Below are 57,671 nucleotides of genomic sequence, written 5' to 3'. Positions count from 1 at the left end.
GGTGGTGTGGTCGGCGGCTGGGTCGTCGGCGGGGTCACGAAGGTCGCCGTCGGGGACACCGTGAGCGTCGGCGTGGGGGTGGTCGACGGGGTCGCCTCCTCGGACGCCGAGGGCGTGGCTTCGGGAGACGCCGTGCTCGTCGGTGGCGCGGCCGTGGGGGACAGCGAGGTGGTCGGCAGCGCGTTCGTGGAGGCGAACGCCTCCGCCGTCGTACGGCCCCCCTCGTCACCGGCCCGGGCGGCGACGGCTGCGAGGAGGGCCAGGATCACCGCGGTGATGCCGGCCGGGATGGCGATCTCCGGCCACAGCCGGCGCCCGCGACCCGAGGGCCCGGGCAGCGTGGTCGTGGCGAGCGCGGTCGTGCCGGTGGCCGGTTCGCCGCCGGAGCTGGGGAAGAGCAGCGGCAGGAGTGCGGCGAGCGCGGCGAGCCTGCGCTGCCCCCGCTCCTCCCAGTCGGCCCCGTAGGCGGCCGTGGCGATCCCTTCCAGCTCCGCCACGAAGGCCGTCGCGTGCGCGGGGCGCTGCTCGGGGGCCTTCGCCAGACCACGCCGGATCAGCGGCCGCAGGGGCTCGGGGACCTCCGCCTCCGGCACGGGCGCGTCGAGGTGCTGCAGCGCCAGCTCGGCGATGTTCTGGCCGGTGAACGGCTTGCGTCCGGTCAGGCACTCGAAGAACGTCGCGGTCGCCGCGTAGACGTCGGCGGCCGGGGACGCGGGCTCCCCGTTCCACTGCTCGGGCGCCATGTACGCGGGTGTGCCCGCGATGCCCGGCGTGCTGCCGTGGTCGGTCGCGATTCCGAAGTCCACGAGCGTGGACGAGCCGTCCGCCGCGACCAGGACGTTCTCCGGCTTGTAGTCGCGGTGCACCACCCCGGCCCGGTGCGCGGCGGCCAGGCCGAGGAGCGAGCCCTTGAGGACCAGGAGCGCTGCCTCGGGGCCGGTGGCGCCCTCCCGGGCGAGCAGCGCGCGCAGGGCGACCCCGTCGACCAGCTCCATCACGATCGCGGCGCCCCACGGCGCCTCCACGTACTCGTACAACCGCACGACGTGCGGCGATTCGAGTGCGGCGAGCCGCCGTGCCTCCGCCCGGAACCCCCGGACGAAGGCGGGATCGGCCCGCAGGCGCTCACCGAGGTACTTCACCGCCACCGGCAGCCCGGTCGCCTCGTGGACGGCGAGCACCACCCGTCCGCCGGCGCCCGCCCCCAGCTCCCGGGATTCCCTGTACCCGGGTACCACCCATGCGTTCATCCCGCCCCCAGTCCTCTTCAACGAGGACAGATTCTGGCCACGGCCGGTTCCCGGCAAGGGCGCGCGCCTGGGGTGCGGGCGGCGCGGGGACGGCGTACGGGCGGCGCATGGACTTCTCACGCGAGCACATGGACTCTTGGACGTCCGCCCCCGGCCGGGCGGCACCGGACCCTACCCTGTTCCGCGTTCATGTGTGCCACGTTCATGTCCTGTACCGCGCCGCAACGCGTCGACGACACGCAGTCGACCTCTCACCCCCTGATCTTGGGCTCGCTCGGACCGCCGTTCCCCCCACCGGAATCCACCAGAGGTGCTCAGACACATGACCGACATCAACCGGCGCCGCTTCCTCCAGATAGCGGGCGCCACCGCGGGACTCGCCGCGCTGGACAGCAGCATCGCCCGGGCCGCGTCCATTCCGGCCGCCCGCACGTCCGGCACCATCGCCGACGTCGAGCACATCGTCGTGCTGATGCAGGAGAACCGCTCCTTCGACCACTACTTCGGCGCCCTCAAGGGCGTCCGCGGCTTCGGTGACCCCCGTCCCGTCACCCTGCCCAGCGGTAAGTCGGTCTGGCACCAGCAGGGCAGCGGCAAGACCGTGCTGCCGTACCACCCGACGGCCGAGGACCTCGGCATGCAGTTCATCGCCGGGCTGAACCACGACTGGGCCGGCGGCCACAAGGCGTTCAACAACGGCAAGTACGACCAGTGGATCCCCGCCAAGTCCGCGGGCACCATGGCGTACCTGAACCGGGACGACATCCCGTTCCACTACGCCCTCGCCGACGCGTTCACCGTCTGCGACGCCTACCACTGCTCCTTCATCGGCGCCACGGACCCCAACCGCTACTACATGTGGACCGGGCACACAGGCAACGACCGCACCGGCGGCGGACCCGTCCTCGGCAACGAGGAGGCCGGATACAGCTGGACGACGTACCCCGAGCGGCTCGAACAGGCCGGGATCTCCTGGAAGATCTACCAGGACATCGGCGACGGCCTGAACGCCGCCGGCCACTGGGGCTGGATCAACGACGCCTACCGCGGCAACTACGGCGACAACTCCCTGCTGTACTTCAACCAGTACCGCAACGCCCAGCCGGGCAACCCGCTCTACGACAAGGCCCGCACCGGCACCGACGTCTCCAAGGGCGACGGGTTCTTCGACATCCTGCGCGCCGACGTCGCCGCGGACCGGCTGCCGAAGATCTCCTGGATCGCCGCGCCCGAGGCCTTCACCGAGCACCCCAACTTTCCCGCGAACTACGGCGCCTGGTACATCTCGCAGGTCCTGGACGCGCTGACCTCCAACCCGGAGGTGTGGAGCAAGACCGCGCTGTTCATCACGTACGACGAGAACGACGGCTACTTCGACCACGTGATCCCGCCCTACCCGCCGGCCTCGGCCGCCCAGGGGCTCTCCACCGTCGACACCTCCCTCGACCACTTCTCCGGCAACGCGAGCTACGCCGCCGGCGTCTACGGCCTCGGCCAGCGCGTCCCCATGCTGGTCGTCTCGCCCTGGAGCAAGGGCGGTTACGTCTGCTCCGAGGTCTTCGACCACACCTCGATCATCCGGTTCATGGAGCGCCGCTTCGGGGTGCAGGAGCCGCAGATCTCGCCCTGGCGGCGCGCCATCTGCGGCGACCTGACCTCAGCCTTCGACTTCGGTCTCGAGGACACCGCCCGCCCGGCGCTCCCCGACACCTCGGCCTACAAGCCGCTGGACAACGACCGCCACCCCAGCTACGTGCCCAAGCCGCCCGCCCAGCCCGCCCTGCCGGTCCAGGAGCGGGGCGCGCGCCCCACCAGGGCGCTGCCGTACGAGCTGTACGTGGACGGCACGGCGACGCCGTCCACCGGACGCTTCACCGTCACCTTCGGGGCGGGCGCCCGGGCAGGCGCGTTCTTCTACATCACCGCGCCCAACCGCACCGACGGCCCGTGGACGTACACGGTGTCGGCCGGCAAGTCCCTCGCGGACACCTGGAACACGGCGTACTCCGCGGGGGTCTACGACCTCACCGTCACCGGCCCCAACGGTTTCCTGCGTACCTTCCGGGGACCGGGGAAGACGGCCGGCCCCGAGGTGACGGCCCGTCATGACGCCGCCACCGGAAGCCTCGTGCTGACGATGACGAACACCGGCGCCGCCGCCGTCACGCTCACGGTCACCAGCGCCCCCGCCTACGGTGGGCAGTCGCAGCGGGTCACCGTGGCCCAGGGCGCGACCGTGAAGCACACCGTGGATCTGGCCGGCAGCAAGCGCTGGTACGACCTCTCGGTGGTCTCCAGCGGCAACGCCACCTTCCTGCGCCGCTTCGCGGGCCATGTCGAGAACGGCGCGGCGGGCGTCAGCGACCCGGGCATCATCACCGCCTGACGGACCACGGGCGCGGTGCGGCGGCGGATCAGACGGTGATGACCTCCACGTCGGCCTCGGCCAGCCGCCGCACCGCCTCCGCGGGCAGGCCCGCGTCGGTGACCAGCACGTCGACCCGGTCGAGCCCGCAGATCCGGGCGAAGGCGCGCCGCCCCATCTTCGAGGCGTCGGTGACCACGACGACCCGGCTCGCGCGCTCGGCCAACAGCCGGCTGATCCCCGCCTCGTCCTCGTGGTGCGCCATGATCCCGAGGTCGGGGTCGATGCCGTCGACGCCGAGGACGACGACGTCGAGCACGACCTCGTCCAGGACGCCCGCCGCCAGCGGGCCGACGAGTTCGTACGTCTGCGGCCGGGCCACCCCGCCGGAGACGACGATCTTGATCTGCGGGCGTACGGCCAGCTCGCCCGCGATGTTCAGGGCGTTGGTCACCACCGTCAGCGCGGGCGCGGGCGGCGTACCGGGGGCTTCGGGCCGGCCGCCGCCGAAGCGCAGGGCGAGCGCACGGGCCACCTCCGTCGTGGTCGTCCCGCCGTTGAGGCCCACCACCTCGCCCTCGTGGACCAGTTCGGCGACGGCCGCGGCGATGCGCTGCTTCTCCGCGGCGTGCCGGGAGGACTTGTAACGCAGGGGCAGCTCGTAGGAGACGCCGTGCGGGACGGCCCCGCCCCGGGTGCGGACGAGCAGACGCTGCTCGGCGAGCTCGTCGAGGTCCCGGCGGATGGTGGCGGGCGAGACGTCAAGGGTGCCGGCGGCCTCCTCGACCTCCAGTCTGCCGGTCGCGGCGAGCAGTTCGAGGAGCGTGGTCCACCGCTCGTGCTTCGACATGATCGCGATTTTAGCGCCGCGCCGAGCCGGTGAACCCTGGACCGCACGCCCCGGCTGATGGATACTACGCCCGTAGCTACTGCTCGAAGATGCTCGAAAATAATCTGTTACGAGCAAGACTGAGCATCCTGTGTCTGTGAAGGAGCCGCACGTGCCCACCTCGGGACCCTCCCGCACCGCCGCCGAAATCGCCTCCCAGCCCGCCTCCTGGCGCAAGGCCGCCGAGACCCTGCCCCAGCACCGCGCGGCGCTCCCGGCGCGCGGCGAGCGCGTCGCCGTCGTCGGCTGCGGCACCTCCTGGTTCATCGCCCAGGCCTACGCCCAGCTCCGGGAGGCCGGCGGCCACGGCGAGACCGACGCCTTCGCCGCCTCCGAGTTCCCCCTCGGCCGCCGCTACGACCGGGTCCTCGCGATCACCCGCTCCGGCACCACGACCGAGGTCCTCGACCTGCTCCGGCGCGTCCAGGGGACCGTCCCCACCGGCGCCCTCACCGCCGACCCCACGACCCCCGTCATGACGGCCGCCGACGCCGTGGCCGTCCTCGACTTCGCCGACGAGGAGTCGGTGGTGCAGACCCGCTTCGCCACCACCGCCCTCGCCCTGCTCCGCGCCCACCTGGAGGCCGAGAACGCTCTCCCGGCCGGGGTGCGGACCGTCGAGCGCGCCGCCGAGGACGCCGAGCGCGCCGTCACCGAACCCCTCGCGGCGGCGGTCACCGGAGCGGAGCAGTACACCTTCCTGGGGACCGGCTGGACCTACGGCCTCGCCCTCGAAGCCGGCCTGAAGATGCGCGAGGCGGCGGGGGCCTGGACCGAGGGCTACCCGGCCATGGAGTACCGCCACGGCCCCATCAGCATCACCGCGCCCGGCCGCGTCACCTGGGCCTTCGGCCCCGTCCCCGCCGGCCTCGCCGACGACGTCGCCCGCGCCGGCGGCACCCTCGTCGCCGAGTCCGGCGACACCGAGGCGGAGCTCGACCCGATGGCCGACCTCGTCCGCGTCCAGCGGCTCGCCGTCCTGCTCGCCGAGGCCCAGGGCCAGGACCCCGACCGCCCCCGCAACCTCACGCGGTCCGTCGTCCTCACCACGGCCGGTACGGAGGAGAGCTGATGCCGCTCACCGCCACCGGCGAGATCGTCCTCGGCGCCCGTGACCGGAAGGCCGGCGCCGGGGCCTTCAACGTCATCCAGATCGAGCACGCGCAGGCCATCGTCGCGGGCGCCGAGGCCGCGCACCTGCCCGTCATCCTCCAGATCAGCGAGAACACCGTCCGCTACCACGGCTCCCTGGAGCCCGTCGGCCTCGCCACCCTCGCCATCGCCCGCCGCGCCGCCGTCCCCGTCGCCGTCCACCTCGACCACGCCGAGTCGCCCGAACTCGTCCACGAGGCCGTCGAGCTGGGCTTCCGCTCCGTCATGTTCGACGCGTCGACCCTCCCGTACGAGGAGAACGTCGCCGCCACCCGCGCGATGACGGACCACTGCCACCGACACGGCGTCTGGGTGGAGGCCGAACTCGGCGAGGTCGGCGGCAAGGACGGCGCCCACGCCCCCGGGGTCCGCACCGACCCGGACGAGGCCCGCGCGTTCGTCGCCGCCACCGGCGTCGACGCCCTCGCCGTCGCCGTCGGCAGCTCGCACGCGATGCTCACCCGGGACGCCGTCCTCGACCTCGCGCTCATCGCCCGGCTGCGTGGGGCCGTGGACGTCCCTCTCGTCCTGCACGGCTCCTCGGGCGTCCCCGACGAGGACCTCGGCCGGGCCGTCCACGCCGGCATGACGAAGGTGAACGTCGCGACCCACCTCAACAAGGCGTTCACCGGCGCCGTCCGGACCCACCTGGCGGAGAACGCCTCGACCGTCGACCCGCGCCGCTACCTCGGCCCGGCGCGCACGGCCGTCGCGGAGGCCGTCACTCACCTGCTTCAGGTGTTGGCGGCGGAGGCTCCTCCGGTTCGCACGTGACGCGGTCGCGCGGGGTGTAGTGCGTACGGAAGGTCTCCCGGCCGACCTCCGCCCCACCGTCGCGGAAGACCCGGTCCACGGTGATGTCGAAGCCCTCCAGCGGGGGCTGCGGCTCGCACTTCGGACCGGTGCCCTTCCGCTCGGCGGGCTCCGTGAGGTTGGTGCGGGGCCCTTCCACCGCCTCCACCGCGTCGTACTTCTTCGTGCCGAGGAAGCTGACGGTCACCGAGGAGTCCGTCGCGCTCGCCCGGATGTAGATCCACGCGTCCGAGTTGTTGCGGAACTTCAGGTCGAGCGTCCCCCAGGCCACCGTGGCCTCGCGGCCCGGCGGGTACCGCTCGATGTAGAAGGAGTGCGCGCCGTACTCGACCGGCTTCACCCCGGCGAAGAAGATGGCGTTGAAGACCGTGGTCGCCACGGCGGAGACCCCGCCGCCCGGCGCCGAGTGGTACTGGCCGTCCAGGATCATCGTGCCGTCCACGAAACCGTTGGCCTTGGTGCGTTCCCCGACCGTCCGGTTGAAGCTCCACACCTCGCCCGGCTTCACCAGAGAGCCGTTGATCAACTCGACCGCACGGCCGATGTTGATCGTCCGGTAGGGCGCGGTGGGGAAGTTGACGGTGAACGTCGACATCTGCTCCTTGATGCCCATCTTCGCCACGGACTCCCGGGTCAGCACGGGCTGGATCAGCTCCGTGGCCACCGGACCGGTCCGAGCGGCCTCGCCCCGCTTCGGCAACAACGGCATCACCGCGTCGCCCAGGGCCTTCGCGGTCACCTCGTGGCCCGGCCTGCCGTCGGTGAGGACCACCACCCGGCCGTTCTCCACGCCGAGGCGTGCCTCGACCGGACCGGTCGCGATCGAGTCGAGCGGACGGGCGACGGCCGGGTCGCGGAGCAGACCCTTGGCATCGAGCGTGGGGACGAGCCGGCCCTTGTCGTCCGCCTTCACCGTCAGATGGGCGCCGAGGGTGGTCGGTGTGATCCGCAGACGTTCGCCGTCGACGGTGAGGACGACCGGCCCGGACATCGCGGGCGTACCGAAGGTGTTGAGGAAGCGCGCCGTCTCGGCGGCGTCGACCTTGGGCCGGGCCACGGCCGTCGGCAGCGTCACCGGGTCCTCGCCGTCGGCCTCGGGGTAGTGGGCGCGCAGGGTGTCCACCGAGCTGCCGACGTCCAGCTTCTGGCCGTTCCGGGCCTGGACGGTCACCGCCTGGCCGTTCCTGAAGGAGACGGCGCCCTCCACGGTCGTGCGGTCGTAGGTGCGGGCCGTCTCGGTCATCGCCGCCCGGGCCTTGGTCTCGTCGAAGGTGACGACGGGTGCGACGTCCCGCTCGTCGGAGGAGAACAGCCGGCCGATCACGGTCACCGGATCACGCGCCGGGTCGGCCGCCTTGTCGACGGTCTTCGTCACGTCGACGCCCAGTCCGGCCGCGGCGGGATCGACGGTGCCGGTGCTCTCGCCGATCCGCACCGGTATCGGCGCGGTCCAGGACGGCGGCGCCGATGACGTCAGCTTCGCGCGGGCCTCCTCGCGGCTCATGCCGCCGATGTCCACCCCGCCCACCCGGGTGCCGTCGGGTATCTCGTCCCCGGTGGCGATCAGGCCCGCCGCGTACAGTCCGCCGACGGCCAGGAGAGCCACCCCGGCCGCCGTCACCGCGAGCCGTATTCGCCGACCGCGCGAGGACGACGGCGTCGCGTCGTCCTCGATCCTGGAGTCGCGCACACAGCCTCCCGGTGCGGTCGGGGGTACCCGAGATCCTTTCGTGACGTTACGCCGTGTGGGTGCCCCGCGCATGCCGGAAGGCTCTGACCTGCGCTTACGTCGCGCTGCCTGGAGGGTCGAGCAGCTCGCCGGACCGGGCCACGCGCGCGTACCAGCGTGCACTCGCCTTCGGCGTACGCGCCATCGTCGCGTAGTCCACATGGACGGCGCCGAACCGCTTCTGGTAGCCGTACGCCCACTCGAAGTTGTCCAGGAGCGACCAGAGGAAGTAGCCGCGTACGTCGGCCCCGTCGGCGATCGCCCGGTGCGTGGCCGCCAGATGACCGTGCACGTAGGCGATCCGCTCGGGGTCGTGGACCGTGCCGTCGGGGCCGACCTCGTCCTCGTACGCGGCACCGTTCTCCGTGATCACCAGCGGAAGGTCCGGGTGGCGCGCCGCGAGCCGGGTCAGCAGCTCGTGGAGCGCGTCCGGGTCCACCGCCCAGCCCATCGCCGTCCGCGCGCCGGGTGCCTGGTGGAAGGCGACGTCGTCCGCACCGGGCCAGGGGGAGTGGTCGCTCGCCCCGTGCCCGTCGTCCTGCGGCTTCGCCATCCCCTCGGTCACCGACGAGACCACCGTCGGCGTGTAGTAGTTGACGCCCAGCCAGTCCAGCGGCTGCCGGATCGTCCCGGTGTCCCCGTCCCGTACGAACGCCCAGTCGGTGAGGGAGGCGGTGTCGGCGAGGAGGTCCGGCGGGTACGCCCCGTCGAGCATCGGGCCCAGGAAGACCCGGTTGCCGACCGCGTCGATCCGGCGGGCCGCCTCCTGGTCCGCCGCCGACGCCGTGAGCGGCTGGATCGCGTGCAGGTTCAGGCTGACGGAGAGCGAGGCCCGCCCGGGCAGCGCGGAGCGCAGCGCCTGAGCGGCGAGCCCGTGGCCCAGGTTCAGGTGGTGGGCGGCGCGCAGGGCCGCGACCGGGTCGGTGTGGCCGGGTGCGTGCACCCCGGAGCCGTAGCCGAGGAAGGCGCTGCACCAGGGCTCGTTGAGGGTGGTCCAGCGGGTGACCCGGTCGCCGAGCGCCTCGCCGACCAGCGCCGCGTACGCGCCGAACCGCTCGGCCGTGGACCGCTCGGGCCAGCCGCCGGCCGTCTCCAGGTGCTGCGGCAGGTCCCAGTGGTAGAGCGTCACGACGGGTTCGATGCCGGCCGCGAGCAGTTCGTCGACGAGCCGGCGGTAGAAGTCCAGGCCCTTCTGGACCGCCGGTCCGCGGCCGGTGGGCTGGACCCGTGGCCAGGAGACGGAGAACCGGTAGGCGTTCAGGCCCATGTCGGCCATCAACCGGACGTCGTCCCGGAAGCGGTGGTAGTGGTCGACCGCCACGTCACCGGTGTGGCCCTCGAACACCCTGCCCGGGGTGTGCGAGAACGTGTCCCAGATCGAGGGCGTACGGCCGTCCTCGGCCGCCGCCCCCTCGATCTGGTACGCGGCGGTGGCGGCGCCCCACAGGAAGCCGGGCGGGAACGTACGGGCCGTGGTCAGCGGTCGGGGATCTGTCGCGGTCATGCGGAAGTGCTCCCAGGGGAGAGGAGGGTACGGAGGAAGGAGGGGGGAGGGCGCGTCGGTCAGTTCTTGACGGCGCCCGTGGTGATGCCGCCCACGATGTGCTTGCCGAGCACGGCGAAGACCAGCAGCAGCGGCAGCGTGGAGAGCAGCGCGCCGGTCAGCACGATCGACTGGTCGACGGTGTGGTTCCCCGCGCCGAGACCGGCGAGCGCCACCTGGAGCGTGGGGTTCCCGTCCGGGGTGAGGGCGATGAACGGCCAGAAGAAGTCGTTCCAGGCCTGCACGAACACCAGCATGCCGAGCACCGCCATCGCGGGCCTGGCCACCGGGAAGACCACGTGCCAGACGATCCGCAGACTGTGCGCGCCGTCCACCCGGGCGGCCTCCACCAGCTCCAGCGGCAGCGCCTCGATCAGGTACTGGCGCATGAAGAACACGCCGAACGCGGCGACCAGGGAGGGCAGGACGACGGACTGGAGCTGGTCGACCCAGCCCAGGTCGGTGATGATCCGGTACAGCGGGATCACGCTCAGCTGCGGCGGGATCGTCATCGTCGCCACGACCAGCGTCAGCATGGCGTTCCGCCCCCTGAACGGCAGTTTGGCGAAGGCGAAGCCGGCCAGCGTGGAGAACAGCACCGTGGAGAGCGCCACCAGGCCCGCCACGATCGTGGTGTTGACGAGTGCCTCGCCCATGTCCACCTGTTTCCAGGCGAAGGTGAGGTTGTCGAAGAGCCGGGGGCCGGGCAGCAGCGGCGCCGGGGGAGAGACGACGCGCTCGCCCGAGTGCGAGGCGGCGACCAGGTTCCAGTACAGCGGAAAGAGGGAGACCAGCGCGGCCAGGCCGAGCAGGACGTAGGTCAGTGGGCCGGCCCGGTGCTGGTCACCGGCCGAGGGGCGCGGACGGACACGTGGACGTGACATGAGGTCAGCCCCCCAGCTTCTTGCGGTTCGCCCGGGCGAGGAGCGTACGGACCGCCCCGATCACCAGCAGGAGCAGCAGCATCACCCAGGCGATCGCGGACGCCTGTCCCAGCGCGCCGGTCACCCAGCCCTTCTCGTACATGAGCAGACTCAGCGTCTGGAACTGGTTGCCGCTGCCACCGCTGATGCCGAGGCTGCCGCCGAAGATCATCGGCTCGCCGAACAGCTGCGTGGCGCCGATCGTGGAGACCACGATCGTGAAGAGGATCGTCGGCCGGATCGACGGGATCGTCACACTGAGGAACTGCCGCCACCGGGAGGCACCGTCGAGCGCCGCCGCCTCGTACAGATCCTTCGGCACGGCCTGCATCGCGGCCAGGTAGATCAGCGCGTTGTAGCCGGTCCAGCGCCAGATGACGATCGTCGAGATCGCGATCTGGGAGGGCCACTTGGAGGACTCCCAGTCCACCGGGGTGAAGCCCACCCAGCCCAGGACGGTGTTGATCAGGCCGTAGTCGGTGTTGAACAGCTGGGCGAAGACCAGGGTCGCCGCCGCGATCGAGGTGGCGTACGGGGCGAGGATCGCGACCCGCAGGAAACCTCGGCCGCGCATCCGGTAGTTGAGCAGATGGGCCAGACCGAGGGCCATCAGCAGCTGGGGGACGGTGGAGATGACCCCGATGGTGAACGTGTTGGCGAGCGCGTTCCAGAAGAACTCGCTGTCCGCGAGGGTGGCGTAGTTGTCCAGGCCTCGCCACTGCGCCTCACCGCCGAGCTCCACCCGGTGCAGCGAGAGCCAGCCCGTGTAGACCAGTGGGAAGAGTCCGAAGGCGGCGAAGGTGAGGAAGAAGGGCGAGACGAAGACGTACGGGCTGAACCGCAGGTCCCATCGGTGGAACCGGCCGCGCACGCTTCCGCGAGGCGGCGGGGGAGGAACGGGGGAGGGCGGGGCCGGCTGCGGGGAGCCGCCGGCCGCCGCCCGGAGGGAGGTGGCCACGAGGGCGTCCCTTCGGGATCGTGACGGATGCGCGTCGCGCGGGGCGGGTCGGGCGGCCGCCCGGCGGGGGAGCGCCGGGCGGCTCTCGGTTCGTCCGCTACTGCTCGATCTTGTCCTCGATCAGCTTGTTGACGTTCTCCCACGCCTTCTTGGGATCCGTGCCGCGCTGCTCGATGTCGAGGATGCCGTTGTCGGTGAGGAAGGTCTTCACCTGTCCGTCCCACCGGCTGATCGGGGCCGGGGTGATGCCGGCCGCCGCCTCCGAGTAGATCCGGCCGACCGGGGTGTCGCCGAAGAACGGCAGCTTCGCTTCCTGCACGGTGGCCGAGGAGAGCGTGTCCTTGGTCGAGGGGATGTTGCCGTTCACGCCGAAGACCTTGGCGTGCTGGGCGGGTGCGGTGAGCCAGGCGGCCAGCTCCGCGGCCTCCTTGGCGTGCTTGCCCGACTTGGGGACGGCGAGGAACGAGCCGCCCCAGTTGCCGGCCACGGGAGGCGCGGCGATGTCCCACTTGCCCTGGTTGGCCGCGCCCGCCTGGTCCTTGATGATGCCGGTCATCCAGCTGGGGCAGGCGACCGTCGCGAACGCGGAGTTCTTGAACGCGGCGTTCCAGGTGCCCTTCTCGTCGAACTGGCGCAGCTTGGCGGTGATGCCGCTCTGCGCCGCCGCGACGGCGGTGTCCCAGGCCTTCTTCACGCCCGGGCTGTTGGCGTGGTCCAACTGGCCCTGGGCGTTGGCGTACTGCACCGGCTCGCTGGAGACGACGGCGTTGAAGAGGCCGCTCGCCGAGTCGTGGAACGCGGTCCCGGCCGGGGCGTTCTTCTGGTACGTCCGTCCCGTCTCCAGGAACTTGGCCCAGTCGCCCTGCCAGAGCGCGCCGACCGCGGCGCGGTCCGTCGGGAGCTTGGCCTTGGCGAACAGGTCCTTGTTGTAGCAGATCGCCATCGGGCCGATGTCCGTGCCGAGTCCGATGACCTTGCCGTCGGCGGTGGTGGCCTGCTTGACCTTCCAGTCGAGGTACGCGCCGAGGTCCGCCCCGCCGGTCGTGCCGAGGTCGACCCACTTGTCCGCCATCGCGGGGCCGGTGGCCTCGGCGACGTAACCGACCTCCAGGGCCTGGATGTCCGCGAGTCCGCTGTTGCGGGAGAGCCGCAGCTTGAGCGTGTCCCAGTACTTCTGTCCGTCGGCCACGTTCGACTCGACAATCTTGATGTTCGGGTGGGCCTTCTCGTACTCGGCGTAGAGCTTGGCGCCTGTCTTGTCGTCGTAGCCGAACGAGCCGAAGGTCCCGATGCGCAGGGTGATCTTCCCGTCGCCGCCGGCCTCGTCGGAACCGCCGTCGTCGCCGCAGCCGGTCAGCAGGGCGGCACAGGCGACGGCTCCGGCGACGGCTGTGCGGATGGTGCGGGCGGTGCGGGCGCGGGCGTGCCCCTGTCTGCTGCGGCTCGTGCTGGACATGCGCATTCGACTCTCCTCGTCCGGGATGCTGCGGCGCGGTGGCTGTGGGAGCGCTCCCACTCGCTTCTCGCCGGAAGGTTCCTTCCTGGCCGCACGCGTGTCAAGAGGGGCGACGACATCCGTTGCCCGGGTATGGGAGCGCTCCCACGCTTGGTAGAGTCACCCGAACACCGGCGGACATGAGGGGAGACGGCAGATGGTCGTGAGCGGGCGCCGGACCGGCAGGCCCACCTTGGAGCAGGTCGCGGCCCGGGCCGGGGTCGGCCGGGGCACCGTGTCGCGGGTGATCAACGGCTCCCCGCGCGTGAGCCCCGAGGCCAAGGCCGCCGTCGACCGCGCGGTCGCCGAACTCGGCTACGTACCCGACCGCGCCGCCCGGGCGCTCGCGGGCAGCCGCACGGACGCCGTGGCGCTCGTGATCCCCGAGAGCGAGTCCCGGCTCTTCGCCGAGCCGTACTTCCTCGACATCATCCGAGGAGTCAGCGCCGAACTCGCCGACGCGGACAAGCAACTGCTGCTCACGCTGATCCGTGACGACAAGGAGCGCCAGCGCTTCGAGCAGTACCTCGCCGCCCAGCGCGTCGACGGCGTGCTGCTCGTCTCGGTGCACGGCGACGACCCCCTGCCGGACCAGGTGCGGGCGCTGGGGCTGCCGGCCGTGCTCAACGGCCGCCGTACCGAGGCGGAGCCGGTGGCCTACGTGGACTCCGACAACGTGGGCGCGGGCCGCTCGGCCGTCGCCCATCTCGCGGGGCGCGGCCGGAGCCGCATCGCGACGATCACCGGCCCGCTGGACATGTACGTGGCCCGCTGCCGCCTCGACGGCTACCACCAGGGTCTCGCCGGTGCCGGGCTCGCCGCCGACGGAAGGCTCGTCGCCACCGGCGACTTCACCGAGGAGGGCGGTCGGCGGGCGATGCGCGAGCTGCTCGACCGCAGCCCGGACCTGGACGCCGTCTTCGCCGCCTCCGACGTGATGGCCGCCGGCGCCCGAGGGGTGCTGAGGGAGGCAGGGCTGCGGGTCCCGGACGACGTGGCGCTGGTCGGGGTCGACGACTCGCCCGTGGCCCGGCACATGGATCCGCCGCTGACCAGCGTGCGGCAGCCGATCGAGGAGATGGGGCGCACGATGGCCCGGCTGCTGCTCCAGGAGATCTCCGGCGCGGGTGCGCAGGACGCCCGGGCGGGGGCGCAGGGCTCGTACCGCGTGCTGCCGACGGAGCTGGTGGTCCGCGCGTCCTCCTGACCGGCGCGGCAGTCCGCCGAGATGCATCACCCGTGCGATGTGCGGAGAATTGGTAGGTACAGGGTCCGTTTCCGCCACCGGGCGCCAACGTGGCAAGGGGGCGGTCGACGATGCCGCTGCGACAGCCGAACCGGGCGCCTTACCGGCCCGGGACGCTGAAGAGGTGGACCCTGGTCTACGTGGTGGTCGTGTCGGGGCTGACGGCCGCCTATCTCACGATCCCCTCCCGGCACACCCTGCTCTGGGCGCTGATCGGGCTCAGCGGAGTCGCCGCGATCCTCACGGGAGTTCACCTCCACAAGCCTGCCAGGCGCTGGCCGTGGCTGGTCCTCGCGTGCGCCAACTTCACGTTCGTCGCCGGGGACACCGCGTACAACCTGCTGGAGAACCTGTTCGGCCAGCCCAACCCCTTCCCCTCGGTCGCGGACGCCCTCTACCTGGTCACGTACCCCCTGTTCGCCATCGGTCTCTTCGGGTTCATCCGCTACCGCGCCGCCGGCCGCGACCTCGCCGTGGCGCTCGACGCCCTCATCCTCACCTCCGGACTCGCCTTGCTGTCCTGGGTGAACCTGATCAACCCGCTCGCCAAGTCGCCCGACATGACGTGGATCGAGAAGGCGATCTCAATCGCCTATCCGCTCGGCGACGTCCTGATGCTCGCCATGCTCGCCCGCCTCCTGGTCCCCGGCGGGCTGAAGTCCCGTAGCGTCCAACTGCTCACCGTCGGCACCTGCGGCATCCTGGCCTCCGACGTCATCTACGGAACGCTCCAGCTGCAGGGCACCTGGCAGGTGGGGACCGGCTGGGACATCGGCTGGGTCCTCTTCTTCACCGCCTGGGGCCTCGCGGCCCTGCACCCCTCCATGACCAGCCTGACCGAACAGGCCGCCCAGCCCCCGGCCGTCATCGCCGAACGGCGCCTGGTGATGCTCGCCGCGGCCTCGCTCATCGCGCCCGTCCTGCTGCTCTACCAGTCCGTCCGCAACGACCGGGAACAGGACATCGCCGTCATCGCGGTCTTCTCCGCGATCATGTTCCTGCTGGTGCTCACCCGGCTCTGGGGCATGATGGCCGAACACCGCAACGCCGAGGCCCGCGAACGCAGTCTGCGCGTGGCCGCCGCCTCGCTGGTGGCCTCCCTGAGCCCGCGCGAGGTCGCCAGCGCCGTCGAGGTGGCCTCGGCGACCCTCGTTGGACCGGGCACCCCGCACAAGACGATGCTCCTGGCCCGAGACCGCCGACGCCTCCTGTACGCCGTCCCGACCGGGCACCTGCCCTGGAACTTCCGCGGAACCGAACTCACCGGCCCCGACACCGGCCCCTGGCCCGAACTCCTCGCCCAAGGCGGCCGGCTCGTCCCCACCGACGCACTCGACCCCGCCCTCACCCACGCCCTCGGACCCCTCGACCACGCCCTCCTGTGCCCCCTCGCCCTTCAGGCGCCCGCCGCCGGAGAGCCGCTGCTCGGCGTCCTGTTGCTCGCCGCGCCCGAGAAGAAGCTCGGCGCGATCGCCGGCTCCGCGCAGTCCCTGGCCTCCCAGGCCGCGCTGGCCCTGGAGCGGTTCGGGCTCAGCGAAGAGGTCAACCGCCGCACCAGCGAGGCGTACTTCCGCACCCTCGTGCACAACACCTCCGACGTCATCCTCATCGTCGACGACGACGACACCGTGCGGTACGCGAGCCCTTCCGCCGAGTCCGTGTTCGGCCACCCGCTGCTGCCCGGCACTCCGCTGACCGAGCTCCTGGCGCCCGGCGACGCCGCCGGCGCGCTGCGGATCCTGTCGGGCGTCCGCACCCAGGGCGACGTGGACGCCCGCGCCGACTGGCAGCTCCGCCGGGGCGAGTCCACCGACCTGCACGTCGAGGTCCGGTGCAGCAACCTGCGCGACGAACAGACCGTCCACGGCATCGTCCTCACCCTGCGCGACGTGACGGAGCAGCGGAAACTGGAACGGGAGCTCACCCACCGCGCCTTCCACGACTCCCTCACCGGACTGCCCAACCGGGTCCTGCTCCTCGAACGGATCGAGCGAGCCCTGCTGCGCGGTCGCCGCGAGTCCACCCTGACCTGCATGCTCTTCGTCGACCTCGACGACTTCAAGGTCGTCAACGACACCATGGGGCACTCGGTCGGCGACGAACTGCTCGTCGCCGTCGCCCGTCGGCTCACCTCCGTCCTGCGCCTCAGCGACACGGCGGCGAGGCTCGGCGGCGACGAGTTCGCCGTACTGATCGAGGGGGCCAAGGAGCCCGGGGACGCCGAAGCGCTCGCGGCGCAGATCGTGCACTCCCTGAGCCAGCCCTTCCACCTCACCGACGGCACCGTCTCCGTGTCGACCAGCGTCGGCGTCGCCACCGTCCTGGACAGCGCCCACGCCGAGGAACTCCTCGGCCACGCCGACCTCGCGCTCTACGCGGCCAAGGCCGCCGGCAAGAAGCGCTGGCGGCGCTTCCGGCCCGAGCTGCACTCCCGCCTCGTCGCCCGGCACGAACTCCAGGAGGGTATGGACACGGCCATCGCCGACCACGCCTTCGCGCTGCGCTACCAGCCGATCATCGAGGTGGCCGGGGGAGCGGTCGCCGGCTTCGAGGCGCTGATCCGCTGGCCGCACGGCCGCCGCGGCATGGTCCCGCCCGACCAGTTCATCACCCTGGCCGAGGAGAGCGGGCACATCATGCCGCTCGGCGCCTGGGTCCTCGAACACGCGGCCCTCGACGTCGCTCGCTGGCAGCGCTCCCGCCCCGGGCGGCAGCAGCCGCTGCACGCCAACGTCAACGTCTCCGCCCGGCAGTTCCGCGACCCCGGACTCCTCGACGACGTCCGCCGTACGCTGAGCTCCTCCGGGCTCGCGCCGGGCTCCCTGGTCCTGGAACTCACCGAGACCGTGCTGATGCGCAAGGACGAGCAGATCCGCACCACCATGAGCGAGCTTCGCGACCTCGGCGTCTCCCTCGCCATCGACGACTTCGGCACCGGTTTCTCCTCGCTCAGCTACCTGCGGGAGTTCCCCATCGACGTGCTCAAGGTCGACAAGTCGTTCATCGACGACATCACCACCGACCGGCAGCAGATGGCGCTCGTCGAGGGCATCGTCCGCATCGCCGACGTCCTCGGGCTCAAGGTCGTCGCGGAGGGCATCGAGCACGAGGGGCAGCGCGAGCTCCTCGCCGACATGGGCTGCCAGTACGGGCAGGGCTTCCTGTTCGCCCGGCCGATGACCGCCCATCAGGCCGAGTCGTTCCTGCGCCGCTCCTCGACCCAGGAGGCTGCCGCGACCCCCCGCGCCGCGCTTCGCCCCGCTCCGGCGGGCCGTTCCGAACCACCCCGGCCCTCGCCCCGGCGCACACCGGCCCTCGGGGCGATCGGACCGCCACAGCGCAGGCCGGGCCACCGTGATCCCCGCTGGCACGAGCTGGAACGCCTCAAGCGCGCCAGCCCCATGTGCGACGCCGTCATCGACGAGATCGACGGCCGGAAACTGCGCGTCGAGAACCAGTGGCTCGTCGACTTCGCCTCCTGCAACTACCTCGGCTTCGACCTCGACCCCGAGATCATGGCGGCGATCGACCCCCAGGTCAGAAGCTGGGGAACCCATCCCAGCTGGTCGCGGCTGATCGGCAGCCCCCGGCTCTACCCCCGGATCGAGGAACGGCTGACCGAGCTGCTCGGCGCGCCGGACACCCTGCTGCTGCCCACCATCACCCTCATCCACCAGTCGGTGATCCCGCTGCTCGCCGGCACCGGGCAGGTCTACGTCGAGGCCCAGGCGCACCGCACGGTGTACGACGGATGCGTGGTGGCGCGCGGACAGGGCGCCACGGTGCAGCGCTTCCACGCCGACAGCCCCTGGGAGCTGGACATGCACCTGCGGTCCGTGCCGGGCGATGTCGGCCGCCTCGTCTGCATGGACGGCGTCAACAGCATGACCGGCAACTTCCCGGACCTCCGCGAGATCGCCCGGATCTGCCGTGAGAACGGCGCTCTGCTGTACGTGGACGACGCGCACGGCTTCGGCGTGATCGGCGAACGCGGCCCGGGCGAGACCTCCCCGTGGGGGGCCCGGGGCAACAGCCTCGTCCGTCACCTCGGCGAGTCCTACGAGGGCATCGTGATGGTCGGCGGCTTCTCCAAGGCGTACTCCTCGCTCCTCGCCTTCCTCGCCGTACCGCGCTGGCTGAAGGACCACCTCAAGGTCGCGGCCGCCCCCTACCTGTACTCCGGGCCCTCCCCGACGGCCTCGCTCGCCACGGCCCTCGCCGGGCTCGACGTCAACGCCGAGCGCGGCGACGCGATCCGGGCCGATCTCCACCGCAAGACGACGCGCATCCTCGACCACGTACGCGCCCTGGACATCGCCACCCCCAACACCGACGGACTGCCGATCATCGAGATCCCGCTCGCCGACGCCCAGGACCTCGAAGCCGTGGCCGCGTTCCTGTGGGGCCGGGGCATCTACGTGACGCTGGCCGGCTACCCCCTCGTCCCGCGCGACAAGGTGGGCTTCCGGATCCAGGTCACCGCGCCCAACACCGACGAGGAGATCGACCAACTCAACGCGGCGCTGACCGACCTCTCGCGGCGCTTCGCCCTGCAGCGGGTGCCCCGAAGCCCGCACGCCGGCGTCGCCGCCGGCCGGCCCGCAGACCCCCGATGAGCTCGGCGGCGGGCGCGCGGGCGCTCCGGCACAACCGCGACGCCGACTGGGATTCCTGGCCGGTCGCCGAATACCTGGCGGAGAACTACCGACAGCTGCACCCGTGCGACATCGGCGTCATCCACCACCACTCCGCCTTCTACCGGCAGTTCGCGCCCGGCAGCATCGAGCGCTCCCTGGAGTTCGGCGCCGGGCCGAATCTCTATCCACTGATGCTGGCGGCCGCGGCGAGCCGGCGCATCGACGCACTCGAACCCAGCACGGCCAATGTCCGCTATCTTCGCGGACAGCTGGCTGAGGGACCCGACACGAGTTGGCAGGCCTTCTACGCCCTCTGCCGCGAACTCGATCCAGCCCTCCCCGCGAGGTCCGGCGAGGCCCTGGCCCGGGTACGGGTCGTTCCCGGCGCCGCGGGCGACCTCCCCGCGGGGACCTACGACCTGGCCTCGATGAACTTCGTCGCCGAGAGCGTCACCGAGGACTTCGCCGAAGTAGCCGCCCTATGCGCCGGCTTCGTCCGCTCGGTGCGGCCGGGAGGGCACCTCGTGGCCGCCTTCATGGAACGCATGCCGAGCTACCGCATCGGCGACGGGCCGGACTGGCCGGCCTGTCCGGTGGACGCGGACGCGGTCCGCGCCGTCTTCACGCCGCTGACGGAGGAGCTGCGGATCAGCCGACTGGCAAAGGACCGCACCCTGCCCGAATACGGCGACACGGGCGTGCTCCTCCTGACCGCCCGGCGAACAGAGGCCTCGCGTTGGCAAAGTTAGGAACCAACATCACCCTTTTATGGTGTGTACATGCACCGTGCGTCGTCTGGTGTCCGGCATCAGGGCTCGAGCCGACGGCCTCAGGCCAGCAACTCCCGGTACAGGGCGCCGTACTGGGCCGCGAACCGCTCGGGTCCGAAGGACTCCTCGACGGTCACCCGGCCGCGCTCCGCGAGCATGTCCCAGACCCGGGGCTGTTCCAGCAGCCAGGCCAGTTGCTGCCCCGTCCTGCGGGTGTCGCCGGCCGGAGCCCGCAGAACCGCGTCCCCGAAGTCGGCGAACTGCGGAAGGTCGCTGAGGATGGCCGGCCGCCCGGTGGCCAGCGCCTGCAGGACCGTGAGCGGGATGTCCGCCTTGCCGCCGATCACCGGCTGCGGGAAGAGCAGGACGTGCGCCGAGGCCAGCAGCGCGCGCATGTCGTCGACGTAGCCCCGCACCTCCACGTCGGTCAGACCCCCGGCCCCGGCCCGCTCCCTCAGCTCCTCGCGCAGCGCGGCCGTGTGCTGCCCCGGCCGCCCGCGCACCGCCAGGACCAGCCGGAACACCGCCCCGGACCGCGCCGCCTCCGCCGCCGCCTCGACGGCGGTCACGGCGCCGCCGTGCGGGTCGAGGTGGCCGGCGTAGAGCACGGTCGGCATACCCGCGGGGCGTGGCAGGTAGGGCCACTCGCTGAGCCGGATCATGGGCGGGATCACCCGGACGTCGCCGAAGTGCGCGGCGCGCAGCCGCCGGGCCATCGACTCCGACAGCGCGACCGTCGTCCCCAGCGGCCGGGCCCTCGCCGGCAGCCGCGCCTCCGACACACCGGGCACGGTGTGGACGACGGGCCGCGCCCCCGACATCAGGGGGCGTAGCCAGGAGAAGGCAGGGAAGGCGCGTCCGATCGTCACGAACGCGTGGACCAGATCAGCGCGACGTGCCGCGACGGCCCCGGCGAGCGCGGCCTGCAGCCGGACCGGAGCGTGCGGCGAACCGCCCGGGGACCAGAGGCGGATCGCCCGGCCGACCGGCGGCGGAGGCCGGCCACGCCGCCCGGGCCACTGGCAGAACCAGAGGAAGTCCATGTCGGGCAGGGCCGCGAGCACATCCCTGGCCAGCGCCAGGCCCGAGTCGCCCACGCCGTCCAGCGGGCTGCCGGTCAGGAGCAGGATGCGCGGCGGCCGCGGGCTGACGGTCATGATCCACGTCCGGTTTCGGCCTGCGGCGCGGGCCCACCGCGCGACGGCACGCCGTCGTCCGGGCGCGGCGACCGCAGGGCCAAGGGGTGGCCCGAGGCGATGGCGGGGGTCACCCGGGCGTGGGCCATGGCTCACCCCTCCTGTCGTTCCTCGGCCGTCGGCCGCGGCCGGAACCGTCCACCAGGCGGCGCGTGAGGGCCAGGTAACGGCCCGTCATCTCGTCCCACGTGTAGCGCTGCGCCGCCGACCCCGCCTGTCGGCCCAGCGCGCGCCGCGCCCGCTCGTCGGAAGCCAGCATCCGCATCTGGTCGCCCAGCGCGGCGACGTCGAACGGCGGCACGGCCACATCGCCTCCGCCGCGCATCCAGCGCAGCGCGGGCAGATCGAAGTGGAGGATCGGCTTCCCGTAGGACATGCCTTCGAGCGCGACCAGGCCGAAGGTCTCGTGGCGCGACGGCATGACCAGGAAGGCACAGTTCCGCAGGAGGTCCCGCTTGAGCTCCTCCCCGGCGAACCCCACCCAGCGGACTTTGCCCGGGTGCGCGGCGAGCCGCGCCGCCAGCTTGCGTTCCTCCGCCTGCGTACCGCTGCCCGCCAGCAGCAGGGGCAGCGGAGGACGGCTCCGCCGGTACGCCTCCAGGAGCAGGTCGAGCCCCTTGACCCAGGCGTCGATCCGCCCCAGGAAGAGGATGTAGTCACCCGCGCCGATCCGGGCGTCGTCGATCTGCCGCTGCTCGACGCCGTTGGCGATGACCTGGACGTCCGCCCGGCTGCTGAGCCGCCGCACGGCGGAGGCGTCGGCCTCGTTCATCACCACGAGGTGCCGGTAGCAGCGCAGGCCGAGCCGCTCCACCAGGAAGAACGGGACGTGGTAGCGGCGCCGCAACGCCTCGGCGCCGCGGCCCTGGTCGATCCCGACGACCGGCGCGCGGGAGAACAGCGGGAGGAAGCTCGTCGAGAACGGTGGCGTGAAGTTCTCCAGCCACGCGTCGTGGGGCAGCCTACGGGCCAGGACGGGGAGCAGCGCCAGGAAGAGCAGGCGCCCGGCGCGCGGACCGGCCCAGAGGACCGGGAGATACACGTGGCGGATGCCGTCGCGGCGGAGAGAGGCACCGCGTCTGGCGGCCGTCACCACCGTCACATCGAAGTCGTCCGCAAGGCGTCGGGCGACCTTCTCGACCGCCACGGCGCCACCGTCCCGGTGGTCGACGTCGCCCGCTTCGTCGTAGACCGAGACGACGACCCGCTTCCGCCGCGCCGGGGGCGTGCCCTCCTCGCCGGCCGGGAGGCGCCGCGTCCGCACGATGCCGAGCACCCGCTCCAGCGCCTCGTCCGCGACCCGCGAGGGCGCGCGCTCGCCGTCGAGCCGCACGATCCCGGGCAGGTGCGAGACCCAGGACCGGTAGCGCGGGGCGGGAGCGGTCTCCACCAGCAGGGTCAGGTCGTAGCGGCGGACGAGCCGGGCGAAGCGGTCCGAGGCCCGGTGCCCGGGCGGGAAGCCGAACGCGACAAGGCCGTCCAGCGGCCCACCGTCCGTCAGCACGACGGCCGGACGGCCTCGGGAGCGTGTCACCTGCCCGCGCCGCGCGGCGCCCGTCCGTACGAACAGCTCACCGGCGTACAGCAGGGCTTGGGCACGGCGCACCCACGGTCCCCGGCGCGTGGGACCGTCAGGGCGCCGTGCCGTCTCCTCCTCATCCCTCACCCATGGAGGAGAGCCGAACCCACGGCCGAGGAAGCCGCCGTGGCGGTGGAGTGTGGTCACCGCGAAGCCGCGTTGCCGCAGGAGCCCGGCGACGCGTTCGACCTGTGAGGACCTGCCCGCGCCCGCGGGGCCGGACACCGCGATCAGGAGAGGCCGCTCCGCGTTCATGGGGTGCGCCTCCGCGGTCGCTCGGTGCCGACGAGCGGTACCCGCGGGGCGACCTCGCGGGTGACGTCGACGAGGAGCGGACGCGCCGTCGCGTGGCCGTTCGCCGCCGTGACCTCGTCGTGGAGGACGGGCGCGCGCGTGGCGACGGCGGCGGTCGTGACGGCCACCCCCTGCGGAGGGCTCGGCGTGCCGGCGAGTACGTCCCGGCCGCCGGCGAGCAAGACGGTCGCCTCGCGCACGTCGAGCCCCGTCGGGGCCTCCGGCGCCCGCACCTTGTCACAGCCGTGCGGCGGCAGCCGGAAGCGGTCTCCGTCGTGCGGCACGATGCGCACGGGTTCAGCGAGTCTCGTGGGTGTGGCCTTGCGTGGCCCGGCGGGTTCCGAGGGGCGGCCGTGTGAGCCGCTGCCGCGTCGGTTGTGCGCGGCGCGGGCGCGGACGGTACGGGAACGCCGGCGCCGGGCGGCCGTCCGCGGGCGGCGTCCTGCGGAAGAGCAGGTGTGGACCGTGGGCAGCAGCCGGTCGGTCGCTCGCCGTCCGGGGTGGGGCGTGGGGCGGCGGGCCGGGACGCGCGGGCCGCGGCGCCGGGACGCGGCGGAGGGCCAGTCGGTCACCCGTCGCAGCGGATGCGGAGCGGGTGCCGCCGGGGTCCTGCCGATCAGATGTGACCTCACGGGGAGCTTCTTCCGGCAACCGACCCTGTCGAGGGTCTGCATGCGTCCAAAATGCCTAATTTCAACCGTTAGCATCGGATTTCTGATCCGTCAAGCGTGGCGGCCTCGATCCTGCCGGCCCGCGAGACGCGGTGACGGTGCCCAGCGGTGCAGAGCGTTGTGCGGGCGCTCGTCGAGCAGCACGTCCAGGATGCGCGCGCCGTCACGGACGGTGCGGAGGTGCGACGGGCCGTGGTGGCGGGGCAGTTCGAGGCTGGGCACCTCGGCGATGCGCAGGCCGTAGTGGAGAGCGTGGGTGACCAGTTCGGCGCCGAGTTCGACGCCGTCCGGCCGCAGGTCGAGGAGGTCCACGAAGCCGCGGCGGAAGGCGCAGAAGCCGTACCAGAGATCGGTCAGTCGTTGACCGTACAACTGACGGGCGATCCGCAGCAGCGCGCCGTGTCCCACCCGGCGCACCAGTGGGTAGTCGGCGCAGTCGCCCCCGGCGATGAAGCGTGAACCCTTGACGAAGTCGTACCCGCTGTCCAGGTAGTGCAGGTAGTGCGGGATCTCCCGGGGAGACATGCTGCCGTCCGCGCCCATCAGCACGATGAGGTCGCCGGTGGCGGCGAGGAGACCCGCGTGCGGGATGTCGCCGGCCTCGCAGTTCCACGCGCCGAGCCTGCGCACGGTCACCGTGTCGCGGAGGGCGTCCGAGTGGGCGCCGGGGTCCGTACGGCCGACCAGGACGACCTCCCGGACGTCGGCGGGAATCTCGCCCAGCAGCCAGTCGGTGTCCCGATCCCCGGGACGCACCGGGACGACCAGGCTCACCGCGCGGGAATCGGCGCGCGGGGAACGGTCGGTCGACCGGCGCAGCGGATGTGGCCCGTTACCCATCGGTACGGCTTTCTCCGGAAGCTCTCGCGAATCCGAGAGCGACTTTTCTCAGGATCCTGCGCTGTATGCCGCCCCGTCAAGGCAGGCATACAATCCCCTCATGGCAGGGCGAATTGAGGACTACGCCCTCATCGGTGATCTGGAGACGGCCGCGCTCATCGGAATGGACGGTGCTGTCGACTGGTGGTGCGCCCCCCGATTCGATTCCCCTGCCTGTTTCGCCGCGATTCTGGGCGACGAGTCCCACGGGCGGTGGAGCCTCGCGCCCGCCGGAAACCGCCCGTGCAGCCGTCGGAGTTACCGGGGTGATTCCCTCGTCCTCGAATCCGTCTGGGAATCCGTCTCGGGCTCCGTACGCATCACCGACTTCATGCCGCCCCGCGAGCAGACCCCCAGGATCGTCCGACTGGTCGAGGGCATCGCCGGACGGGTCGATCTGCACGGGGAGTTGAGGATGCGCTTCAACCAGGGGCGCGTGGTGCCCTGGTCGTACGCGGTGGACCGGCGCACCGTCGCGACCGTCGCCGGGCCCGATGCCGCGTACCTCCTGTGCGGGCCGGGCGTCGAGGTCGCCATCACCGACGCGTGCACGTCCATCGACCTCTCGGTGACGGCCGGTCAGAGTGTCTCCTTCGTCCTCGGCTGGCAGCCCTCCCATTCCGCGCCGCCCAGCGTCCCCGACGTGGCTGCGGAATTGGACCGCACGCTCGCCTTCTGGGAAGAATGGACCGGTCACCTGCGTTATGACGGCCCGTATCGCGAAGCCGTCATCCGTTCGCTTCTCACGTTGAAAGCCCTCACCTACGAGCCGACCGGCGGAATCATCGCCGCCGCCACCACCTCGCTCCCGGAATGCATTGGCGGCAGGCGCAATTGGGACTACCGCTTCTGCTGGTTGCGTGATTCCACCTTCACCCTCTCCTGTCTGCTGCGCAGCGGATATCACCGGGAGGCGCTCGCCTGGAAGGACTGGCTCGTCCGCACCGTCGCAGGGGACCCCGCGGACCTGCAGCCGCTCTACGGGGTGGCAGGCCAGCGCAACCTCCCCGAGGTGCGTGCCGATTGGCTGCCCGGTTACGAGGACTCCCGACCGGTCAGGTTCGGCAACGCGGCCGTCGACCAGTTCCAACTCGACATCTACGGCGAGGTGTTGAACACCATCTACTCCGCCGTCCGGGTCGGCGTCGCCATCGACCCGCACGTCTGGAGCCTGATGGCCGCACTCCTGGAGTACGTGGAGAATCGCCGCATGGACCCCGACGAGGGCATCTGGGAAGTACGCGGGCCACGCCGTCACTTCGTCCACTCCAAGATCATGGCCTGGGTCGCCGCCGACCGGGCCCTGCGCCTCGCTCGCGTCGCGGGTCACCGCACCTCCGTCCAGCGCTGGCAGTCCCTGCGCCGCGCACTGCGCGACGAGGTGTGCGCCCTCGGCTGGAACGACGAACTGCGCACCTTCGTCCAGTACTACGGCGCCCGCCGCATCGACGCGACGGCGCTGCTGATCCCCCGACTCGGCTTCCTGCCCGCGACCGACCCGCGGGTCCTCAGCACGGTCGACGCGATGGGCCGGCTCGACGACCACGGCTTCCTGCGGCGGTACGCGGACGTGAGCAACGGCTCGGTGCACGAGGTCGACGGCCTCGACGGCGCCGAAGGGGCCTTCCTGGCCTGCACGTTCTGGTACGCCGACGCCCTGGCGATGACCGGCCGCCCGGTCGAGGCCCGCACCGTCTTCGAGCGGGTCCTCGACGTCCGTAACGACGTCGGCCTGCTCTCCGAGGAATGGGACCCCGGCACCCGCCGTCAGTTGGGCAACACCCCCCAGGCGCTCAGCCATGTCGCCCTGGTGAACACGGCGTTCACCCTCTTCGGAACCCGCCGACAGAACCGCTCACTCGCCGGGCGTGCCGCTGTGGCCTGATCCCGACGGCATCCGCGCCCCCGGCCCCACGCCGGCCTCGCCGGAAGGGACCGGCGCGCCGCGTGACGGCGGCCTTCTGATTCGTTCGGGTGCGCCCAGCGGGCGCGCCGCACCGCGCCGGGTTCGAATCGGAGCATGGCTTCCTACGACAGGCTCCGCACCGACGGCAGCGCGCAGCCCCTGGAGACCGGCACCTGGTGGTACGCCGCCGTCGCCGGTGAAGCGGCCGACTCCTTCTGCGCCCGCGTCCGCAAGCGGATGCGGCGCGCCTGCCTCGGCGCGGTCCTGCTCATGACGGTCGTCTACGCCGGGCTCGTCCTGACCGCGACGGGACAGCGCTGGGAGAACGCCGTCCTCACCGGGCGGCTGACCGACGAGACGCTGGCCGCCGCCCACGAGGCGAACCGCACGCTCCAGCACATCACGCTCTCCTCCCTCGCCGTCGCCCTGCTCGTCCTGACGGTCATCGGCGTGCTCCGCAGGCGGTACATGCTCACGGCCGCCGCCCTCGGCACCGTCGTCGTCTCCCTGGCCCTGGCCGAGGCGCTCAAGCGCTACCTCCTGGTCAGACCCGACCTGGTCGAGGCGCCCCCGCACCTGGCCCAGAACAGCTTCCCGAGCGGGCACACCACGATCGCGATGAGCGTCATGTTCGGGTTCGTCCTCGTCGTCCCGTACCGGATGCGCGGCCTCGCCGTGGGCCTGTGCGCCCTGTGGGCGACCGCCGTGGGCGCGTACACCGTGGCCGCCGGCTGGCACCGGCCCAGCGACGCGATCGCCGCCGACCTGCTCGTGCTCGCCGTCGCCTGCGGCTTCCTCGCGCTCCTCGCGCGCCGGGGCAAGGTCGCCCCCGCCCGCCGGCACCCCTTCCCGCTCCGCCACCTCTTCGTCCTCGTGCCCCTGACCCTGATCGCCGTCGGCGGACTCGGCCTCGGGACCCTCCTGCTCGTCGACTCCCTGTTCGTCCTCGACCCGGCGGACCCGTCCGTGCCCCGCCTCGCCTACCAGGCCGGACACGCCCTCGCCGCCGGGGCGGGCGCGGCCGTCGCGCTCCTGCTCCTGGCCCTGCTGCGCCGCGTCGACCTGGACGCCGGCCCCACGCCGTTCCGGGTCACGGGCACCCTCGTCGACGAGCAGGCAGGGTCCTTTCCCACCGAGGCCGATCACGAGATATCTTGATGTCGAGCAATCTCGCAGACGCAGACGTGGAGCGGAGCACACCCGGTGACTGACTCGACCATCATCTACACCCACACTGACGAGGCGCCCGCCCTGGCGACGTACTCGTTCCTGCCCGTGATCCAGGCCTACGCCTCGACGGCCGGAGTCAATGTCGAGACCCGTGACATCTCCCTGGCCGGGCGCATCATCGCCGGCTTCCCCGAGCGTCTCGAAGAGGGCCAGCGCATCGAGGACGCCCTCGCGGAGCTCGGCGCGCTCGCCAAGACGCCCGAGGCCAACATCATCAAGCTGCCGAACATCTCGGCGTCCATCCCGCAGCTGAAGGCCGCGATCGCCGAGCTCCAGGCGCAGGGCTACGCCCTCCCGGACTACCCGGACGACCCGCAGACCGACGAGGACAAGGACGTCCGCGCCCGCTACGACAAGGTCAAGGGCAGCGCCGTCAACCCGGTCCTGCGCGAGGGCAACTCCGACCGCCGTGCCCCCGCCTCGGTCAAGAACTACGCCAAGACGCACCCGCACCGCATGGGCGCCTGGTCGGCCGACTCGAAGACCAACGTCGCCACCATGGGCCAGAACGACTTCCGCTCCACCGAGAAGTCCGCGACCGTCTCCGAGGCCGGCACGCTGCGCATCGAGCACGTCGCCGCCGACGGCGCCACCACCGTGCTGCGCGAGTCGGTCCCCGTCCTCGCCGGTGAGGTCGTCGACGCCTCCGTCATGCACGTCGCCGCCCTGCGCACCTTCCTCGGCGAGCAGATCGCCCGCGCCAAGGCCGAGGACGTCCTGTTCTCCGTGCACCTCAAGGCCACGATGATGAAGGTCTCCGACCCGATCGTCTTCGGCCATGTCGTCCGCGCCTTCTTCCCGAAGACCTTCGCCGCGCACGGCGCGGCGCTCGCCGCCGCCGGTCTCTCCCCGAACGACGGCCTCGGCGGGATCCTCAACGGCCTGGCCGCCCTCCCGAACGGCGCCGAGATCAAGGCCTCCTTCGACGCCGAGATCGCCGAGGGCCCGGCCCTCGCGATGGTCGACTCCGACAAGGGCATCACCAACCTGCACGTGCCGTCCGACGTCATCGTCGACGCCTCGATGCCGGCCATGATCCGCACCTCCGGCCACATGTGGGGCCCGGACGGCCAGGAGGCCGACACCCTCGCCGTCCTCCCGGACAGCAGCTACGCCGGCGTCTACCAGGCCGTCATCGAGGACTGCCGCGCCCACGGCGCCTTCGACCCGTCGACGATGGGCTCCGTCCCGAACGTCGGCCTCATGGCGCAGAAGGCCGAGGAGTACGGCTCCCACGACAAGACCTTCGAGATCGCCACGGCCGGCACCGTCCGCCTCGTCGACGCCGCGGGCAACGTGGTCCTGGAGCAGGAGGTCGCCGAGGGCGACATCTTCCGCGCCTGCCAGACCAAGGACCTGCCGATCCAGGACTGGGTCAAGCTCGCCGTCACCCGCGCCCGCGCCACCGGCGCCCCGGCCGTCTTCTGGCTGGACGAGACCCGCGCCCACGACGCGCAGCTCATCGCCAAGGTCGAGCAGTACCTGCCGGAGCACGACACCGAGGGCCTCGAGATCAAGATCCTCTCCCCGGTCGAGGCCACGAAGTTCTCCCTGGAGCGCATCCGCCGCGGCGAGGACACCATCTCCGTCACCGGCAACGTCCTGCGTGACTACCTGACCGACCTCTTCCCCATCCTGGAGCTGGGCACCAGCGCCAAGATGCTGTCGGTCGTCCCGCTGATGGCGGGCGGCGGCCTCTTCGAGACGGGCGCCGGCGGCTCCGCCCCGAAGCACGTCCAGCAGCTCGTCAAGGAGAACTACCTCCGCTGGGACTCCCTCGGCGAGTTCTTCGCCCTGGCCGCCAGCTTCGAGCACCTGGCCACCACCACGGGCAACGCCCGCGCCCAGGTCCTCGCCGACACCCTCGACCGCGCCACCGGCACCTTCCTCAACGAGGACAAGTCGCCGACCCGTCGCGTCGGTGGTATCGACAACCGCGGCAGCCACTTCTACCTGGCCCTGTACTGGGCCCAGGAGCTGGCCAAGCAGACCGACGACGCGCAGCTCGCGGAGGCCTTCGCCGGCCTGGCCAAGACCCTGGGCGAGCAGGAGGAGACCATCGTCTCCGAGCTCAACGCCGTCCAGGGCTCCCCGGCCGAGATCGGTGGCTACTACCAGCCCGACCCGGTCAAGGCCGCGGCCGTGATGCGTCCGTCCGCCACCTTCAACGAGGCCATCGCGTCCCTCGCCTGATCCCGGCGCGACAGCTCGTACCGCCCCGGCCGGAATTCCTCCGGCCGGGGCGGTCCCGTCGGTGGCGGATGTGGCAAACGGGTGTGAACCTGGATGGATGAGCTGGGCATCATGGACGACCCCCGGCGTCTACACCGGGCGCGGTGGGGTGCTCACCGACGAGGTCGGTGCGGTCACGGGAGACCTGACCGTGCACACCACCTGGGCAGATGGCGAAGCACGCGTAGCCGTGCAGTACACCGGCGCCTCCGACTGGTTCACCATGGCGGGCAGTCCGGTGCCGTGCTCCTCCGAGGCGGAGAGCCGTGACCTCCACGAGGCCGTCGTCGAAGCGGTACGGGTAGGGCAGGCGGCGACCGTGCCGTGCCTGCCGAGCCCACCCGCGTAAGGCGGACGCCTGCCGCAGACAGGGCGACCCCGCCCATGAAAGTGTTATCCCACCCGCTCCCATGGGTCTCCTCACGACGGGACGGACAGACCCAGACGAGGGAGCAGGGCACATGCAGAGCGACGAGCGCGGCACCGCCGCACTGGTGGCCGCGGCCGCGTCCGGGGACCCGGACGCCGGTGAGCGGCTCGTCCGCGCGTACCTTCCGCTGGTCTACAACATCGTCGGCCGCGCCCTCGACGGGCACGCGGACGTCGACGACGTCGTCCAGGAGACGATGGTCCGCGCCCTCGACGGCCTGCCCGGCCTGCGCGACCCCGCGCGCTTCCGCTCCTGGATCGTCGCCATCGCCATGAACCAGATCCGCCGACGCTGGCGCGACCGGCAGAACGGACCCGTGCCCGGCCTCGACCGCGCGGCCGAACTGGCCGACCCCGACGGCGACTTCGTCGACCTGGCCATCCTCCGGCTCGGCCTCTCCGGCCAGCGGCGCGAGGTCGCGGAGGCCACGCGCTGGCTGGACGAGAGCGACCGCGAGGTGCTCGCCCTGTGGTGGCTGGAGACCGGCGGTGAACTCGACCGCTCCGAGCTCGCCGAGGCGCTCGCCATCACCCCGGCGCACGCGGCCGTCCGCGTCCAGCGGATGAAGGAGCGCCTGGAGACAGGCCGGACGGTCGTCCGCGCGCTGGCAGCCCGGCCGCGCTGCGAGGACCTGGCCCGGCTGACCGCCGACTGGGACGGCCACCCCTCCCCGCTCTGGCGCAAGCGCCTCGCCCGCCACGTCGCCCCCTGCCCGCGTTGCCTCCCGCCGCGCAGCGACCTCGCCCCGGCCGAGGCGCTCCTGGTGGGCCTCGGCCTGGTCCCCCCGCTCCTGCTGGGGGCCGCCGCGCGCCCGGAGACCCAGGCGGCAGCCTGGGCTGCGGAGGCCGGCCCGTACGGGCAAGCGGCACCGGAGCCCTTGATGGACCCGACTCCGGCCCCGGTCGAGCCGGGAGCCGGTTCCGGGGCCGTCGAGTCCGTGGCCGGTGGAGGCACCGCGGGCGGGGGATCGCTCGGGCGTGCCTGGATCGCCGGGGCGGTGGCCGTCGGCGTACTCGGCGGGCTCATCCTGCTCGTACCGTCCGAGCCCGAGGCGCGCGAGCCGGCACCCGCCGCGCCCGCGGCGGCGCCCCCCGCGCCGACGACCGCGCCCCGGCCCAGCCCCACCACCTCCACACCGACGCCCACGCCCACCCGGCCGCCGTCCCCGACGGCGAAGCCCACGCCGACCCGGACGCCCACAGCGGAGGAGCGGCTGACCCGGCTGGTCAACCAGCGGCGCGCGGAGGAGGGTTGCGCGCCCCTGCGGACCGACCCCCGGCTCACCGGCGCGGCCCGCGCCTACGCCCGGGACATGGTGCGGCGCGGCTACTACGCGCACAGCAGCCCCGAGGGCCGGTTCGCCGACGCGCGGATGTCGGCCGCCGGATACGAGTGGTCCGCGTGGGCCGAGAACCTGGCACGCGGCAACTCCGACCCGGCCGCCGTCTTCGACGACTGGATGGACGGCGCGATGCACGAGCGCAACATGCTGAACTGCGACTACCGCGACACCGGCGTCGCCGCCGTGCCCGGGCCCGACGGCACGGTATGGGTGCAGAAGCTGGCCGCTCCCGCGCCCTGAACCCGCCTTGGCGGACCGGGCGGCCGGATCAGCGCCGGGTACCGAAGTTCTGTACCCACCAAGGCCCGTTGGCCGTCAAGGTCACCCCCACACCGATGTCCTTGAACGAGCAGTTGAGGATGTGGCGGCGGTGTCCGTCGCTGCTCATCCAGTCGTCCATCGCCTCCGTGGGGGTCTTCGGGCCGCGGTGGATGTTCTCCGCCCACCTCGCCCACGCGTACCCGGCCGCCGTGATCCGGTCGCCCGCGTCCCTGCCCTCGGGTGAGCTGTGGTCGTAGTAGGCACGGTCCGCCATGTCGTCAGCGTGCCCCTGCGCGGACGCGCGCAGCCGGCCGTCGACGCGCAGCGGAGAGCAACCTGCCTTGTCCCGCTCGGCGTTGGCGAGCGCGACGACCTGGTCGACGTACCGCGCGACCTTCCCGCCGCCGGAGGCCTTCTCCGCCGGGGCCTGCGCCTTCTCCGGCGCCGGGGCCTGCGCGGGCGGCGCGGAGACCGAGGCGGAGACCGGCGCGGACGGCTTCGGGGCGGCCGGGGCCCCGGACCGGGACGCGGAGGGTACGGCGGACGGCGCGCCGGAGGGCGTGGCCCGCGGGGGAGCGGCCTCGGCCTGCGGCAGGGCGCCGGCGGGCGCGGCCGGGGACAGGGCGGTCGGCGGCCCCGACCTCTCGGTGAGGGGCGCCACATTCGTGAGGGTGACGTCCTCCGAACGGGTGCCCTTCCCGGACGGAGTCCCCAGCGACGCCACGTACACCCCGGTGGCCACCGTGAGGACGACCGTCGCCGTGCCCGCGAGCGTCACGGCCGTACGGAAGGACGGCACCCGGCGGGCACGGTGTGCCGTTCTGCCGCCTCTGCGATGGCGGCCTCCGCCGCTCGTCCGCTGCTCCTCGCGACCGGGCTCGTGGTGCTGGTCGCGACCGGGCTCGTCGTGGTGCTGCATGGGCTCCGCTCTCTCTTCTCCGGGCCGCCGGACCGTCCGGCGCAGGGGGAGAGCCGCCGGGGCGGCGGTCATAACACTGTCCGGCGCGGAACTCGCCGACACACCTCGTCAACGTGGTCCGTCAACGCGCCGCCCCGTGGAGCCAGCGCATCACTCGTGCGGCACGACCGCCACCGGGCACGGGGCCAGATGGAGCGCGGCGTGCGCCACCGAACCGATCCGCGGCCCGATCGCCCCGCGCCGGGCGCGGCGGCCCACCACCAGGAGCTGGGCGGCGCCCGAGGAGGACAGCAGCACCTGTCCCGCGCTCCCGATCTCCACGTGCTCGGTCACCGGGACATCCGGGAACCGCTCCCGCCACGGCGCCAGGGCCTCGCGCAGCGCCTTCTCCTCGTACGGGACAAGGCCGCCGGCCTCGTCCGCCAGCGCCATCGATCCGGGGCTGTAGGCGTACAGGGCCGGCAGGTTCCATGCCCGTACGGCCCGGAGCGACGCGCCGCGCGCCGCCGCCGCGGCGAACGCGAAGCCGAGCGCGGGGGCGCTGTCCTCCGGCTCGCCCAGCTGCCCGACGACGACCTCGCCGCCCTCGCCCGCCGCTGCCGCGTCGTCCCGCGCCCGGACCGCCACGACAGGCCGGGTGGCGGCCGCGATGATCTGCTGTCCGTAGGAACCGAGCAGGAAGCCCGCCACCACGCCGTACCCGCGTGAGCCGATGACGAGCATCTCCGCCCGCTCCTCGGTGCCCAGCAGCGCGGCGACCGGGGTGTCGGGCACGATGTCCGTGGTGAGGTCGAGGCCGGGATGCCGCCCGGTGATCGCCGACTCGGCCGCCGTCAGCACCTCGGTCGCCATCCGTTCCTGGTGCGTACGGTCCTGCTTCAGCGGAATGTCGAGCGGTTCCCAGCGCCAGGCGTGCACCAGCCGCAGGGGCAGCCCGCGGCGCGACGCCTCGCGGGCGGCCCAGTCGGCCGCGGCGAGGCTCTCGGGCGAACCGTCGACTCCGGCGACGATCTCACGACTCATCAGGTTGCCTCCCTCGGTCCATGGCGGCCGGGCGTCTCGCCCGGCCGTCCTCTTCTCCTCTCCAGCTTGTGCCCATCGGCCGTCGAACGAGAGGGCCGGAGGTCCCGACATGCCGATCGGCCACCTCAGGCGAGCAACCGGAGCCCCGGTCTGGTCCCGTGGAGGTAGTGGTCGCCGATGTCGCGCAAGCGGTGCGGCGAGGAGGAGTGGGCGGTCAGAGCACGGGCGTTGCGCCAGAAGCGGTCGAAGCCAGGCCCGCCGCCCGGGGCGTCGGCGGTGCCCGCGCCGTCGACGAGTTCGAGGATCCGGGTGGTGATCCGTACCGCGGCCCGGCTCGTCACGGCCTCGGTCGCGGAGACGAGGACGGCGATGTCGGCGCGCTCCTCGACCCCGAGCCCCGGTCCGGCGGACAGGCCGCGCGCGAGGGCGTCCGTGGCGCGCTCGACGACCGCAGCGGCCGCGTGGGCGGCGGTGACCAACTCGCCGTAGGAGAGCAGAAGGTAGGGATCCTCCTGGCCCGTCGGCTCGTTCGCGAGCGGGGCGGCCCGGGTCGCGCGGCTGACGTCGCGGGCCTCGGCCAGGGCGCCCTCGGCGGTGCCGAGCCCGACGTGGACGAGAAGGAGCCGGAGCGCGAGCGGGGCGAGCGTGGTGAACGGCGCGACGGCGTGCTCGTCGCGGGGGAGCGAGCCGAGGATGTCCCCCGCGCCCACCTGGAGCTGATCGAACGTCACGGTCCCGGCTCCCGCCAGGCGCTGTCCGATCCGTTCGGTCCCGGCCTCGACGAACACCGCCGGATCCGCCGGATCCACGAGGACGACCAGGAGATCCCCGGTCTCCGGACAACGCGCCCCGACGACCAGCCGGTCGGCGACGGCCACCCCGGAGTCGAAGGACCGGCGCCCGTCGAGGAGGCGGCCGCCGCGTGCCCGGGTGAGGGTGGGTTCGCTCCCGCCGCTCCTCGTACGGGACGGTTCGATGCCGCCGGCGAGCAACCGGCCCTCCCGTGCCGTGTCGTCCTCGAAGGAGGTGTACGGCACCGGCGCCGAGGCCCCGAGGAAACGGGCGCTCCAGGCGAGGGCGTGGTGGTGGGCGAGGAGTTCGCCGATCGAGCTGTCGGCCGCGGAGATCTCCCGGACGACCGCGCAGGCCGCTCGCCAGTCGGTGCCCCGCCCTTCGGCGCCCGGCGGGGTGAGCAGCGCCAAGAGCCCGGCCTCCCGCAACCGGGCCGCCTCGTCGAAGGGCGGCTTTCCGGCCCGGTCCCTGGTCGGCGCGTCGGAGGCGAGGTCGTCGGCGAGCTCGCGGGTGACACGGGGCCAGATCTCGTCATCGCCCCGGCGTTCGGCGGGCGGGGAGACAGGGCGTGGCGCTGACTTCTTCGACGTTCTCACGTCACCTCACAGGATCCCGAGTTTCCCCAGTGGAATAGTAGGAATATTGCCAGAGGGATGACGAGGCCCCAAGAGGCGTTCACATCATGAACAGTTGAATCCCACACCCCGAGACGGAGAGGCTGATCAGGGATTGGTCCAGGCGTCCGGGGACTCCGCGAGTTCGGCGATCTCGAGCGGCAGCTTCGCCGCCGCCACGTCCGCGAGGGAGACCCCGTCGAGGACCTGGCGCACGTTCGCCCGCAGGGCGATCCAGAGGGGCAGCAGCGACTCGGCAGGACCCGTGTACGAGAGCTCGGGCGGGCGCACCCCGCGCACGGACACGAGGGGACCGTCCACGCAGCGGATCACGTCCGCGATCGAGATCGAGTCCGCGGGCCTGGCCAGCCAGTACCCGCCGTTCCCGCCCCGCTGGCTCTGCACCAGACCGCCCCGGCGCATGTCGCCGAGGATGCCCTCCAGGAACTTGTGCGAGATGTCCTGGCATGCGGCGATCGTCTCGGCCTTGACCGGCCCCGTGTCCTGGTCGGCGGCCAGCTGAAGCGCGGCTCGCACCGCGTAGTCGGCCCTGGCTGAGATGCGCATGCCCGCATTATTCCGCACCTCCGTGACCGTTTCGTACGCCAGGAGGCGCACGAGAACCGTCCCGGCGCGGTGCCGTCACCCCACGCGGCGCCCCGTGAGCGGGTCCGTCGCGTCGCCGCTGCCCGCCCGTACACCCTGAAGGAAGGCGCTCAAGGCCTCCAGCGAGGTCCGCGACGGCTCCCACTCCAGCTCCCGACGGGCCCGCTCGGTCGCCAGCAACGGCAGTCTCAGGACCGCGTCGAAGAGGTCGGGGGAGGCCGCGGCGACCCGTAGCCGCCAGGCCGTCGAGAGCAGACCGCGTACCGCCCCGGTCGGCACCTTCACGGGCCGGGCGTCCAGGAGTCCGGCGAGCACGGCCGTGTCGACGACCGGGTCGGCGGCGATGTTGAACGCGCCCCGGACGTCCCGTACGAGCGCCCGGCGATAGGCGTCGGCCGCGTCGTCGGTGTGCATCGCCTGGAACCGCAGCCCGTCCAACTCCGGCAGGAGCGGCAGCAGTTCCGGACGCATCAGCCAGCCCGGGAAGAACCGGCCCGCGAAGATCCGCCGCTGCTCGCTGGCCGACTCCTCCTTGAAGAGGAAGCAGGGACGCATCCGCACCACCCGGGTCTGGGGGTGGTCGCGCTCGAAGGTGTCCAGGACGCGTTCCAGGTACGCCTTCTCACGGGTGTACGCGGCGCCGGGCCAGCCATGGGTCGGCCAGGCCTCCGAGACGGGAGCCCCGTTCCCGGGCCCCGGGGAGTAGGCGCCGACGGACGAGGCGTACACCAGCGCCGGTACGTGGGCCGCCGCCACCGCGTCGAAGACGCGCAGCGCCCCGAGGACGTTGGTCCGCCAGGTCTGGGCCGGTTCGTGGGTCGGCTGGAAGGCCCAGGCGAGATGGACGACGGCGTCGGCGTCCTCGATGTACCGCGCGAGTCGTGGCTCGTCGCCCTCCAGCGACAGATCCACCTCGGCCCACTCGGTCTTCTCGAGCGACAGCGTGGGTCTGCGACGGGCGAGACCGAGGACGGAGGTGACCTGCGGCTCCCGCTCCAGGAGCCGGAGCAGACTCGTCCCGACGTTTCCCGTCGCACCCGTGACGACGACCTTCAACCCCTCACTCGCCTTCATGCAATCGACCTTCCGCCATCTCGGCCGCGAGCGCACGCCGGAGCGGGTCCGTGACGGACCGTGTTCGCATGGGTCGCGCGGGTGACGCGTCGACCTGAATATGGAGCGACGGAGGGAGGGGGTCGCGCCAGGAGGACATGATGTTGATGCCTGACAGGAACACGGTCGACCGGCTGCTGCGGCACTACCGGGCCCAGGAACGAGGGGTCCTGGCCAGGCCCTGCGACCTGTCGATCCGCCGCCGCTTCGAGGACACCGCGTACACGTTGTGCGTGCTGATGGGGGAGCGGACCGCGCGCGAGGCGGTACACGCCGCCGAACGATACGTCGGAGGCGCGAGCCCCGCGCCCCGCCAGACGCTGGAACGGCTCCCCGGCTCCTGACCGGCCGCATTCGGCGGCGTGGCCCGTGGCCCGCCGCCGACCGCCCGCGCCAGGGCCTCAATGGGGCAAACGGTGCGTTCCTGGGCATGAGTGGGGTAGACCCCTGTACGAGCAGGAAGGGAGGCGGGTGACCCGATGGCCTCGGAGCGCTTCGCCGTCACGGCCGAGCCCGGCCCGCAGCCCGGTGCCGTGGTGCTCTCCCTCACGGGGGAACTCGACCACGACACGGCGGACACGCTGCGGCACGCGCTGGAGGAACAGAACGGCGCGGTTCGGATCCTGGTCGACTGCGAGCAGCTGCACTTCTGCGACTCGACCGGGCTGAACGTGCTGCTACGGGCCCGGCTCCAGGCGCTGGAGGCCGGTGGCCGGCTGGAACTGGCCGGACTGCGACCGCCCGTCTCCCGGATGTTCGAGATCACGGGTGCGCGGACCGTGTTCCGCGTGTACGACAACGTGACCGAGGCGCTCACCGACGGGCAGGCGGGCGGTTAGGCGCGGGATGGCGGAGGGAGTCGTGGGCGGGAACGCCGTGGACGAGGGCCAGGTCCGGCGGCTGATGCTGTTCGGGACCAAGGGCGTCGTGATGCGCTGCCGTGACTTCACGGCGGAGGCGCTCGGCGACTGGGGGTGGATGCCGGCCGAGGACGACGAGGGGCGGGAGCGGGCCGAGGACGTCCTGCTGCTGGTCTCCGAGGTGGTCACCAACGCCTGCCTGCACGCCGACGGCCCCGAGGAACTGGTCCTGCGCCACCGCGACGACCACCTGCGGGTCGAGGTCTCCGACGCCAGCCCCGAGCACCCGAGGCGACGGCAGCCCAGAGCACCCTCGCTCCCCGGCGGGCACGGCCTGATGGTCCTTGACCGCCTGGCAGGAGCTTGGGGCTCCGAACCACGCGGTCAAGGCAAGGTCGTCTGGCTGGAGATCAACCGCCGCTGACCCGTTCCGGTCCGTCCTCCAGGAGGCCCGTGCGGAGTTCGTCCAGGACGCGGGCGAGGAGACGGGAGATGTGCATCTGCGAGAGGCCGAGCCGCTCGCCGATCTGCGCCTGGGTCAGCTCCTCACCGAAGCGCAGCTCCAGGATCCGGCGGTCCCGCGCGTCGAGCTCCGCGATCAGCGGCTTGAGCGACTCCAGCGCGTCGATCAGCTCGAAGGCCCGCTCCTCCGCCCCGAGCCGCCGGGCCCCCGCCGTCACGGTCGTCTCGTCCTCCCCGGTGGGGGTGTCGAGCGACCGGGCGACATACCCGTTGGAGGCCTGCTCGCCCTCCGCCACACTCTCCTCGTCGAGGTGCAGATGGGCGGCGAGCTCCGCCCGGGTCGGGCGCCTGCCCAGACGCTGCTCCAGCGTGTCGACGGCCTTCGCGAGGTCGATGCGCAGCTCCTGGAGGCGGCGCGGCACTTGGACCGCCCAGCTGGTGTCACGGAAGAAACGTTTCATCTCGCCGACGATCGTGGGCAGCGCGAAGGCCGAGAACTCCACGTCCCGGCCCGTCTCGAACCGGTCGATCGCCTTGATCAGGCCGATCGTGCCGACCTGGATGATGTCTTCCGTCGGCTCGGCTCGGTTCCGGAAGCGGCGGGCCGCGAACTTCACCAGGCTGAGGTTCAGCTCGACCAGCGTGTTCCGTACGTACGCGTGCTCCGGCGTACCTTCCTCCAGGCCCTCGAGCCGGGCGAAGAGCGCGGTCGAGAGCGCCTGGGCGTCGCCTGTGCTCACCTCGGTGGGCCGGTCGACCTCGGGCAGACCGTCCAGCGCGCGCTCGCGCACGGCAGCCGGATCCGCCTCTGTGCGGGTGGTGACGAGATGGTTCCGTGGCGTGGACATGAGGCTTCCTCGACGGGTTGGGCGAGCCTTCGCCGCCAAGTCGGGCGGCGGGGGCTCCGTCGTTCGAGCGTTCAGAGAGAAGCATTCCCTGAATGGGGGGTTTGACACCGTATGTCCGGGAAGCGGCATTCTATGGCGACGACGGAACGCGAGGACGCCGGGCTCGCCCGCCGCTACGAGCTTCGGGAGGGCCCGGGGGTAGTGGGGGAGTGCCGCGACCTCGTCCGGCAGGCACTGCGGGACTGGTTCGGCCCGGTCGGCGATGCGCGGGATGTGCTCGTCGAGGACGTGCTGCTGCTGGTGTCGGAGGTCGTGACCAACGCGTGCACGCACGGTGGCAGACCGTACGAGCTGCGCCTCGACGGCTCCGGAGGGCGGCTCTGGGTCCAGGTGAGCGACAGCAGCCCGGTACGCCCCCGCCCGCGAGGCCCGCACGTGGCGAGCCGACCCTCCGGGCACGGCCTCTACCTGCTCGAACGGCTCTCGACCGCCTGGGGGTGGCTGCCGCGCGGGCAGGGGAAGGCGGTCTGGTTCGAGCTCGAGATCCCGGACGCGGCCCCGGCGCTCGGCCGCGTCTAGAGACGGCGGACGCCGCTGAGGCCCACCGGACGCGGCTGAGGCCGGCCAAAGCTGAGGCCCACCAGATGGGGGCCGTGCCTGTACGCCCGCGCCTGTCCCGCCTCCCAGGCGGGCCCGTAGACCCCCGTGGCGGTCCCGCCTCTCAGTCAGGCCCGTAGGCCCCCGCGTCTGTCCCGCCTCCCAGGCGGGCCCGTAGACCCCGTGGTGGTCCCGCCCCCGGGCGTGCCCGGAGGCACCGGCGTGCTTGTCTCGGGGCCGACCTCATAGATCACCGGCGGTGCCGCCACGCCGGGCCGTGCCTAGAGTGGAGAAGCGGGGCCCGATCCGGCCACCCCGGCCGCGTACCGGCCCCGCCGCGTACCGGATCCGGTCGCGTACCGGACACGTACCCCTCCGCGCAGCGGGAGGACCGCGATGGAGAGTTCCCACCGGGCGGCCGCGTCCGACGAGCCGCGCGTGCCACCCGACCGACTCACCGACGACCGACTCACCGACGACCGACTCGGCGACGACCGACTCGGCGACGACCGACTCGGCGACGACCACCGCGACGGTCGCCTCCCCGACGACCAGAGCCGCGACGGTCGCCTCCCCGACGATCAGGTCCGCGACCCCCGATCCCCCGACGACGGGCTCGCCCGGCTTCTCGCCGGGCTCACCGCGGTCCGGGACGGCGACCTGTCCGTGCGGTTGCCGGAGTCCGCCGGTGGCGTCCTCGGCGAGATCGCGGCGGTCTACAACGACATGGTCGACCAGCTCTCCCTGGTCACGTCCGAGATCACGCGCGTCGCGGGAGAGGTCGGCGGGCAGGGCCTGCTCGGCGGGCGGGCCCGCGAGCCGCGCGTCAGCGGGGTGTGGCGCGAACTGACCTCCGGCGTCAACACGATGGCCGACAACCTGACCTCCCAGGTGCGCTCCATCGCCCAGGTGGCCACCGCCGTCGCCCAGGGCGACCTCACCCGCAAGATCCGGGTCGACGCCCGAGGCGAGATCCTGGAGCTGAAGGAGACCATCAACACCATGGTCGACCGGCTGTCCTCCTTCGCCGAGGAGGTCACGCGGGTCGCCCGCGAGGTCGGTACGGAGGGCAAACTCGGCGGCCAGGCCACCGTCCACGGCGTCTCCGGCACCTGGAAGGACCTCACGGACAACGTCAACTCCATGGCCGACAACCTGACCAACCAGGTCCGCAACATCGCCCAGGTGACCACGTCCGTCGCCCAGGGTGATCTCACCAGCCGCATCGACGTCTCCGCGCGCGGCGAGATCCTGGAGCTCAAGACCACCATCAACACCATGGTCGACCAGCTCTCATCCTTCGCCGCCGAGGTGACCAGGGTGGCCCGCGAGGTCGGTACGGAAGGCCAACTGGGCGGCCAGGCCGAGGTGGAGGGCGTCTCCGGCACCTGGAAGCGCCTCACCGAGAACGTCAACGAACTCGCCGGGAACCTGACCCGCCAGGTCCGGGCCATCGCCGAGGTCACCAGCGCCGTCGCCGAGGGAGACCTCACCCGCTCGATCACCGTCGAGGCCCCAGGCGAGGTCGGCGACCTGCGGGACAACATCAACGCGATGGTCGAGTCGCTGCGCGCCACCACCCGCGCCAACGAGGAGCAGGACTGGCTCAAGACCAACATCGCCCGGCTCGCCGGCCTCATGCAAGGCACCCGCACCCTGCCGGACATCGCCGACCTCATCATGACCGAGGTGCCCCCGCTGGTCTCCGCCCAGTACGGCGCCTTCTTCCTCGCCCGCCACGACGAGCGCGGCACCGAACTCGTCGTGACCGCCTCCTACGGGGCCCCCGAGGACCCGGACGCCCCACCCCGCCGCTTCCGCCTCGGCCAGTCCCTCGTCGGCCAGGCCGCGCGCGACCGCCGCACCCTCGTCGTGGAGGGAGTGCCGGCCGGCTACGCCACCATCGCCTCCGGAGCCGGCTCCGGCGAACCGGCCATGCTGGTCATCCTCCCGATCGTCGTGGAGGACCAGGTCCTCGGCGCCGTCGAACTCGCCTCGCTCCAGCCCTTCACCGCACTCCACCGCGACTTCCTCGAACGGTTCGTGGAGACCGCGGGCGCCGTCGTCAGCTCCCTCGTCGCCAACCTCCGTACCGACGAACTCCTGGGCCAGTCGCAGCGGCTCACCGACGAACTGCGTTCGCGTTCACAGGAGTTGCAGGCGCGCCAGAAGGAACTCCAGCGCTCCAACGCCGAGCTGAAGGAGAAGGCGGCCCTCCTCGCGGACCGCAACAAGGACATCGAGTCCAAGAACCTCGTCATCGAGCAGGCCCGCCAGGAACTGGAGGCGCGTGCGCAGCAGCTCTCCCGGACCTCCATGTACAAGTCCGAGTTCCTCGCCAACATGAGCCACGAGCTGCGCACCCCGCTCAACAGCCTGCTGATCCTGGCCCGGTTGCTCGCCCAGAACCCGGAAGGGAACCTGACGGAGAAGCAGGTCGACTACGCCGAGGTCATCCACTCCGCCGGCTCCGATCTCCTCCAGCTGATCAACGACATCCTCGACCTGTCCAAGGTCGAGGCGGGCAAGATGGACATCCGGCCCGAGCGCTTCGGGCTCCACCAGCTCCTGGAGTACCTGGAGGCGACCTTCGGACCCGTGGCCGACGAGCGCGGCCTGGCCTTCTCCATCACCGTCTCCTCGGACGTTCCGGAGGAACTGACCACCGACGAGTCGCGGCTGCGGCAGATCCTGCGCAACCTGCTCTCCAACGCCCTGAAGTTCACCGACTCGGGCGCGGTGGAGTTCATCATCGAGTACGCCGACCCGGACGAACCGCCCCTCGAACTGCGCGGGAACGCACCCGTGCTCGCCTTCCGCGTCAGCGACACCGGGGTCGGCATCCCCCCCGAGCGCCTCGAAGAGATCTTCGGCGCCTTCCAGCAGGGCGACGGAACCACGGCCCGCCGCTACGGCGGCACCGGACTCGGGCTCTCCATCAGCCGCGAGGTGGCCGGGCTCCTCGGCGGCGCGATCGAGGTCCGCTCCACACCTGGCCAGGGCAGCGCCTTCACGTTCTACCTCGCGACCGCCGGGCCCACGGCCCCGGATTGGGCGGGCGCCGGGGAGTCGGGCGAAGGACGGCCCGCCGCCGGTACCGACCGCGCCACCGGAGCGCCCGGAACCCTCCGCACCGGCCCCCACCAGGACCCCACGACCTCCGGCCGTACCGTCCTCGTCGTCGACGACGACGTGCGCAACGTCTACGCGCTCACCGAGGTGCTGGAACGGCACGGCGTCCACGTCCTCCAGGCCGACAGCGGCAAGGCGGGACTCGCCCTCCTGGAGACGCACGACGAGGTCGAACTCGTCCTGATGGACGTGATGATGGCGGGCATGGACGGCTACGCCACCACCGAGGCGATCCGCGACCTCCCCGGCCGCCGACACCTGCCGGTCATCGCCGTCACCGCCAAGGCCATGCCGGGCGACCGCGCCCGCGCCCTCGCCGCCGGCGCCAGCGACTACGTCGCCAAGCCGGTCGACGCCGACGAGCTGATGGCCAAGGTGCGGCAGTGGCTGACCGGCCCCACCCCTTGACCTCGCGAGGCACCGAAACCCGCCCAGCCGTTCGCGTAGGAGCACGGCGGCCGAGCAGCCCGTCCAGCCCGTCACCGTACGAGCACGGCGGTCGCGCAGGCCGCGCCGGGCGACCGCGCGAGCACGCGGCCGAGCAGGCGCACCCCGCCTGCCCCTGTACGAGCACAGCGGCCGAGCAGGCCCGCGCCCGGCGTCACCGTACGAGCACGGCCACGATGCTCGTGTCGTCGTCCGTGTCGCCGCCGGCGGTTTCCAGGAGCCGTGCCACCTGCTCGTTCGGCGGGTAGCCACTGAGGAGTTCGGCCTGCGCGGCCAGCCGGGCGAGCCCCTCGTCCAGGCCGTCGTGGCGGCGCTCGATCAGGCCGTCCGTGTACAGCAGCAGGGTGTCCCCCGGCTGCAGCGAGGTCCTCCGCTCCTCGTACGCGTACGAGGGCACGGCGCCCAGCAGGACGTCCTGCGGCGGGTCGATCAGCCGCGCCTCCCCGTCCCGTACGAGAAGCACCGGCAGGTGCCCCGCGCTCGACCAGACCAACTCCCGTTCCGCCGGGTCGTACAGCGCGCAGACCGCCGTCGCCGTCGGATACCCGCTCGTGCGCAGCGTCACCTCGTTGAGCCACTCCATCAGCCGCCGCGGCGACTCCCCCGTACAGGCAAGGCCGCGCTGCGCGTTGTGCAGGGCCACCATGCCGGTCACGGACTCGATGCCGTGGCCGGCGACGTCACCGACCGCGACGAGGACCTTCCCGGAGGGCAGCGGCTGGACGTCGTACCAGTCGCCGCCCACGCGGTACTCCTCGGCCGCAGGCCGGTACCGGGCCGCCACCACCAGGCCCGGGAACTCCTGGAGGTCCGGCACCTCGGGCACGATCGCCTGCTGGAGCTGGAGCGCGATCTGGTGCCGGAGCTCCGCCCGGGTCCGTACCGCCGTCAACTGGTCGAACGTCGCGTTCAGCGCCGCCTCGACGCGGCGGCTCGCGGACACGTCCTGGTACACCCCGGCGAAGCCGGTGACCGCTCCGGCGTCGAGGAGCGGCTCGGCCGCCACCCGGACGTGCCGGACCGTTCCGTCACCGAGAATGATCCGCAGCACCGTCTGCGCCCCGGTACGGCGCTCCGTCAGCGTCTTGAGCAGGTCGGTCAGCGCCTCCCCGTCCTCCGGGTGCACCAGTCCCCGCATCCCGAGCAGGGGTACGGGAGGCTCGTCACGGGCCCGGCCGAAGAGGGCGTACGCCTGCTCCGACCACACCGCGCCGCCGTCGGTCAGGCTGTCCTGGAACAGGGCCACGCTCTGCAGCCGGGACACCGCGCGCTCCGACGCGAGCCCCGGATCGGTGGCGGCGTGCCACAGCACGACCGCCCGCTCCGCCCCGGCCGGCAGCACGCGTACGTCGAGCAGCGTCGTGGAGTCGTCGTCGACCTGGTCCGCGGGCCCCGTCGGCGCCGATGCCGGCAGCCGTGCCACGCGCTGGGTCCGGGCCGTCCGGAGGGCGCGCCTGGCCAGATGGGCGAGGTCGGCGTGGAGCCGGGGGAGGGCGAGCGCCAGCGACCGGTCCTCGGCCGGTGGCGCGCCTCCGAGGGCCGCGACGGCGTAGTCGTTGAGGTGCTCGACCGTCGGCGGTGAGGTGGGTGGTGAAGTCGTCGGTGCGGTCGGCGACGAAGGGGGCGGCGAGGTGGGTGCCGACGGTGGTGGGGCCAGCCGCAGCAGCATCGCCGGGTGGACGAGGGCGTCCAGGACGTCCACCAGGCCCGGAACGGCCGAGGAGGGCGAGTCGGCCGCGTCGAGGACGGTGCCCGCGACGTCGATCAGCCCCACCAGCGCCCTCTTGAGGGCCGCGTCGAAGACGACGGGCCCCGGCCAGGCGACCAGGGCCAGGCCGACCGTCGCCCCGCGCGACTGCAGGGCGAGGACCGCCCGCGCCGAACGGTGCGCCGGGCCCGGCAGCACCTCCCCGGTCTCGGGGCCGTCGTCCAGCCAGACGGGGGCGCCGTCGGCGAGCACCGAGCGAAAGACGGGCGGCGCGGCCGGTGGGATCCACTGCCAGGCCGCCGCCTCCGCGGCTCCTACGCCCGCGTGCCCGGCCAGCCGCAGACAGCCCCACGCGTCGCGCCGCCAGAGCCAGAGGCACTCCGCGCCCAGGGGGACGAGTCCGCCCTCCAGCAGGGCGTGTGCCGCCTCGCCGACCGTGTCCGTCGTCTCGGCCTCGGACGCCGCCCGCCGCGCGCGCCGCTCGTCGGGGGTGCTGAAGACGACGGGCTCGGCCGGGGCGGGCTCCGCCCGCAGGGCGGCGCCTTGTGACCCGGACGGGCCGGCGACACCGTTGACGATGTCGGCGGAGAGGTCCTCGACGCCGAGGCCGGTGGCGTGGGAGAGGGCGGCCAGGTGTTCGGCCGCGTCGGCGGGGGAGGCGCCGAGCTGTGCGGCGAGGACCCCGGTGGCCAGATCGATCAGATGCCGGCGGGTGAGTTCGGCGCGCAGTCGCCTGTTCTCGGCCGAGAGGCCGGTCATGCCGGGACCCTCCGGTCCCGCCGCGGACGTCGTCACGACTCCCTGCCGTCCCTCCACTCGGTGGCTGTCCGGAATGATCGCGTTCGCACAGGATTCTACCGTTCTGGCCTCGTGCCCGGTGGGTCCTCGGGTGTGTTCCGGGGTCCTGCGCGGGTACCGCCCGGGAGGAAGGGGTACTGCGTTCAGGTGGAGGTGTCCGGCTATGGGCGAAGCCCGTCTCTCGCAGCGTGAGCGGCGCATCCTGGCCGAGATCGAGCAGCAACTCAGCGAGGACGTCTCCCTGGAGCGCGGCCTGCGCACGATGCGCCGGAAGCGGGCGAGGGGGCCTGTGCCCGGCAGCCCGGGCCGCCGGCACGCGCCGGCCCTCGTCGTCTCCGCACTCGGTCTCCTGACCCTGGGGCTGCTCGTCCTCGCGGTTTCGACCGGCGAACCCGCCCTGATCTGGGCTTTCGCGGTCGCGTGGGTGCTGACCCTGTCCGGCCTGCTGCGGCTGGTCATCGGCTGGTCGCGCCGCCTGAAGGGAACCTGGCCGAACTGAGCCCCTGCCTCGACACCTCTGCCTTGACGCGGAGGCGCGGCCGACGGGCCGCGTGGCCGGTCGAGCCTCGGTGGCGGTCGAGACCCGTTGTCAGTGGTGCCCGGCACGATGGTCCTCATGACGACGACTCCGGTTCTCGCCGATGCCGCCGCGTACGCGCGTGCGGTCGAGGATGCACAGCAGGCCGCTGCCGCCTACTACGCGGGCGGTACGTCCCCGCTGGACGACGACGCCTACGACCACCTCGCCCGGTCGATAGCGGCCTGGGAGGCCGACCACCCCGAGCAGGTGCGCACCGACACCCCGACCGGCAAGGTCGCCGGGGGCGCTGCGACCGGGGACGTCCCGCACACGCGGCCGATGCTCTCGCTCGACAACGTCTTCTCCGGCGAGCAGTTCACCGCCTGGGTGGCTTCGCTGGAGCGCCGGATCGGCCGGACCGTCGAGCGGTGGAGCGTCGAGCCCAAGCTCGACGGACTCGCGATCGCCGCGCGTTACGAAGAGGGGCGGCTCGCCTGCCTCGTGACCCGTGGTGACGGTACGGCCGGGGAGGACGTGTCGCACGCCATCGGGACGATCGTCGGGCTGCCGGAGCGGCTCACCGAGCCCGTCACGGTCGAGGTCCGCGGCGAAGTGCTCATGACCACCGAGCAGTTCGAGGCCGCCAACCCGGTCCGGGTGGCCCACGGCGGCGAGCCGTTCGCCAACCCCCGCAACGCGGCCGCGGGCACCCTGCGCGCCAAGGACCGGCCGTACAGGGTCGAGATGACCTTCTTCGCCTACGACCTGCTGCCGCTGGAAGCGCCGGGCGGCGACGGCCGGGTGGGCGCGGGGGAGGACGCCGGCGCGCACGGGGGCGTCGGCGTGGCCGGTCTCGGCGAGGCGGCGCACAGCGAGCTGCTCGCGCGGGCCGTCGCCCTCGGGCTGCACACCTCGGGTGCCACCGCCGTTCCAGGCCGGACGGCCACCGGCGTGGCCGAGGTCCTGGCCAGGGTCGAGGAGATAGCGGCCCTCCGGGCGGAACTGCCGTTCGGGATCGACGGGATCGTCGTCAAGGCCGACCTGGCCACCGACCGACGCGAGGCGGGCGAGGGTTCGCGGGCGCCGCGCTGGGCGATCGCGTACAAACTCCCGGCCGTGGAGAAGGTCACCCGGCTCCTCGCCGTCGAGTGGAACGTGGGCCGCACGGGCGTCATCGCGCCGCGCGCCGTCCTGGAGCCGGTGGACATCGACGGCAGCACCGTCACGTACGCCACCCTGCACAACCCCGCGGACATCACCCGCCGCGATCTGCGCCTCGGCGACCGGGTGATGGTGTACAAGGCGGGCGACATCATCCCCCGGGTCGAGGCACCGGTCGCCCACCTGCGGACCGGGGAGGAGGTGCCGATCGCGTTCCCGGAGGCCTGCCCGCAGTGCGGTGCCGAGATCGACCGCAGCGAGCAGCGCTGGCGGTGCGTCCGGGGCCGCAACTGCCACCTCGTGGCCTCCCTCTCGTACGCCGTCGGCCGCGACCAGCTCGACATCGAGGGGCTCGGCACGACCCGTATCGTCCAGCTGGTCGACGCCGAACTCGTCGCCGACGTGGCCGATCTCTTCACCCTCACCCGCGAGCAGCTTCTCGGCCTGGAGCGGATGGGCGAGACCAGCGCGGACAACCTCCTCGCCGCGCTCGCCACCGCTCGCACCCGACCGCTCTCCCGCGTCCTGTGCGCCCTCGGTATCCGGGGCACGGGCCGTTCCATGTCCCGCCGGATAGCCCGCCACTTCGCGACCATGGGCGCCGTCCGCGCGGCCGACGAGGAGGCGATGCGGAGCGTCGACGGCATCGGGGCGGAGAAGGCGCCGGTCATCGTGGCCGAGCTGGCCGAGCTCGGCCCGGTCGTCGACAAGCTCGTCGCCGCCGGGGTGAACATGACCGAGCCCGGAGCCACCCCGATGCCCCCGCCGGGGACCGCGTCCGGGACGGACACCGCCTCAGCCGGTACGGACGCGGTCTCCGGCGTCGAGGCGGCCGCCGCTGCTGTCTCCGTCACCCCGGCGGGCCCGCTCGCGGGGCTTTCGGTGGTCGTCACCGGCGCCATGACCGGGCCGCTCGGAGACCTGAGCCGCAACCAGATGAACGAACTCATCGAGCGGGCCGGAGGCAGGTCCTCCTCCAGCGTGTCCCGGCGCACCGGGCTCGTCGTCGCGGGCGAGAAGGCAGGGTCGAAGCGGGCCAAGGCCGAGGAGCTGGGCGTCCGCCTGGTCGCTCCGGAGGAGTTCGCCACGCTGCTCGGGGACTTCCTGACCGCCTGACCGGGGGAGTGGGGACCTGTCGCGCGGCGTTCTCCGGGGCCTGTGGCGTGCGGCCCCGGTCTCGTGCACGCCGCGCGACCGGCGTCACATGCCCCCGCCGTCCCGCCCGGCCGACCGGCGGCGCCAGACCCAGAGCGAGAGCGCGGCGCCGAGGGACGCCCCCACCAGGGCCAGCGGAAGGCCTGCCCAGGGGCCCGAGGGAATGTCCTCGGGACGAACAGCCCGTTCGGGTGCGGCGAGCGCGGCCATGTCGTCGGAGACCGCCGCCGCCCCCGTCCGCTGGGTGGTCCCGTCCGGACCGGCCTGCGGACCGGCTTCCGGATTGGCCTTCGAGCCGGCCTCCGGGCCCGCCTGCGGGACGGACCCCTTCGCCGCCTCCTTCCCCCCGGGCCTCCCCGCGGCCTCCTCCGCGCCTCTCTTCGCAGCCTTCTCCGCGCCCTCGTCCCTGCCCCTCTTCGCCTTCTCGGCAGCCTCCTTCACCTGAAGGTCCTTCGACCGGTCCCGCTCGGGGTAGGGGGCCAAGGAACCCACCGGCTGGACCCGGCCCGCCGCGTCGAAGCCCCAGTCCAGCAGCCTCCGCGCCTCCTCGTACACCGTGAACCCCCCGCCGGACTGCGGGTTCATCACCGACACGACCAGCGTTCGCGAGCCGCGCCGCGCGGCCGCGATCAGGGTGTTGCCCGCATGGCTGGTGTAACCGTTCTTCACGCCGATCAGCCCCGGATAGCGCCTCACGCCGTCCGCCCCGGTCAGCAGCCGGTTGGTGTTGCGGATGCCGTACGACCAGCCACCCGCCGGGAAGTCCGCGTACGGCGTGGAGCAGTAGCGGACGAAGGCCGGGTCCTGCAACCCGGCCCGTCCGAAGATCGCCAGGTCGTAGGCCGAGGACACCTGCCCGGGTGCGTCGTACCCGTCCGGGGACACCACGCGGGTGTCATGCGCCCCCAGCGCGCGGGCCTTCAGCTGCATCTGACGGGCCATGGACTCCCAGCCGCCGTTCATCGCCGCCAGCACCCGCACCGCGTCGTTCCCCGAACTGAGGAAGACGCCCCTCCACAGGTCGGAGACCTTGTACGTGAATCCGGGCTTGACCCCGACCAGGCTGCTGCCGCTGCCGATCCCCCGCAGTTCCGACTCGGCGACCGTGTGGCGCTCCTCCTGATCGATGTGGGGGAGCGCGGTCACGGCGAACAGGGTCTTCAGGGTGCTGGCGGGCGGCAGTCGCCGGTGCGCGTTGCGGGCCGCCAGGACCTCGCCCGTGGAGGCGTCCGCCACCAGCCAGGACAGTGCGGAGACGGAGGACGGAGCGTCCGGCGCGCCGGGCAGCGGCTGGACCTGCGTGCCGGACCGGTGCAGCCGGGACGTGTCGATGAAGCGTTCGACAGGAGGCGAGGGTTCGGTGACGGGAGATGCCGTCGCCGTCGGCAGGGGCAGCACGAGCAGCAGCGCCGTGGCACCGACGGCAGCGTGACGGGCAGCTGACATGACGATCATTCAGCCACCGTAGAAAGCCGGACCGGCCCGCGCAGAACGAAGTGCGCCGACCGGCGTACGGCGCGTGTCGTCCGGGCGGCGCCGGGGCGACGAGCCGGGTTCGACGATCAGGGCCTCCGGACGTCCCCGTCGCCGGCCGCGATGGCCCGAGCGCCGTGCGGTCGGGGCGAGGGCCGACCCCCGTGCGTCCGCGAGACGGTGCGGACGGCCGGGCTCCGGAAGCCGGGACGTGGGCGGTGGCCGGACTGTCGGTGGCGCACGGCATGCTGGTGACGTGTCCTCACTTCCGTACCAGAGCACGCCTGTTCCGCCGGAGCCCGCGCAGCGGCCGCCCACCGCCGATCCGCAGGGCACGCCCTTCGGCGCGCCCGCCCTCCGGGCCGAGCGGCTGCCGCCGCCCGGCCCCGTCGGCCACATGATCGTCTGCGGTGACGACGTCCTCGCCCACCGCCTCGCCCACGAGCTGCACGACGTGTACGGCGAACGGATCACCCTCCTCGTCCCCGCGCGGAGCGACGAGCCGCAGCCGCGCTCAGGTCGCGCGGGGCGTGCCGCCTCCCTCTTCGGCCGGGTGACGGCCGCGATGACGCGTACGACCGTCGCCGACCAGCGCGGGGCGCCCGAGGGCCGGTCGATCCGGATGGTCGAGACGGCCGAGGTCGACGAGGGCGTGCTGATCGACGCGGGAGTGGAGCGCGCCTCCGCGCTCGCCCTCGTCCATGACGACGACGAGACCAACATCCGGGCCGCCCTCGCCGCACGCCGCCTCAACCCGAGGCTGCGTCTGGTCATCCGGCTCTACAACCGCAAGCTCGGCCAGCACCTGGAGACGCTCCTGGACCAGGCCGCGACCGTCGCGGAGCCCGGCCTCGACCCCAAGGAGCTCGACGCGGCGACCACCGTGCTCTCCGACGCGGACACGGCGGCCCCCGCCCTCGCGGCCACCGCCGTCGCCGGAACGAGCAAGGTCGTGCAGGCCGGCGGACTGCTGCTGCACGCCGTCGAGCGGACGCCGCCCGCCCGTGGCGAGGTCGCCGACCCCGGGCTCTGCACGCTGGCGCTGCTGTCGGCGACCACCAACGACCCGGCCGGCGTCGAGGGCTCGGAACACAGCGGCGCCCAGGGCCCGCTCCTGCTGCCCGACGACCGGGCCGTCGCCGCCGCCCCCGGCCGCGGCACGGTCGCCCTCGAAGCGATCACCTACGCCGGCCCCACCCTGTCCGCCAAGCGGTTCGCCACCTCGGCCCTGCCCGTCGGCTCGTTGTTCTCCCGCCGGCTGCGATGGTCGCTCGCGGGCGTCACCGCCGCCGTCGGGGCGATCGCCCTCGCGACCTGGCTCACCACCGGCGACCATCCCCTGCACGCCGCCTACCTCACCCTCCTCGACCTCTTCGCCATCGGAGACCCGGCGGTCGAGGAGACGACAGGCCGACAGGTCCTGCAGATCCTCGCCGGCTTCGTCGGCCTCCTCCTGATGCCGGTCCTCATCGCGGGCATCCTGGAGGCCCTCGGTACGTTCCGCAGCGCGACCTCGCTGCGCCGCCCGCCCCGTGGTCTCTCCGGGCACGTCGTGCTCCTGGGCCTCGGCAAGGTCGGCACCCGCGTCCTCGCCCGGCTTCGCCGCCTCGACATCCCGGTGGTCTGCGTCGAGTCCGACCCGGAGGCGCGCGGCATCGCGCTCGCCCGCCGGCTGCGCGTGCCCACCGTGATCGGCGACGTCACCGAGGAGGGCGTCCTGGAGGCCGCCCGGGTCCACCGCGCCCACGCCCTGCTCGCACTGACGAGCATCGACATCACCAACTTGGAGGCCGCGCTCTCCGCCCGCTCCGTCAAACCGGACCTCCGGGTGGCGCTGCGGCTCTACGACGACGACTTCGCCACCGCCGTCTACCGGACCCTGCGGGCCGCCCACCCCGAGGCGCTGACCCGCAGCCGCAGCGTCTCGCACCTGGCCGCCCCCGCCTTCGCGGGCGCCATGATGGGCCGCCAGATCCTGGGCGCCATCCCGGTGGAGCGCCGCGTGCTGCTCTTCGCGGCCGTGGAAGCGGGCGGCAACCCCTTCCTTGACGGCCGTACGGTGGCCGAGGCCTTCCGCCCCGGGGCCTGGCGGATCATCGCCCGCGCCACCGGTTCGGCGCCTCTCGGCAGGCATGCGGCGGGACTCGTCTGGCAGCTGGAGCCCGACCGTGTCCTCGGCGCGGGGGACCGCGTCCTCGTCGCCACCACCCGCCGGGGGCTGGCGGAGCTCCTCGGCCGCCACCCGCGCCCGCCCCGCCAGGAGCGGCCCGACTCCGCCCGCGGGTGGACGAGTTGACGGCCGCCGGCCGCCGGCAAGCCGGCCGTCAGCCGTCAGCCGTCAGCCGCCGGCCGCCCGCGTCCCGGCGCCCGCCGCGTCATGACAGGCCTGCGACGGGCCTAGGCCGTATGCGCCAGGGCGCGCTCGCGGTTCGCGCGCTCGTCAGCGTCGGCCAGCCAGAACCAGACAGGCGGGAGGACCAACTCGAGCACGGCCAGCACCACCTGGAGAGGGTGCGGCCAGCCGTGCACCGCGAGGGACAGCAGGCGCCCGATGCCGCCGAGCAGGAACACCGCGGCGAGCCACCGCACCACGCGCGCCGGGACGGGGTCCTGCCGGGCCGCCCACAGCCAGACCAGCCCGTACCCGGCGAAGATGGCGCCGAGGAACCGGCCGAGGCTGTCGATGGTCGGGCCCGCGTCCGCCTCGCCGGGAATCGCGGCGTTGCCGCCGGCCACATGGAACAGCCCGATGGCCGCACAGGCGAGACCCATCACCCATGCGAAGGCCCGGAGTGCCTTGGCCATGACTCCACCCCCTTAGTTGACATGCATCTACTAAGGCAGGGTAGGCGGTGCTGGTAGACACATGTCAAGTAATCTGAGCGGGTGCCGCCCCGCCGACGTCTGACGCCCGCCGACCGCCGCGCCCAACTACTCGCCGTCGGCGCCCGGCTCTTCGCCACCGCCCCGTACGACGACGTGCTGATGGAGGACGTCGCCCGGGAGGCCGGGGTGTCCCGTGCCCTGCTCTACCGGCACTTCCCGAGCAAGCACGCCCTCTTCGCGGCGGTCTATCAGGAGGCGGCCGACCGCCTGCTCGCGGCGACCCGGTTCGATCCGGAGGCGACGCTGGTCGAACAGCTCACTCAAGGCCTGGACGCCCACCTCGACTACTTCGTCGCCAATCGCCATGCCGTACTGGCCGCGAACCGGGTGCTGGCGGGGGACCCCGTCGTCCAGACGATCATGGCGGACGAACTCGACGCCCTGCGCTCACGTCTGCTTGGTGTCCTCCCGCTCGCCGACGGGCGGACGCATGACGCCGTCTCCGCGGCGCTGAAGGCATGGCTGGTGTTCGTCCAGGTCCTGTGCGTCGACTGGCTCACGCGGGAGTCGTGCAGCCGCACGGAGTTGCGCGACACCTGTATCGGAGCGGCGGTGGGGGCCCTGCGCCCACTGCTCCCCTCGGACCCGGCCCCCGACTGGCCGCCCGCTCCGTGACCCCTCACCCCGTCCGGCCGAGGTCGCCCGCGGGGCAGGCGCGCAGGGCGGACACGACGTGCAGCAGCCGCGCCTCGTTCCCCGACAGGCCCGCCGCACGCAGCGCCTCGTCGGCCTCGGCCATGGGGTGGGTGAGCATCGCCGCCGCGTAGGGCACGAGGTGCGGATCGGTCAGCACGGCCTGCGTGGACTCCAGCAGACGCAGGTACGCCTGGGCGGCTGCGCGCTCAGGGGCGGAGATCGTGGTCATGTCGGGCTCCCTCTCGACAGGTTGGCGACCTCCACCCTCTCGTACGGGTCTGACAATCAGGCTTCGCCCCGCCCGTCCAGCCACTGGGAGAGCCGATCGAGGAAGGTCCGCTGACCCGCCACGAGCAGCGGAGCGGCCGCCTCCGGGGCGAACCAGCCGACCCGGTCGATCTCCGGGAACTCCCGCAGAGCCCCCGAGCCGCGCGGCCATTCCATCGTGAACGTGCCCGGCACGACCCGGGTCGGGTCGAGATCCGCCTCGACCGCCCAGATCGTGACGGTCTTTCCGTTCGCCTGCCGGGCCTCGCCGAGCGCGATCTGCTCGCCGTCCGGCGCCGGCAGGCCGAGCTCCTCCTCGAACTCGCGGCGGGCGGCGGCCTCCGGTGTCTCCTCGGGGCCGTACTCGCCCTTCGGGATCGACCAGGCGGAGACGTCCTTCGACGCCCAGAAGGGCCCGCCCATATGGCCGATGAGCACTTCGAAACCACCGTCCGCCGTTCGGCGGAAGAGAAGGAGCCCAGCGCTGCGCTTGTCCGGCATACCGCCCAGTGTCGCGTAGCGGGTCAGATACCGCAGCTACTTGCCGACCAGAAGCGCGAGGCGCGGGTGTCCACGTGCGTGTGGTCACCATGGCCCGGGTAGCCGGGGCCGAGGATCCCGTTGAAGCCGTGGTTGCGCGCCTGCTTCGCGAGCGTGCACAGCGACGGCGACCCCGTCAGGTCGATGCCGTCGCCGTACAGATGGCGGCTGTCGGAGGCGCCGCCGACCGCCGCGTTGCATGCGTGCGAGCGGAAGCCGCTGCTCACGGAGATGGGCACGTCGCCCAGCGCGTGGCGCAGCGCCTCCAGCTTCCACATCGCCCGCAGGGCGTTGGACTTCGCGGTGGCCGCGCTGACGGCGCCGCCGGAGAAGTCGCCGTTGCACTTGTTGAGCTCGGCGTAGGTGAAGTGGACCGGCGTGCAGTCCGCGTCCTGGAGGGCGTACAGCTTCGAGAAGGTGGCGGGACCCGCGACGCCGTCGGCGGCGAGCCCGTACGCCTGCTGGAAGCGGGTCACCGCGGCCTTGGTCGCGGGGCCGTAGTCGCCGTCGACGGCGAGCACGGCGCCGTAGCCGGGGTATCCGGCCACCCGGATCTGCAGTTGTGTCACGTCCGCCCCGGACATGCCCGAGGAGAGCGTACGGCCCCAGGTGTAGCACTCGTCCGCGTGCGCCGTGCCGGACGTGGCGACCGTTCCCGCGAGGGCGGCGGCCACCACCATGAGTGTGGCGAGCAGGGATCTGACCATGCGCCGGACCATGACACCTCCGTGTCGGAACTGGACGGGTTCTCCGCCCTCATGTTCGGTCATGAACATGACCACGAGGATGGGGTGAGGTGACGCGGCGGTCAACGGGTGGGGGCACCTGCCAGTGGCCCAGGCCATTGGCAGGTCACGTGCGGACCCGCACCGTCACCGGCCCGCCCGCCGGATCGACCTCGCGCGCCCATCCGGCGGCCATACGCACCGAGCGATGCGGCCACGCCGTCCCCACGACCCGGCCGACGTGCAGGACCCGACCGCCCTGAACCACCTCCACGAGCGGCCGCGCCAACGGCTCACGCGCCCGGAGCAGGAACGGACGCAGGCCGGTCTCGTCCGCCGTCGGGAAAGGGCGCGGACCCGTCCCGTACGTCAGCCGGTTCGGGGCCACCCACCGCACCGGGCCCTCCGGCCGTACCGGTACCGCCGTGACCGGCCAGGGCTCGCCCGACAGGTACCGCAGGACGGCGTCCGCGGCGGCCCGCCCCTCGGCCGCCGCGACCCCTGCCGACTCGACCCCACGCAGGACGTTCCCCGCGGCGAAGACGCCTGCCGTGGCGGTGCGGTGGGCTGCGTCGACCGAGGGTCCCCGTGTGCCCGCGTCCAAGGGCACGCCACCCATGCGGGCCGGCTCGTGCTCCGGAATCCAGTCGCCGGTGAACACGACCGTGTCGCAACGGATCACCCCGTCCCGGCCGTCGTCGTGGTGGACGCGGACGCCGGTGAGCCGGCCTCGGCCCACCAGCTCGGTCACGGTCGCGCCGGTCAGCAGTGGCGGAGACGGGAACCTCTCCCAACGCCGAAGCCCGTGGGGCTGTTCGGTGACCATCGCCACGACGTCCACCTGGGCCCCCCGGAGCGCCCGCACCGCGTGGTGGGCCACCGGTTCGGCGCCGATCACGACGGCGCGCCGCCCGAGCCGCTCCCGCCGGACGCCGTACAGGTGCACGGACTGCTGGAGTTCGCCCGTCGTCAGCACTCCGGCCGGTCGCGTCCCGGGCACCAGCCGTGCGCTGCGCGGCCGTTCGCGCGCGCCGGTCGCCAGGACCACCGCCCGCGCCGTGATCCGTTCCAGGCCGGTCGGAGCCGTGACGTCCAGCGTGAGCGGTCCGGCCCACCCGGTCACCGACACGCCCGTACGGACCGTGGCTCCCGCCCCGCGCGCCGCGCGCGCCAGTCGGCGGGCGTAACCCGGTCCGTCCAGCGGGCGTCCGAAGTCGACCAGGCCGAAACCGCCGTGCCCGCAGTGGCGCGGCACCCCGCCGGCCTCCTGCTCTCGCTCCACGACCTCGACCCGGTACCGGCCGGCGCCTAGGGAGGCGAGCCGCGCCGCCGAGGCGAGCCCGGCGGGTCCCGCGCCGACGACGAGCACGTCGACGGACCGTTCCACAGCCCGGCCGGCGAAACGGTTCGCCGGCCGGGCGGCGATCGCGTCCGCGACCCCGTCCCCGAACCCGCTCAGCGCTCCGTCCACGGCCGCCAAGTCCCCTCCTCGAACATCGACCGGACCGCCGCCCCGCAGGAGAAGCCCTGGCATCGGCCGCCCCGCGCCCGCGTACGGCGCCGCAGGCCGTCCAGCGAAGCCGGCGGGATCGTCGAGGCGAGCGCGGCTCGGATCTCGCCCCGCGTCACTCGCTCGCAGTGGCACACGATCGCGCCGAACTCAGGCTCATGTGCGATGAGTTCGGCGTCCTGGTACGGGCGCGGGAAGGCCTCGCCGAGGTTCGGCATCCGGACCGGGGCGAGCGGACGCTCCGCCCCGAGCGCGAGGCCGCACTCCGCGAGCAGCTCCACCACGTGCGCGGCGATCGCCAGGGAGGCGGTCAGGCCGGTCGACCGGATGCCGCCCGCCGTGACGTACCGCGACCCGGGGTGGGCGGCACACCGGTAGTCGTCGTCCTCGGTGGCGGCCCGAAGGCCCGAGTAGACCGCGGTCACCTCCTCGTCGAGGAGCGCGGGCAGGATGCGGCGCCCCTGGGCGCGCAGGGCCGCAAGGCCCTCGGCGGTCGTCCCGGTGGCCGTCCGGTCGTCGAGGTTCTCCGCCGTGGGACCGAGCAGCACCTTCCCGTACACCGTCGGTGCGACCAGGACTCCCTTGCCGAGTGCGCCCGGCACGGGCAGGAGGATGTGGCGGACGAGGGCGCGGGCGAAGGAGTCGAAGACGATCAACTGGCCGCGTCTCGGTGTCACCGTGAAGTCCCGCCGCCCGAACAGGGCGTCGAAACGGTCCGCGTAGAGCCCGCAAGCGTTGACGACGTGGCGGGCGCGCAGGACTCCACGGGGCGTGATCAGCCGATGAGGGCTCCCCATAGCGGCTTTCTCCACACGGCAGTTGAGATGCAGGTCCACCCCCGAGCGCACGGCTTGGGTGGCGTACGCGAGGGTCGTCGTCCACGGGCAGATGATCGACTCGCCCGGCACTTCCAGTGCTCCGAGCGCGCCTTGCCCCAAGTGCGGCTCGCGCGTACGCAGTTCGTCGGGGCCCACGACGCGGGTCGTGCGATGGCCGTTGCGTACGGCCTTGTCGGCGAGACGGGGGAGGGTCGCCAGCTGCTCCTCGTCCCAGGCGACGAGCAGCGCTCCGAGCGGCTCGACGGGAATG

45 protein-coding genes (2 of these 45 running past the window's edge) are annotated in these 57,671 nt (G+C 72.8%); 20 read left to right on the top strand and 25 right to left on the bottom strand.

The window, feature by feature from the left end:
* Positions 1 to 1,250, bottom strand: the 5' portion of a protein-coding gene (locus tag ACWF79_RS15535; protein ID WP_453728629.1) for a serine/threonine-protein kinase. 388 nt of this gene lie to the left of the window's left edge; the window shows 1,250 of its 1,638 coding nt (coding positions 1-1,250); the start codon lies at positions 1,248 to 1,250; the stop codon falls past the left edge of the window.
* A 322-nt stretch (positions 1,251 to 1,572) separates the two neighbouring features.
* On the opposite strand from ACWF79_RS15535, the gene ACWF79_RS15530 reads away from it, so the two are divergent.
* Positions 1,573 to 3,636, top strand: a complete 2,064-nt coding sequence (locus ACWF79_RS15530; RefSeq protein WP_453728628.1) for a phosphocholine-specific phospholipase C — start codon at positions 1,573 to 1,575, stop codon at positions 3,634 to 3,636.
* A gap of 28 nt (positions 3,637 to 3,664) precedes the next feature.
* Here the strand turns inward: ACWF79_RS15530 and ACWF79_RS15525 are convergent, their stop codons facing one another.
* Positions 3,665 to 4,465 (bottom strand): DeoR/GlpR family DNA-binding transcription regulator, encoded by an 801-nt coding sequence (locus ACWF79_RS15525; RefSeq protein WP_453728627.1) that lies wholly within the window; start codon positions 4,463 to 4,465, stop codon positions 3,665 to 3,667.
* Positions 4,466 to 4,616: 151 nt separating this feature from the next.
* Between ACWF79_RS15525 and ACWF79_RS15520 the strand changes: the two genes are divergently transcribed.
* The gene (locus ACWF79_RS15520; protein ID WP_453728626.1) at positions 4,617 to 5,576 is read left to right on the top strand and encodes an SIS domain-containing protein; all 960 of its coding nucleotides are present in this window, start codon (positions 4,617 to 4,619) and stop codon (positions 5,574 to 5,576) included.
* Positions 5,576 to 6,430 carry a class II fructose-bisphosphate aldolase gene (locus tag ACWF79_RS15515; RefSeq protein WP_453728625.1) on the top strand — a complete coding sequence of 285 codons (855 nt, stop codon included), beginning with the start codon at positions 5,576 to 5,578 and terminating at the stop codon, positions 6,428 to 6,430. The genes ACWF79_RS15520 and ACWF79_RS15515 overlap by 1 nt, the downstream gene beginning before the upstream one ends.
* Here the strand turns inward: ACWF79_RS15515 and ACWF79_RS15510 are convergent.
* The 5 genes from ACWF79_RS15510 to ACWF79_RS15490 all read right to left on the bottom strand — a co-directional run bounded on the left by ACWF79_RS15510 (position 6,378) and on the right by ACWF79_RS15490 (position 13,084).
* Positions 6,378 to 8,159: a VanW family protein gene (locus ACWF79_RS15510; protein WP_453728624.1), complete on the bottom strand. Its 1,782-nt coding sequence runs from the start codon at positions 8,157 to 8,159 to the stop codon at positions 6,378 to 6,380. The two genes, ACWF79_RS15515 and ACWF79_RS15510, sit on opposite strands and share 53 nt — an antisense overlap.
* A gap of 94 nt (positions 8,160 to 8,253) precedes the next feature.
* Positions 8,254 to 9,702: a GH1 family beta-glucosidase gene (locus ACWF79_RS15505; RefSeq protein ID WP_453728623.1), complete on the bottom strand. Its 1,449-nt coding sequence runs from the start codon at positions 9,700 to 9,702 to the stop codon at positions 8,254 to 8,256.
* A 59-nt stretch (positions 9,703 to 9,761) separates the two neighbouring features.
* On the bottom strand, positions 9,762 to 10,625 hold the full coding sequence (locus ACWF79_RS15500; RefSeq protein ID WP_453728622.1) for a carbohydrate ABC transporter permease: 864 nt from the start codon (positions 10,623 to 10,625) through the stop codon (positions 9,762 to 9,764).
* Between the two features lie 4 nt (positions 10,626 to 10,629).
* A complete protein-coding gene (locus ACWF79_RS15495; RefSeq protein WP_453728621.1) occupies positions 10,630 to 11,622 on the bottom strand; it encodes a carbohydrate ABC transporter permease in 993 nt (330 codons plus the stop codon).
* Positions 11,623 to 11,719: 97 nt separating this feature from the next.
* Entirely contained in the window at positions 11,720 to 13,084 is a 1,365-nt protein-coding gene (locus tag ACWF79_RS15490; protein WP_453728620.1) for an ABC transporter substrate-binding protein, read from the bottom strand.
* Between the two features lie 190 nt (positions 13,085 to 13,274).
* On the opposite strand from ACWF79_RS15490, the gene ACWF79_RS15485 reads away from it, so the two are divergent.
* The 3 genes from ACWF79_RS15485 to ACWF79_RS15475 all read left to right on the top strand — a co-directional run bounded on the left by ACWF79_RS15485 (position 13,275) and on the right by ACWF79_RS15475 (position 19,749).
* Positions 13,275 to 14,324, top strand: a complete 1,050-nt coding sequence (locus ACWF79_RS15485) for a LacI family DNA-binding transcriptional regulator (RefSeq protein WP_453728619.1) — start codon at positions 13,275 to 13,277, stop codon at positions 14,322 to 14,324.
* 110 nt (positions 14,325 to 14,434) lie between these two features.
* Positions 14,435 to 18,979 carry an aminotransferase class I/II-fold pyridoxal phosphate-dependent enzyme gene (locus ACWF79_RS15480; protein WP_453728618.1) on the top strand — a complete coding sequence of 1,515 codons (4,545 nt, stop codon included), beginning with the start codon at positions 14,435 to 14,437 and terminating at the stop codon, positions 18,977 to 18,979.
* Complete coding sequence (locus ACWF79_RS15475; RefSeq protein WP_453728617.1) at positions 18,976 to 19,749, top strand: class I SAM-dependent methyltransferase; 774 nt, start codon at positions 18,976 to 18,978, stop codon at positions 19,747 to 19,749. Before ACWF79_RS15480 ends, ACWF79_RS15475 begins: the two co-directional genes overlap by 4 nt.
* Positions 19,750 to 19,829: 80 nt before the next feature.
* Here ACWF79_RS15475 and ACWF79_RS15470 read toward each other — a convergent pair whose 3' ends face one another.
* From ACWF79_RS15470 to ACWF79_RS15455, 4 genes are all read right to left on the bottom strand, one after another.
* Positions 19,830 to 20,927 carry a glycosyltransferase family 4 protein gene (locus ACWF79_RS15470; RefSeq protein WP_453728616.1) on the bottom strand — a complete coding sequence of 366 codons (1,098 nt, stop codon included), beginning with the start codon at positions 20,925 to 20,927 and terminating at the stop codon, positions 19,830 to 19,832.
* A gap of 109 nt (positions 20,928 to 21,036) precedes the next feature.
* Entirely contained in the window at positions 21,037 to 22,800 is a 1,764-nt protein-coding gene (locus ACWF79_RS15465) for a glycosyltransferase (protein ID WP_453728615.1), read from the bottom strand.
* Positions 22,797 to 23,132, bottom strand: a complete 336-nt coding sequence (locus tag ACWF79_RS15460) for a hypothetical protein (RefSeq protein WP_453728614.1) — start codon at positions 23,130 to 23,132, stop codon at positions 22,797 to 22,799. Before ACWF79_RS15460 ends, ACWF79_RS15465 begins: the two co-directional genes overlap by 4 nt.
* A gap of 429 nt (positions 23,133 to 23,561) precedes the next feature.
* Positions 23,562 to 24,350: a glycosyltransferase gene (locus ACWF79_RS15455; protein WP_453728613.1), complete on the bottom strand. Its 789-nt coding sequence runs from the start codon at positions 24,348 to 24,350 to the stop codon at positions 23,562 to 23,564.
* A 100-nt stretch (positions 24,351 to 24,450) separates the two neighbouring features.
* Between ACWF79_RS15455 and ACWF79_RS15450 the strand changes: the two genes are divergently transcribed.
* The 5 genes from ACWF79_RS15450 (at position 24,451) to ACWF79_RS15430 (ending at position 31,769) form a co-directional block, all read left to right on the top strand.
* Positions 24,451 to 26,274, top strand: a complete 1,824-nt coding sequence (locus ACWF79_RS15450; RefSeq protein WP_453728612.1) for a glycoside hydrolase family 15 protein — start codon at positions 24,451 to 24,453, stop codon at positions 26,272 to 26,274.
* 135 nt (positions 26,275 to 26,409) lie between these two features.
* Positions 26,410 to 27,453: a phosphatase PAP2 family protein gene (locus tag ACWF79_RS15445; protein WP_453728611.1), complete on the top strand. Its 1,044-nt coding sequence runs from the start codon at positions 26,410 to 26,412 to the stop codon at positions 27,451 to 27,453.
* A gap of 45 nt (positions 27,454 to 27,498) precedes the next feature.
* On the top strand, positions 27,499 to 29,718 hold the full coding sequence (locus ACWF79_RS15440; RefSeq protein WP_453728610.1) for an NADP-dependent isocitrate dehydrogenase: 2,220 nt from the start codon (positions 27,499 to 27,501) through the stop codon (positions 29,716 to 29,718).
* Positions 29,719 to 29,815: 97 nt separating this feature from the next.
* A complete protein-coding gene (locus ACWF79_RS15435; protein WP_453728609.1) occupies positions 29,816 to 30,106 on the top strand; it encodes a hypothetical protein in 291 nt (96 codons plus the stop codon).
* Positions 30,107 to 30,218: 112 nt separating this feature from the next.
* Positions 30,219 to 31,769 carry a sigma-70 family RNA polymerase sigma factor gene (locus ACWF79_RS15430; protein WP_453728608.1) on the top strand — a complete coding sequence of 517 codons (1,551 nt, stop codon included), beginning with the start codon at positions 30,219 to 30,221 and terminating at the stop codon, positions 31,767 to 31,769.
* 28 nt (positions 31,770 to 31,797) lie between these two features.
* Here the strand turns inward: ACWF79_RS15430 and ACWF79_RS15425 are convergent, their stop codons facing one another.
* From ACWF79_RS15425 to ACWF79_RS15405, 5 genes are all read right to left on the bottom strand, one after another.
* Complete coding sequence (locus ACWF79_RS15425; RefSeq protein WP_453728607.1) at positions 31,798 to 32,709, bottom strand: CAP domain-containing protein; 912 nt, start codon at positions 32,707 to 32,709, stop codon at positions 31,798 to 31,800.
* A 150-nt stretch (positions 32,710 to 32,859) separates the two neighbouring features.
* Positions 32,860 to 33,732: a universal stress protein gene (locus ACWF79_RS15420; protein ID WP_453728606.1), complete on the bottom strand. Its 873-nt coding sequence runs from the start codon at positions 33,730 to 33,732 to the stop codon at positions 32,860 to 32,862.
* Between the two features lie 125 nt (positions 33,733 to 33,857).
* Positions 33,858 to 35,120 (bottom strand): acyl-CoA dehydrogenase family protein, encoded by a 1,263-nt coding sequence (locus ACWF79_RS15415; protein ID WP_453728605.1) that lies wholly within the window; start codon positions 35,118 to 35,120, stop codon positions 33,858 to 33,860.
* A 126-nt stretch (positions 35,121 to 35,246) separates the two neighbouring features.
* Entirely contained in the window at positions 35,247 to 35,705 is a 459-nt protein-coding gene (locus tag ACWF79_RS15410) for an RrF2 family transcriptional regulator (protein ID WP_453728604.1), read from the bottom strand.
* Between the two features lie 75 nt (positions 35,706 to 35,780).
* The gene (locus ACWF79_RS15405) at positions 35,781 to 36,818 is read right to left on the bottom strand and encodes an NAD-dependent epimerase/dehydratase family protein (RefSeq protein WP_453728603.1); all 1,038 of its coding nucleotides are present in this window, start codon (positions 36,816 to 36,818) and stop codon (positions 35,781 to 35,783) included.
* 140 nt (positions 36,819 to 36,958) lie between these two features.
* Between ACWF79_RS15405 and ACWF79_RS15400 the strand changes: the two genes are divergently transcribed.
* The 3 genes from ACWF79_RS15400 to ACWF79_RS15390 all read left to right on the top strand — a co-directional run bounded on the left by ACWF79_RS15400 (position 36,959) and on the right by ACWF79_RS15390 (position 38,141).
* On the top strand, positions 36,959 to 37,201 hold the full coding sequence (locus tag ACWF79_RS15400) for a DUF5133 domain-containing protein (RefSeq protein WP_453728654.1): 243 nt from the start codon (positions 36,959 to 36,961) through the stop codon (positions 37,199 to 37,201).
* A gap of 135 nt (positions 37,202 to 37,336) precedes the next feature.
* Entirely contained in the window at positions 37,337 to 37,696 is a 360-nt protein-coding gene (locus ACWF79_RS15395) for an STAS domain-containing protein (RefSeq protein ID WP_453728602.1), read from the top strand.
* Positions 37,697 to 37,760: 64 nt separating this feature from the next.
* The gene (locus ACWF79_RS15390) at positions 37,761 to 38,141 is read left to right on the top strand and encodes an ATP-binding protein (protein ID WP_453728653.1); all 381 of its coding nucleotides are present in this window, start codon (positions 37,761 to 37,763) and stop codon (positions 38,139 to 38,141) included.
* Here ACWF79_RS15390 and ACWF79_RS15385 read toward each other — a convergent pair.
* On the bottom strand, positions 38,128 to 39,027 hold the full coding sequence (locus ACWF79_RS15385) for a SigB/SigF/SigG family RNA polymerase sigma factor (protein WP_453728601.1): 900 nt from the start codon (positions 39,025 to 39,027) through the stop codon (positions 38,128 to 38,130). The two genes, ACWF79_RS15390 and ACWF79_RS15385, sit on opposite strands and share 14 nt — an antisense overlap.
* Positions 39,028 to 39,159: 132 nt before the next feature.
* On the opposite strand from ACWF79_RS15385, the gene ACWF79_RS15380 reads away from it, so the two are divergent.
* Together ACWF79_RS15380 and ACWF79_RS15375 are read left to right on the top strand one after the other, a co-directional pair.
* Entirely contained in the window at positions 39,160 to 39,606 is a 447-nt protein-coding gene (locus ACWF79_RS15380) for an ATP-binding protein (RefSeq protein ID WP_453728600.1), read from the top strand.
* A 414-nt stretch (positions 39,607 to 40,020) separates the two neighbouring features.
* Positions 40,021 to 43,164: a HAMP domain-containing protein gene (locus ACWF79_RS15375; RefSeq protein ID WP_453728599.1), complete on the top strand. Its 3,144-nt coding sequence runs from the start codon at positions 40,021 to 40,023 to the stop codon at positions 43,162 to 43,164.
* A gap of 193 nt (positions 43,165 to 43,357) precedes the next feature.
* On the opposite strand, the gene ACWF79_RS15370 is transcribed toward ACWF79_RS15375, so the two are convergent.
* Entirely contained in the window at positions 43,358 to 45,706 is a 2,349-nt protein-coding gene (locus ACWF79_RS15370) for a SpoIIE family protein phosphatase (RefSeq protein WP_453728598.1), read from the bottom strand.
* Positions 45,707 to 45,872: 166 nt separating this feature from the next.
* Here ACWF79_RS15370 and ACWF79_RS15365 point away from each other — a divergent pair, with 166 nt between their 5' ends.
* Both ACWF79_RS15365 and ligA read left to right on the top strand, forming a co-directional pair.
* Positions 45,873 to 46,208, top strand: a complete 336-nt coding sequence (locus ACWF79_RS15365) for a DUF3040 domain-containing protein (protein ID WP_453728597.1) — start codon at positions 45,873 to 45,875, stop codon at positions 46,206 to 46,208.
* Between the two features lie 108 nt (positions 46,209 to 46,316).
* A complete protein-coding gene (ligA, locus tag ACWF79_RS15360) occupies positions 46,317 to 48,506 on the top strand; it encodes an NAD-dependent DNA ligase LigA (protein ID WP_453728596.1) in 2,190 nt (729 codons plus the stop codon).
* Between the two features lie 84 nt (positions 48,507 to 48,590).
* Here ligA and ACWF79_RS15355 read toward each other — a convergent pair whose 3' ends face one another.
* Positions 48,591 to 50,000 (bottom strand): serine hydrolase, encoded by a 1,410-nt coding sequence (locus ACWF79_RS15355; RefSeq protein WP_453728595.1) that lies wholly within the window; start codon positions 49,998 to 50,000, stop codon positions 48,591 to 48,593.
* A gap of 415 nt (positions 50,001 to 50,415) precedes the next feature.
* Between ACWF79_RS15355 and ACWF79_RS15350 the strand changes: the two genes are divergently transcribed.
* On the top strand, positions 50,416 to 52,314 hold the full coding sequence (locus ACWF79_RS15350; protein ID WP_453728652.1) for an NAD-binding protein: 1,899 nt from the start codon (positions 50,416 to 50,418) through the stop codon (positions 52,312 to 52,314).
* A 101-nt stretch (positions 52,315 to 52,415) separates the two neighbouring features.
* Here ACWF79_RS15350 and ACWF79_RS15345 read toward each other — a convergent pair whose 3' ends face one another.
* Positions 52,416 to 52,823: a DUF4345 domain-containing protein gene (locus tag ACWF79_RS15345; RefSeq protein WP_453728594.1), complete on the bottom strand. Its 408-nt coding sequence runs from the start codon at positions 52,821 to 52,823 to the stop codon at positions 52,416 to 52,418.
* 81 nt (positions 52,824 to 52,904) lie between these two features.
* Between ACWF79_RS15345 and ACWF79_RS15340 the strand changes: the two genes are divergently transcribed.
* Positions 52,905 to 53,519 carry a TetR/AcrR family transcriptional regulator gene (locus tag ACWF79_RS15340; RefSeq protein WP_453728593.1) on the top strand — a complete coding sequence of 205 codons (615 nt, stop codon included), beginning with the start codon at positions 52,905 to 52,907 and terminating at the stop codon, positions 53,517 to 53,519.
* A gap of 4 nt (positions 53,520 to 53,523) precedes the next feature.
* Here the strand turns inward: ACWF79_RS15340 and ACWF79_RS15335 are convergent, their stop codons facing one another.
* The 5 genes from ACWF79_RS15335 to ACWF79_RS15315 all read right to left on the bottom strand — a co-directional run.
* Positions 53,524 to 53,769 carry a hypothetical protein gene (locus ACWF79_RS15335; protein WP_453728592.1) on the bottom strand — a complete coding sequence of 82 codons (246 nt, stop codon included), beginning with the start codon at positions 53,767 to 53,769 and terminating at the stop codon, positions 53,524 to 53,526.
* Between the two features lie 56 nt (positions 53,770 to 53,825).
* Positions 53,826 to 54,308 (bottom strand): NUDIX domain-containing protein, encoded by a 483-nt coding sequence (locus ACWF79_RS15330; protein WP_453728591.1) that lies wholly within the window; start codon positions 54,306 to 54,308, stop codon positions 53,826 to 53,828.
* 23 nt (positions 54,309 to 54,331) lie between these two features.
* The gene (locus tag ACWF79_RS15325; protein ID WP_453728590.1) at positions 54,332 to 55,066 is read right to left on the bottom strand and encodes a D-Ala-D-Ala carboxypeptidase family metallohydrolase; all 735 of its coding nucleotides are present in this window, start codon (positions 55,064 to 55,066) and stop codon (positions 54,332 to 54,334) included.
* Between the two features lie 133 nt (positions 55,067 to 55,199).
* The gene (locus ACWF79_RS15320) at positions 55,200 to 56,459 is read right to left on the bottom strand and encodes an NAD(P)/FAD-dependent oxidoreductase (RefSeq protein WP_453728651.1); all 1,260 of its coding nucleotides are present in this window, start codon (positions 56,457 to 56,459) and stop codon (positions 55,200 to 55,202) included.
* Between the two features lie 68 nt (positions 56,460 to 56,527).
* A protein-coding gene (locus ACWF79_RS15315; protein WP_453728589.1) for an FAD-dependent oxidoreductase crosses the window boundary here: on the bottom strand, positions 56,528 to 57,671 show its 3' portion. The gene runs 317 nt beyond the window's last position; only the last 1,144 of its 1,461 coding nucleotides appear in the window; its start codon lies beyond the right edge, outside the window; it ends in the stop codon at positions 56,528 to 56,530.

It is taken from the genome of Streptomyces sp. NPDC054975 (assembly GCF_053609105.1).
The sequence above is the reverse complement of the archived record's forward strand: the minus strand, read 5'-3'. Positions and strand labels throughout refer to the sequence as shown.

Coding starts and splice junctions, on each gene's coding strand:
- ACWF79_RS15530 (WP_453728628.1), top strand. CDS start 1,573: ATGACCGACATCAACCGGCGCCGCTTCCTCCAGATAGCGGGCGCCACC.
- ACWF79_RS15525 (WP_453728627.1), bottom strand. CDS start 4,465: ATGTCGAAGCACGAGCGGTGGACCACGCTCCTCGAACTGCTCGCCGCG.
- ACWF79_RS15515 (WP_453728625.1), top strand. CDS start 5,576: ATGCCGCTCACCGCCACCGGCGAGATCGTCCTCGGCGCCCGTGACCGG.
- ACWF79_RS15505 (WP_453728623.1), bottom strand. CDS start 9,702: ATGACCGCGACAGATCCCCGACCGCTGACCACGGCCCGTACGTTCCCG.
- ACWF79_RS15500 (WP_453728622.1), bottom strand. CDS start 10,625: ATGTCACGTCCACGTGTCCGTCCGCGCCCCTCGGCCGGTGACCAGCAC.
- ACWF79_RS15490 (WP_453728620.1), bottom strand. CDS start 13,084: ATGCGCATGTCCAGCACGAGCCGCAGCAGACAGGGGCACGCCCGCGCC.
- ACWF79_RS15485 (WP_453728619.1), top strand. CDS start 13,275: ATGGTCGTGAGCGGGCGCCGGACCGGCAGGCCCACCTTGGAGCAGGTC.
- ACWF79_RS15480 (WP_453728618.1), top strand. CDS start 14,435: ATGCCGCTGCGACAGCCGAACCGGGCGCCTTACCGGCCCGGGACGCTG.
- ACWF79_RS15475 (WP_453728617.1), top strand. CDS start 18,976: ATGAGCTCGGCGGCGGGCGCGCGGGCGCTCCGGCACAACCGCGACGCC.
- ACWF79_RS15470 (WP_453728616.1), bottom strand. CDS start 20,927: ATGACCGTCAGCCCGCGGCCGCCGCGCATCCTGCTCCTGACCGGCAGC.
- ACWF79_RS15465 (WP_453728615.1), bottom strand. CDS start 22,800: ATGAACGCGGAGCGGCCTCTCCTGATCGCGGTGTCCGGCCCCGCGGGC.
- ACWF79_RS15455 (WP_453728613.1), bottom strand. CDS start 24,350: ATGGGTAACGGGCCACATCCGCTGCGCCGGTCGACCGACCGTTCCCCG.
- ACWF79_RS15450 (WP_453728612.1), top strand. CDS start 24,451: ATGGCAGGGCGAATTGAGGACTACGCCCTCATCGGTGATCTGGAGACG.
- ACWF79_RS15445 (WP_453728611.1), top strand. CDS start 26,410: ATGGCTTCCTACGACAGGCTCCGCACCGACGGCAGCGCGCAGCCCCTG.
- ACWF79_RS15435 (WP_453728609.1), top strand. CDS start 29,816: ATGAGCTGGGCATCATGGACGACCCCCGGCGTCTACACCGGGCGCGGT.
- ACWF79_RS15430 (WP_453728608.1), top strand. CDS start 30,219: ATGCAGAGCGACGAGCGCGGCACCGCCGCACTGGTGGCCGCGGCCGCG.
- ACWF79_RS15425 (WP_453728607.1), bottom strand. CDS start 32,709: ATGCAGCACCACGACGAGCCCGGTCGCGACCAGCACCACGAGCCCGGT.
- ACWF79_RS15420 (WP_453728606.1), bottom strand. CDS start 33,732: ATGAGTCGTGAGATCGTCGCCGGAGTCGACGGTTCGCCCGAGAGCCTC.
- ACWF79_RS15410 (WP_453728604.1), bottom strand. CDS start 35,705: ATGCGCATCTCAGCCAGGGCCGACTACGCGGTGCGAGCCGCGCTTCAG.
- ACWF79_RS15405 (WP_453728603.1), bottom strand. CDS start 36,818: ATGAAGGCGAGTGAGGGGTTGAAGGTCGTCGTCACGGGTGCGACGGGA.
- ACWF79_RS15400 (WP_453728654.1), top strand. CDS start 36,959: ATGTTGATGCCTGACAGGAACACGGTCGACCGGCTGCTGCGGCACTAC.
- ACWF79_RS15395 (WP_453728602.1), top strand. CDS start 37,337: ATGGCCTCGGAGCGCTTCGCCGTCACGGCCGAGCCCGGCCCGCAGCCC.
- ACWF79_RS15390 (WP_453728653.1), top strand. CDS start 37,761: ATGCTGTTCGGGACCAAGGGCGTCGTGATGCGCTGCCGTGACTTCACG.
- ACWF79_RS15385 (WP_453728601.1), bottom strand. CDS start 39,027: ATGTCCACGCCACGGAACCATCTCGTCACCACCCGCACAGAGGCGGAT.
- ACWF79_RS15380 (WP_453728600.1), top strand. CDS start 39,160: ATGGCGACGACGGAACGCGAGGACGCCGGGCTCGCCCGCCGCTACGAG.
- ACWF79_RS15375 (WP_453728599.1), top strand. CDS start 40,021: ATGGAGAGTTCCCACCGGGCGGCCGCGTCCGACGAGCCGCGCGTGCCA.
- ACWF79_RS15365 (WP_453728597.1), top strand. CDS start 45,873: ATGGGCGAAGCCCGTCTCTCGCAGCGTGAGCGGCGCATCCTGGCCGAG.
- ligA (WP_453728596.1), top strand. CDS start 46,317: ATGGTCCTCATGACGACGACTCCGGTTCTCGCCGATGCCGCCGCGTAC.
- ACWF79_RS15355 (WP_453728595.1), bottom strand. CDS start 50,000: ATGATCGTCATGTCAGCTGCCCGTCACGCTGCCGTCGGTGCCACGGCG.
- ACWF79_RS15350 (WP_453728652.1), top strand. CDS start 50,416: ATGATCGTCTGCGGTGACGACGTCCTCGCCCACCGCCTCGCCCACGAG.
- ACWF79_RS15345 (WP_453728594.1), bottom strand. CDS start 52,823: ATGGCCAAGGCACTCCGGGCCTTCGCATGGGTGATGGGTCTCGCCTGT.
- ACWF79_RS15335 (WP_453728592.1), bottom strand. CDS start 53,769: ATGACCACGATCTCCGCCCCTGAGCGCGCAGCCGCCCAGGCGTACCTG.
- ACWF79_RS15330 (WP_453728591.1), bottom strand. CDS start 54,308: ATGCCGGACAAGCGCAGCGCTGGGCTCCTTCTCTTCCGCCGAACGGCG.
- ACWF79_RS15325 (WP_453728590.1), bottom strand. CDS start 55,066: ATGGTCCGGCGCATGGTCAGATCCCTGCTCGCCACACTCATGGTGGTG.